Source organism: Moraxella sp. Pampa (genome assembly GCF_035181385.1).
In the GTDB taxonomy this organism is placed as follows: Bacteria; Pseudomonadota; Gammaproteobacteria; order Pseudomonadales; family Moraxellaceae; genus Moraxella.
In genome coordinates, this window is sequence record NZ_JAXCJK010000005.1 from 1 (window position 1) to 57,671 (window position 57,671).

Annotated in this window: 53 protein-coding genes; 31 read left to right on the top strand and 22 right to left on the bottom strand. The window is 42.0% G+C overall.

From position 1 onward, the window contains the following. Window positions 1-171 precede the first annotated feature (171 nt). From R0123_RS07810 to R0123_RS07880, 15 genes are all read left to right on the top strand, one after another. The gene (locus R0123_RS07810; RefSeq protein WP_323842376.1) at window positions 172-639 is read left to right on the top strand and encodes a pilin; all 468 of its coding nucleotides are present in this window, start codon (window positions 172-174) and stop codon (window positions 637-639) included. Between the two features lie 218 nt (window positions 640-857). Next, window positions 858-1,673, top strand: coding sequence for a 30S ribosomal protein S2 (gene rpsB / locus R0123_RS07815; protein ID WP_323842377.1), 816 nt, complete (start codon window positions 858-860; stop codon window positions 1,671-1,673). Window positions 1,674-1,766: 93 nt separating this feature from the next. After that, window positions 1,767-2,645 carry a translation elongation factor Ts gene (gene tsf, locus R0123_RS07820; protein WP_323842378.1) on the top strand — a complete coding sequence of 293 codons (879 nt, stop codon included), beginning with the start codon at window positions 1,767-1,769 and terminating at the stop codon, window positions 2,643-2,645. 150 nt (window positions 2,646-2,795) lie between these two features. Next, a complete protein-coding gene (gene pyrE, locus R0123_RS07825; RefSeq protein ID WP_323843661.1) occupies window positions 2,796-3,446 on the top strand; it encodes an orotate phosphoribosyltransferase in 651 nt (216 codons plus the stop codon). Continuing rightward, window positions 3,443-4,393 (top strand): glutathione synthase, encoded by a 951-nt coding sequence (gshB, locus tag R0123_RS07830; RefSeq protein ID WP_323842380.1) that lies wholly within the window; start codon window positions 3,443-3,445, stop codon window positions 4,391-4,393. The genes pyrE and gshB overlap by 4 nt, the downstream gene beginning before the upstream one ends. Window positions 4,394-4,575: 182 nt before the next feature. Beyond that, window positions 4,576-5,646: an undecaprenyldiphospho-muramoylpentapeptide beta-N-acetylglucosaminyltransferase gene (murG, locus tag R0123_RS07835; RefSeq protein WP_323843662.1), complete on the top strand. Its 1,071-nt coding sequence runs from the start codon at window positions 4,576-4,578 to the stop codon at window positions 5,644-5,646. Between the two features lie 129 nt (window positions 5,647-5,775). Then, entirely contained in the window at window positions 5,776-6,426 is a 651-nt protein-coding gene (locus R0123_RS07840; RefSeq protein ID WP_323843663.1) for a DUF2625 domain-containing protein, read from the top strand. Window positions 6,427-6,568: 142 nt separating this feature from the next. Further along, window positions 6,569-8,011, top strand: coding sequence for a UDP-N-acetylmuramate--L-alanine ligase (murC, locus tag R0123_RS07845; RefSeq protein ID WP_323843664.1), 1,443 nt, complete (start codon window positions 6,569-6,571; stop codon window positions 8,009-8,011). A 143-nt stretch (window positions 8,012-8,154) separates the two neighbouring features. Continuing rightward, window positions 8,155-8,388, top strand: a complete 234-nt coding sequence (locus tag R0123_RS07850; protein ID WP_323843665.1) for a DUF2281 domain-containing protein — start codon at window positions 8,155-8,157, stop codon at window positions 8,386-8,388. After that, window positions 8,389-8,766 (top strand): type II toxin-antitoxin system VapC family toxin, encoded by a 378-nt coding sequence (locus tag R0123_RS07855; protein ID WP_323842385.1) that lies wholly within the window; start codon window positions 8,389-8,391, stop codon window positions 8,764-8,766. A gap of 36 nt (window positions 8,767-8,802) precedes the next feature. Beyond that, entirely contained in the window at window positions 8,803-9,714 is a 912-nt protein-coding gene (locus tag R0123_RS07860; protein ID WP_323843666.1) for a D-alanine--D-alanine ligase, read from the top strand. A 287-nt stretch (window positions 9,715-10,001) separates the two neighbouring features. Next, a complete protein-coding gene (locus R0123_RS07865; protein ID WP_323843667.1) occupies window positions 10,002-10,760 on the top strand; it encodes a cell division protein FtsQ/DivIB in 759 nt (252 codons plus the stop codon). Between the two features lie 230 nt (window positions 10,761-10,990). Beyond that, on the top strand, window positions 10,991-12,289 hold the full coding sequence (ftsA, locus tag R0123_RS07870) for a cell division protein FtsA (RefSeq protein WP_323842388.1): 1,299 nt from the start codon (window positions 10,991-10,993) through the stop codon (window positions 12,287-12,289). Window positions 12,290-12,343: 54 nt separating this feature from the next. Then, window positions 12,344-13,480, top strand: a complete 1,137-nt coding sequence (gene ftsZ, locus R0123_RS07875) for a cell division protein FtsZ (protein ID WP_416381710.1) — start codon at window positions 12,344-12,346, stop codon at window positions 13,478-13,480. 65 nt (window positions 13,481-13,545) lie between these two features. Further along, complete coding sequence (locus R0123_RS07880; RefSeq protein WP_323843669.1) at window positions 13,546-14,439, top strand: PHP domain-containing protein; 894 nt, start codon at window positions 13,546-13,548, stop codon at window positions 14,437-14,439. 5 nt (window positions 14,440-14,444) lie between these two features. Here R0123_RS07880 and R0123_RS07885 read toward each other — a convergent pair whose 3' ends face one another. The 3 genes from R0123_RS07885 to trmB form a co-directional block, all read right to left on the bottom strand. After that, the gene (locus R0123_RS07885) at window positions 14,445-15,323 is read right to left on the bottom strand and encodes a regulatory protein RecX (protein WP_323843670.1); all 879 of its coding nucleotides are present in this window, start codon (window positions 15,321-15,323) and stop codon (window positions 14,445-14,447) included. Window positions 15,324-15,338: 15 nt separating this feature from the next. Then, a complete protein-coding gene (gene recA / locus R0123_RS07890) occupies window positions 15,339-16,436 on the bottom strand; it encodes a recombinase RecA (RefSeq protein ID WP_323843671.1) in 1,098 nt (365 codons plus the stop codon). A 703-nt stretch (window positions 16,437-17,139) separates the two neighbouring features. After that, complete coding sequence (trmB, locus tag R0123_RS07895; protein WP_416381708.1) at window positions 17,140-17,982, bottom strand: tRNA (guanosine(46)-N7)-methyltransferase TrmB; 843 nt, start codon at window positions 17,980-17,982, stop codon at window positions 17,140-17,142. A 106-nt stretch (window positions 17,983-18,088) separates the two neighbouring features. Between trmB and R0123_RS07900 the strand changes: the two genes are divergently transcribed. After that, window positions 18,089-19,027 carry a DUF2628 domain-containing protein gene (locus tag R0123_RS07900; protein ID WP_323843672.1) on the top strand — a complete coding sequence of 313 codons (939 nt, stop codon included), beginning with the start codon at window positions 18,089-18,091 and terminating at the stop codon, window positions 19,025-19,027. Between the two features lie 5 nt (window positions 19,028-19,032). Here R0123_RS07900 and R0123_RS07905 read toward each other — a convergent pair whose 3' ends face one another. The 9 genes from R0123_RS07905 to lipA form a co-directional block, all read right to left on the bottom strand. Beyond that, complete coding sequence (locus tag R0123_RS07905) at window positions 19,033-21,312, bottom strand: primosomal protein N' (RefSeq protein WP_323843673.1); 2,280 nt, start codon at window positions 21,310-21,312, stop codon at window positions 19,033-19,035. A gap of 37 nt (window positions 21,313-21,349) precedes the next feature. Beyond that, window positions 21,350-21,730 (bottom strand): RidA family protein, encoded by a 381-nt coding sequence (locus tag R0123_RS07910; protein ID WP_323843674.1) that lies wholly within the window; start codon window positions 21,728-21,730, stop codon window positions 21,350-21,352. Window positions 21,731-21,801: 71 nt separating this feature from the next. Beyond that, window positions 21,802-21,993: a hypothetical protein gene (locus R0123_RS07915; protein ID WP_323842396.1), complete on the bottom strand. Its 192-nt coding sequence runs from the start codon at window positions 21,991-21,993 to the stop codon at window positions 21,802-21,804. Window positions 21,994-22,080: 87 nt separating this feature from the next. After that, on the bottom strand, window positions 22,081-24,282 hold the full coding sequence (locus tag R0123_RS07920; RefSeq protein WP_323842397.1) for a RelA/SpoT family protein: 2,202 nt from the start codon (window positions 24,280-24,282) through the stop codon (window positions 22,081-22,083). Between the two features lie 208 nt (window positions 24,283-24,490). Next, window positions 24,491-24,760 carry a DNA-directed RNA polymerase subunit omega gene (rpoZ, locus tag R0123_RS07925; RefSeq protein ID WP_323842398.1) on the bottom strand — a complete coding sequence of 90 codons (270 nt, stop codon included), beginning with the start codon at window positions 24,758-24,760 and terminating at the stop codon, window positions 24,491-24,493. Window positions 24,761-24,847: 87 nt separating this feature from the next. Further along, window positions 24,848-25,573, bottom strand: coding sequence for a 7-carboxy-7-deazaguanine synthase QueE (gene queE, locus R0123_RS07930; protein WP_323843675.1), 726 nt, complete (start codon window positions 25,571-25,573; stop codon window positions 24,848-24,850). A 262-nt stretch (window positions 25,574-25,835) separates the two neighbouring features. Then, window positions 25,836-26,657: a 2,3,4,5-tetrahydropyridine-2,6-dicarboxylate N-succinyltransferase gene (gene dapD / locus R0123_RS07935; protein ID WP_323843676.1), complete on the bottom strand. Its 822-nt coding sequence runs from the start codon at window positions 26,655-26,657 to the stop codon at window positions 25,836-25,838. A 175-nt stretch (window positions 26,658-26,832) separates the two neighbouring features. Beyond that, complete coding sequence (locus R0123_RS07940; RefSeq protein WP_323843677.1) at window positions 26,833-27,777, bottom strand: alpha/beta fold hydrolase; 945 nt, start codon at window positions 27,775-27,777, stop codon at window positions 26,833-26,835. A gap of 114 nt (window positions 27,778-27,891) precedes the next feature. Next, window positions 27,892-28,959: a lipoyl synthase gene (gene lipA / locus R0123_RS07945; protein ID WP_323843678.1), complete on the bottom strand. Its 1,068-nt coding sequence runs from the start codon at window positions 28,957-28,959 to the stop codon at window positions 27,892-27,894. A 439-nt stretch (window positions 28,960-29,398) separates the two neighbouring features. Between lipA and R0123_RS07950 the strand changes: the two genes are divergently transcribed. The 7 genes from R0123_RS07950 (at window position 29,399) to R0123_RS07980 (ending at window position 41,160) form a co-directional block, all read left to right on the top strand. Beyond that, window positions 29,399-32,023, top strand: coding sequence for a bifunctional aconitate hydratase 2/2-methylisocitrate dehydratase (locus R0123_RS07950; protein WP_323842440.1), 2,625 nt, complete (start codon window positions 29,399-29,401; stop codon window positions 32,021-32,023). A gap of 465 nt (window positions 32,024-32,488) precedes the next feature. Further along, entirely contained in the window at window positions 32,489-33,862 is a 1,374-nt protein-coding gene (locus tag R0123_RS07955) for a diaminobutyrate--2-oxoglutarate transaminase (protein WP_323843679.1), read from the top strand. Window positions 33,863-34,009: 147 nt separating this feature from the next. Then, a complete protein-coding gene (locus R0123_RS07960; protein WP_264682781.1) occupies window positions 34,010-34,153 on the top strand; it encodes a hypothetical protein in 144 nt (47 codons plus the stop codon). Between the two features lie 217 nt (window positions 34,154-34,370). Then, window positions 34,371-35,954 carry a site-specific DNA-methyltransferase gene (locus R0123_RS07965; RefSeq protein WP_416381711.1) on the top strand — a complete coding sequence of 528 codons (1,584 nt, stop codon included), beginning with the start codon at window positions 34,371-34,373 and terminating at the stop codon, window positions 35,952-35,954. A gap of 15 nt (window positions 35,955-35,969) precedes the next feature. Next, complete coding sequence (locus R0123_RS07970; protein ID WP_323843681.1) at window positions 35,970-38,579, top strand: DEAD/DEAH box helicase family protein; 2,610 nt, start codon at window positions 35,970-35,972, stop codon at window positions 38,577-38,579. Window positions 38,580-38,648: 69 nt separating this feature from the next. After that, window positions 38,649-40,190 carry an aspartate aminotransferase family protein gene (locus tag R0123_RS07975; protein WP_323843682.1) on the top strand — a complete coding sequence of 514 codons (1,542 nt, stop codon included), beginning with the start codon at window positions 38,649-38,651 and terminating at the stop codon, window positions 40,188-40,190. Between the two features lie 133 nt (window positions 40,191-40,323). After that, a complete protein-coding gene (locus R0123_RS07980) occupies window positions 40,324-41,160 on the top strand; it encodes a DUF72 domain-containing protein (RefSeq protein ID WP_323843683.1) in 837 nt (278 codons plus the stop codon). 57 nt (window positions 41,161-41,217) lie between these two features. Here R0123_RS07980 and R0123_RS07985 read toward each other — a convergent pair whose 3' ends face one another. The 3 genes from R0123_RS07985 to metX all read right to left on the bottom strand — a co-directional run bounded on the left by R0123_RS07985 (window position 41,218) and on the right by metX (window position 43,803). Then, window positions 41,218-41,802, bottom strand: coding sequence for a tetratricopeptide repeat protein (locus R0123_RS07985; protein ID WP_323842408.1), 585 nt, complete (start codon window positions 41,800-41,802; stop codon window positions 41,218-41,220). A gap of 128 nt (window positions 41,803-41,930) precedes the next feature. Then, complete coding sequence (gene metW / locus R0123_RS07990) at window positions 41,931-42,542, bottom strand: methionine biosynthesis protein MetW (RefSeq protein WP_323843684.1); 612 nt, start codon at window positions 42,540-42,542, stop codon at window positions 41,931-41,933. 19 nt (window positions 42,543-42,561) lie between these two features. Then, on the bottom strand, window positions 42,562-43,803 hold the full coding sequence (gene metX, locus R0123_RS07995; RefSeq protein ID WP_323843685.1) for a homoserine O-succinyltransferase MetX: 1,242 nt from the start codon (window positions 43,801-43,803) through the stop codon (window positions 42,562-42,564). Between the two features lie 228 nt (window positions 43,804-44,031). Here metX and hemH point away from each other — a divergent pair, with 228 nt between their 5' ends. Then, window positions 44,032-44,994, top strand: a complete 963-nt coding sequence (hemH, locus tag R0123_RS08000; protein WP_323843686.1) for a ferrochelatase — start codon at window positions 44,032-44,034, stop codon at window positions 44,992-44,994. A gap of 50 nt (window positions 44,995-45,044) precedes the next feature. Here the strand turns inward: hemH and R0123_RS08005 are convergent, their stop codons facing one another. From R0123_RS08005 to R0123_RS08030, 6 genes are all read right to left on the bottom strand, one after another. Further along, window positions 45,045-45,680, bottom strand: coding sequence for a trimeric intracellular cation channel family protein (locus R0123_RS08005; protein ID WP_323843687.1), 636 nt, complete (start codon window positions 45,678-45,680; stop codon window positions 45,045-45,047). A gap of 32 nt (window positions 45,681-45,712) precedes the next feature. Further along, the gene (locus tag R0123_RS08010; RefSeq protein WP_323843688.1) at window positions 45,713-46,672 is read right to left on the bottom strand and encodes a multidrug resistance efflux transporter family protein; all 960 of its coding nucleotides are present in this window, start codon (window positions 46,670-46,672) and stop codon (window positions 45,713-45,715) included. Further along, a complete protein-coding gene (gene gmk, locus R0123_RS08015; protein ID WP_323843689.1) occupies window positions 46,672-47,295 on the bottom strand; it encodes a guanylate kinase in 624 nt (207 codons plus the stop codon). The genes R0123_RS08010 and gmk overlap by 1 nt, the downstream gene beginning before the upstream one ends. An 83-nt stretch (window positions 47,296-47,378) precedes the next feature. After that, window positions 47,379-47,879 (bottom strand): thioredoxin domain-containing protein, encoded by a 501-nt coding sequence (locus R0123_RS08020; protein WP_323843690.1) that lies wholly within the window; start codon window positions 47,877-47,879, stop codon window positions 47,379-47,381. A gap of 102 nt (window positions 47,880-47,981) precedes the next feature. Next, window positions 47,982-50,204: an NADP-dependent isocitrate dehydrogenase gene (locus R0123_RS08025; protein ID WP_323843691.1), complete on the bottom strand. Its 2,223-nt coding sequence runs from the start codon at window positions 50,202-50,204 to the stop codon at window positions 47,982-47,984. 297 nt (window positions 50,205-50,501) lie between these two features. Beyond that, a complete protein-coding gene (locus R0123_RS08030) occupies window positions 50,502-51,389 on the bottom strand; it encodes a LysR family transcriptional regulator (RefSeq protein ID WP_323843692.1) in 888 nt (295 codons plus the stop codon). Between the two features lie 380 nt (window positions 51,390-51,769). Here R0123_RS08030 and R0123_RS08035 point away from each other — a divergent pair, with 380 nt between their 5' ends. The 7 genes from R0123_RS08035 (at window position 51,770) to R0123_RS08065 (ending at window position 56,648) form a co-directional block, all read left to right on the top strand. After that, a complete protein-coding gene (locus tag R0123_RS08035) occupies window positions 51,770-52,405 on the top strand; it encodes a VTT domain-containing protein (RefSeq protein WP_323843693.1) in 636 nt (211 codons plus the stop codon). A gap of 121 nt (window positions 52,406-52,526) precedes the next feature. Then, window positions 52,527-52,973, top strand: a complete 447-nt coding sequence (locus R0123_RS08040) for a GatB/YqeY domain-containing protein (RefSeq protein WP_323843694.1) — start codon at window positions 52,527-52,529, stop codon at window positions 52,971-52,973. 239 nt (window positions 52,974-53,212) lie between these two features. Beyond that, window positions 53,213-53,563: a sulfurtransferase TusA family protein gene (locus tag R0123_RS08045; protein ID WP_323842420.1), complete on the top strand. Its 351-nt coding sequence runs from the start codon at window positions 53,213-53,215 to the stop codon at window positions 53,561-53,563. 354 nt (window positions 53,564-53,917) lie between these two features. Continuing rightward, complete coding sequence (gene rpoH, locus R0123_RS08050) at window positions 53,918-54,772, top strand: RNA polymerase sigma factor RpoH (RefSeq protein WP_323843706.1); 855 nt, start codon at window positions 53,918-53,920, stop codon at window positions 54,770-54,772. A gap of 226 nt (window positions 54,773-54,998) precedes the next feature. Continuing rightward, window positions 54,999-55,406: a DUF423 domain-containing protein gene (locus tag R0123_RS08055; protein ID WP_323843695.1), complete on the top strand. Its 408-nt coding sequence runs from the start codon at window positions 54,999-55,001 to the stop codon at window positions 55,404-55,406. Between the two features lie 126 nt (window positions 55,407-55,532). Continuing rightward, window positions 55,533-55,742: a sulfur carrier protein ThiS gene (gene thiS / locus R0123_RS08060; protein WP_323843696.1), complete on the top strand. Its 210-nt coding sequence runs from the start codon at window positions 55,533-55,535 to the stop codon at window positions 55,740-55,742. Window positions 55,743-55,796: 54 nt separating this feature from the next. After that, entirely contained in the window at window positions 55,797-56,648 is an 852-nt protein-coding gene (locus R0123_RS08065) for a nitrilase-related carbon-nitrogen hydrolase (RefSeq protein WP_323842423.1), read from the top strand. A 55-nt stretch (window positions 56,649-56,703) separates the two neighbouring features. Here R0123_RS08065 and rsmI read toward each other — a convergent pair whose 3' ends face one another. After that, a complete protein-coding gene (gene rsmI / locus R0123_RS08070) occupies window positions 56,704-57,537 on the bottom strand; it encodes a 16S rRNA (cytidine(1402)-2'-O)-methyltransferase (protein ID WP_323843697.1) in 834 nt (277 codons plus the stop codon). Window positions 57,538-57,671 lie beyond the last annotated feature (134 nt).

Below are 57,671 nucleotides of genomic sequence, written 5' to 3' on the forward strand. Positions count from 1 at the left end.
AAGTGAAACGTCTTAGCGCCGATGGTAGTGTGGTTCGCCCATGTGAGAGTAGGTCATCGTCAGCACCTTATTTAGCCCCCTTCAACGGTTGTTGGAGGGGGTTTTTGGGGGTTGACAGTGGGGTGTGTAAAATGTCATAATTCACACTCATTTATTTTTTAAGGTTATTTTATGATTGCTCAAAAGGGCTTTACCTTAATTGAATTACTCATTGTAATTGTGATTATTGGTGTTCTTGCAATGTTTGCTATTCCAAAATTTCAAAATCGTACAGCGGTTGCTCAAGTAAGCCGTGTTACAATGGAGACTAGCCAAATTCGTAGCTCTGTTGATATTTGTTTAATGCAAGGAAGCAAGGGTACTGACTGTGCTTTGGGTTGGACAAAAAGCAATCTATTGGAAAGTACTGATGCATCAGCTGCTGCTAGTGATACCAACCCTGCAACTGGCCAGTCTGGCCTGTCGGTTACTTTGGGTGAGACATCAAGCATTAAAGCAACATTGGGTGGTGATGCTTCTCGCTCATTACATGGCAAAAAAGTAATCTGGACTCGTAGTAAAGATGGAGTTTGGACCTGTACTACCGATGTTGACAAAGATTTGCGTACACAAGGCTGTCAGGCAATTTCAACAGAGTGATAAATTGATTGCAGTTATCTTATTCTTTTGCTATAATAGTGCGTCTATTTTTATATAGGCATATTTTTTGATTCATACTACACACACAAAAGTTGCATAAGCAAAAAATAACGGGGTGTTTGAAGGTTTGATTAATTTGCTGTCATGGCAAATGCGTGCCTTTGGATTCGATATTTTACTTTTGTGGAGGCGTAACCCAACTTAATTTAGGAACTTTTATGTCAGAAAAAAACCCAACTCAAATCTCAATGCGTGATTTATTAGAAGCAGGCGCTCATTTTGGTCATCAAACTCGTTTTTGGAACCCAAAAATGAACCAATATATTTTTGGTGCTCGCAACCGCATTCACATCATTAACCTTGAGCATACCGTTAAGCAATTTAACGAAGCACTGACTTTTGTTAATCAACAAGCTGCTCATCGCAATAAGATTTTATTTGTTGGTACTAAGCGTGCAGCAAGTGGTGTAATTCGTGAGCAAGCACAGCGTGCTGGCATGCCTTATATTGACCATCGTTGGTTGGGTGGTACTCTGACTAACTGGAAAACTATCCGTCAGTCTATTACTCGTTTAAAAGAGCTGGAAAAACAAGCTGAAGATGGTACTTTTGCCAAGCTAACTAAGCGTGAAGCATTGGAACGCACCAGAGATATGGAAAAGTTGGAGCGTGCTTTGGGCGGTATCAAAGAGATGGGCGGTTTGCCAGATGCGTTATTTGTTATTGACGTTGATCATGAGGCCATTGCCATTAAAGAAGCAAAAAATCTTGGTATTCCTGTTATTGGTATTGTTGATACCAACTCAAATCCAGATAATGTTGACTATGTGATTGCTGCTAATGATGATGCAATTCGTGCAGTGAGTTTGTATGCAACTGCAGTGGCAGATGCGATTATTGCTGGTAAAGAATATGCGAAAACACAAGGCAATAAGGCTGAGTTAGATGACACCAAAGCCGCTGATCGTGAAAATGCAACAGCAGAATTGGAAGATAAGATTGACCAATCAGGTCAAGTGGTAAACAACTACTGATTACAAAATCGTTCATGACAAGCATTGGTTGTTAATATTTAGCAACTAATGCGATTTATTTTCAAAGATTTAATTAAAAATAAGGTTGTAACTATGTCTCAAGTATCTGCAAAAACCGTTAAAGAGCTTCGTGATCGCACGGGTCTTGGTATGATGGAGTGCAAAAAAGCCTTGGAAGAAGCGGGTGGTGATATTGAGCTTGCTATTGATAATTTGCGTAAATCAGGACAGGCAAAAGCTGCCAAAAAAGCGGGGAATATCGCTGCTGATGGTGCCATCATTATTGCTCAAACTGCTGGTAAAGCATTGCTTTTAGAGGTAAACTGCCAAACTGACTTTGTGGCAAAAGATGAGAATTTCACTGCATTTGCTAACAAAGTAGCTGAATTGGCATTGGCGAATAACACGACTGATGTAGAGGTAATCTCTGCTCTGCCTTATGGTGATGGTGAAACTGTTGAAGAGGCCCGTATTGCTTTAGTTCAAAAAATTGGTGAAAATATCCAAATTCGTCGTGCTGAAGTTATTGAAGGTTCCAACCTTGCTGCATACCGTCATGGTCTGCGTATCGGTGTTGTAGTTTCTTACGAAGGTGGTTCAGAAGAGCTTGGTAAATCTGTAGCAATGCAAGTTGCTGCATTTAATCCGTTGGCTGTTGATGAAGAGAGTGTACCTGCTGATATTTTAGCTCGTGAAAAAGATATTATTGAAGCAAAAGCAAAAGAATCTGGTAAGCCAGAAGTGGTTATCGAAAAAATGATTACTGGTGGTGTTCAAAAATACCTAAACGAAGTTACCTTAGTAAATCAACCATATGTGATAGATAATGACAAAAAAGTTGGTGAGGTACTAAAAGCTGAAAATGCTACTGTTGTTAGCTTCAAACGCTTAGAGGTTGGTGAGGGTATTGAGAAGAAGCAGGAAGATTTTGCTGCTGAAGTTGCTGCTGCACAAGCTGCCGCTAAAGCATAATCAATCATTTCTATACAATAAAAAAACGCGCTTTTTGAGTGCGTTTTTTTATTGTATAGAAATTTAAAATCATAAAAACCTTACTAAATATTGGATAAATTAACCAAAAAAAAGTACAATAGGGATTACTTTATTATTGGAGTGTGCAAAGTGTTTGATAAAAATAATTTTATTCAATTGTTGCTTGATTATCATGTATTAAAATTTGGTGAATTTACCTTAAAGTCTGGTCGTATCAGCCCTTATTTTTTTAATGCTGGACTTTTATCTGGTGGTAAAGTCTTATCCATATTATCTGAAGGTTATGCAGACATTTTGGTAACTGAGTTAAATAAACAGCATAATTCGATGATTTTTGGGGCGGCATATAAGGGCATTCCTTTTGTAGCGACGACGGCACAAACGCTATGGCGTAATCATGGCGTTGATGTTGAGTGGGGTTATAACCGTAAAGAGGTTAAGAATCATGGTGAGGGTGGGCATCTTGTTGGAGCTAGTCTGCAAGGAAAGTCGGTATGGGTGATTGACGATGTGATGACTGCAGGAACGGCGGTGCGTGAAGTGATGAACATTTTAAAAAATGCAGGTGCAAATTTTGCTGGAATTGTCATCGCACTTGATCGCAAGGAAAAGGGCCAAGATCAACGCTCGGCAGTTCAGCAAATTCAAGATGACTTTGGCGTGCCTGTGCATAGCCTTGTGAATATTGATGATATTATTGGATTTTTACAAGCAAAGGGTGAGATTGAGTATCTGGAAAAAATGCAAGCTTATCGTGAGCAATATGGAGTTGTATCATGAAACCGCTTAAATTTTTAATCGTAATGGACGATATTAAAACCATTAACTACAAAAAAGACAGCACTCTTGCAATGGCGTGGGCGATTAGCGATAAAAATCATCAGCTTTATTATTGTCAAATCAGCGATTTGTGGTTAGATAATGGCGAATTGATGATTGATTGTCAATCATTACAAGTCTTTAAAAACCCTGATAATTTTTATGAATTGGGCGAAAAAAATACCGTCAAAGCGACCGATTTTGATGTGATTTTAATGCGAAAAGACCCGCCTTTTGATATGAAATTTTTGTATGCTTTGTATTTACTGGATTTTGCCAAACGAGCAGAGGTTTTGGTCGTTAATGATCCAATGAGCGTCAAAGAATGCAATGAAAAGTTGTTTGCGGTGCAATTTAGTCATCTGATGACCCCAACCGTAGTCAGCCAAAAGCAAAGCCATATCCGTGATTTTATCCAAAATCATAATGATGTGATTGTCAAGCCCTTGGACGGAATGGGCGGAATGGGGATTTTCCGCCTAAGTGCGGACGGCCCCAATATTGGGGCAACGCTAGAAATGCTTACCCAAAATGAAACGCTACCCATTATGGCTCAAAAATTTATCCCCCAAATCACAGAAGGCGATAAACGCATTTTGATTGTCGGTGGCAAGCCTGTGGATTACTGCCTAGCTCGTATTCCTGCCAGTGGCGAGACTCGGGGCAATTTGGCGGCAGGCGGAACAGGCGTGGCAATGGCACTGACCGACAAAGAGCGAGCCTTGGCAAATGAAATCGCCCCAATTTTGGTGCAAAAAGGCTTGTATTTTGTGGGGCTTGATGTGATTGGCGGTTACATTACCGAAATTAATGTAACCAGCCCCACCTGCATTCGTGAAATTGATGAGCAATGCGGCACACAGATTGCTGTGGATTTTGTGAAATGTGTTGAGCACTTGCTGGCTTGAGCCAATAAAAGTAAAATGAGCAGAGTTGCTGTCTTTGATGTGTAAAGGCACATTATGTAGTATGAGATTTTGTTGAGTAAATGATGAATTGAATATCATATCGAATATGTTATTGACCATAAATATGGCTAAGTTGGAATTAATCCGACTGCTATTTTGGATGATAAAAAAGGGGGTAAAACATGAATGTCTTAATTATGGCAGCAGGCACAGGTGGGCATATTTTTCCTGCCCTTGCGGTGGCGGACGAGCTGACACGCCGTGGGGCGGTGGTGCATTGGCTTGGCACGCCAAATGGTATGGAAAACCGCTTGGTCAAGGATTATCCGATGCACCACATTGCGATGCAAGGCATTCGTGGCAACGGTCTTATGCGTAAAATCAAATTGCCTTTTATGCTCTTTAACGCCACAAACCACGCCAAAAAAGTTATCAAAAACAACAACATAGATATCTTGGTGGGTTTTGGTGGTTATGTCAGCTCGGCAGGTGGACTGGCAGGCAAATTGGCAGGCAAACCGCTGATTATCCACGAACAAAACGCCATCTGTGGTATGAGCAATCGCACCCTAGCACGCTTTGCCGATGTGGTATTGCAAGCCTTTGATAATGCGTTTGGTGGTGAATTTGCCGACAAAACTTTGACGGTGGGCAATCCTGTGCGTGCCGATTTTGCACTTGTGCCAGCCCCTGACAAACGCTATGATTTGACCGATAAGTCGCCCCTAAAAGTGTTGGTGGTGGGGGGCAGTTTGGGAGCAAGTGCTATCAATACGGCGATTGTGGATTTATTAAAAACCAAGCCCAATCTTATCATCAAGCACCAATGCGGTCGTGATAATTTTGATGCCGTGCAAAACGCCTACACGCAGGCAGGCATTGACCTACAGCGTGCCACGCCCTTGGCATTTATTGACGATATGGCGGCTGCCTATGCGTGGGCGGATGTGGTGGTGTGCCGAGCAGGTGCTTTGACGGTGAGCGAGATAGCAAGCCTTGGTGTGGCGGCGATTTTTATCCCTTTGCCGACAGCGGTGGACGACCACCAAACCTTTAATGCCAAATCCTTAACCGATAATGGGGCAGCGATTTTATTGCCCCAAAGTGAATTATCGGGCGAAAAACTTGCCCAAATTTTAAATACGCTTGACCGTGAAAAGTGTTTGGCGATGGCACAAAAAGCCAAAAGTTATGCCAAACACGATGTCGCCAAAACGGTGGCGGAGATGGTGCTTGCGAGTGTGAAAGGGTAGGGTGTTAATTTTAAAATTGATTTTAAAGTTTTGGAAAGTAAGGTGCGTACCACGCACCATTAAAAAGTTTGAAATAAAAACGGTGCGTATTATATACCTTACGATTAATAAATTTCAATAGTTAAAAATATGAAAACCTTACAAGAGTTAATAAACTTAGATGAACCTGCTTGGGAATTGATACAAGAATGGTTAAATAACGCCAATAAACCTTACGAAATCATTCCCAAAAATCAAGAGCAAGCAGAACAAGAATTGCTTGCCAATCAAGTAACAACCCGTTCGCCTATGGGGGCGATTATTTATGAAACGGGCGGAATGTTAATAGATAATGGTTGTCTTAGAATTTTGGGTTCGGGTGGCAAAAAATTAAACCGCACCCTTAGTGGCTGGAATAAAGGAAAATCTTTTGAAAATATTGGCGATGTGCCGTCATTTTTATTGATTGCTGATGATGTGCTTGGTGGTTATTTTGCCATTAACGGTGGCGGATTGGGCGATAATTTGGGAGTGATTTATTATTTTGCTCCCGATTTGTTGGCTTGGGAAGATTTAAATATCACTTATTCGCATTTTATTGAGTGGGCTTTGACTGGCGATTTGGAGCAATTTTATCAAGGATTTCGTTGGCAAAATTGGCAAGATGAAGTTAAGCAATTAGACGGTAATCAAGTTTTTTCATTTTTTCCTTTTTTATCTACCCAAGAAGGAAAAGAAATTGATAAAGTCAGCAGAAAAGTTATTTCAATCCAAGAGCATTATTCGGCTTTTTGTGAATAAAATTTTTAGGGTAAGTAGATGTACATTATACGCCATTTAATATTTAATTGTTTTAAATATTAAAAATAAACGGTGCGTATTACGCACCTTACGCCCAAACCCCATTTTAAAAACCCCAATTTAATTTTTAAAGGAACAACAAATGAACCACGCCCAACTTCCCAAACAACTGATCCAAATCCCCGAAATGCGTCGCATTAAACACATTCATTTTGTCGGGATTGGTGGGGCAGGAATGTGTGGCATTGCCGAAGTGTTATTTAATCAAGGCTATGGCGTATCAGGCTCGGATATCAAGCAAAGTGGCGTTACCCAAAGGCTTAGCCAATTGGGTATGACCATTTTTATTGGACATAACGCCGATAACATCAAAAACGCCGATGTGATTGTGGTGTCATCTGCCATTGACAAAAACAATCCAGAGATTAAATCGGCACTGCAAGCTCGCTTGCCTGTGGTTCGCCGTGCTGATATGCTCGGTGAGCTTATGCGTTATCGCCATAGCATTGCGGTGGCGGGCGCTCACGGCAAAACCACGACCACAAGCCTTTTGACGATGATGCTGACCGAAGCAGGCTTTGACCCCACTTATGTGATTGGCGGTAAATTAAATGCGTCTGGCAAAAATGCGTCTTTGGGCAACAGCCGATATTTGGTGGCAGAAGCGGACGAGTCGGACGCATCATTTTTAAGTCTTAGACCGATGGCGTGCATTGTTACCAATATTGACGAAGACCATATGGACACCTATGAAAACAGTTTTGACAAATTAAAACAAGCCTATATTCAGTTTTTGCACAATATGCCCTTTTATGGTTTGGCGGTGGTGTGTGGCGATGACGATGAATTGTATCAGATGATTGATGAGATTGCTCGCCCTGTTTTGACTTTTGGGCTAAAACCGCACAACGATGTGCAAGCCACCGACCTACAAGTGGACGGCACTCGCACGCATTTTACCGTTTTGCGAAAAGACAAACAGCCGTTAAAAATTACCTTAAATATCCCCGGGTTACACAATGTCTATAACGCCCTTGGGGCGATTGCGATGGCAAGCGATGAAGGCGTGTCGGACGATGCGATTGTGCGTGCGGTGGGTAAATTTGCAGGCGTGGGACGGCGGTTTGAACAGCAGGCACAAGTGGCGTTGGGCAGTGGCGATGTGCTTTTGATTGACGATTATGGGCATCACCCCACCGAAGTGTTGGCGACCATTGCCACCGCTCGGCAAAGTTATCCAGACCGCCGTTTGGTGATGATGTTTCAACCGCACCGTTACAGTCGTACACGAGATTGTTTTAATGACTTTGTGGCGGTGTTGTCGCAGGTGGACAAATTGATATTGCTTGATGTCTATGGGGCAGGCGAAGAGCCAATTAAGGGGGCGACAAGCGATGATTTGGCACGCTCTATTCGTGAGCGTGGGCAAGTTGAGCCGATTGTGTTAAATGTGGACGACAAAACCCAAATCAAGCAAGTATTGCAAGCAGGGCTAAAAGCGAATGATTTATTAATCACGCAAGGGGCAGGCAATGTGGGGCAGTTGTGTGTGGAGTTGAGGGAGAATGGGGTTTATTTAAACTAAGGGTTAATAAGCGATTGGTGTAAATATCAATTTATCTTAAAACCCTTGCCAAAGGCAGGCGAGTTTTATTATTTTAAAGGTCAATTGACCAAACCAATCAATGGGCTAAAAGTTTGTGCTGATATATTGAATAAGGAGTAGTGATGCAAACAAAATCCATTCAAACACTGGGGCAAGCGGTGGATTATATTCAGTCTTTGCCACAAGTGGAACAAAAACAAATTTTTGGATTGATTGATGAATTTATGACACAAAAAAATCAGTCTGCTAAGCCAATCAATACTCCAAAAAAACGCACCGCAGGTACATTAAAAGGCAAAGTGGTTTTTGCCCCTGATTTTGATGAACCGCTTGACGATTTTAAGGATTATATGTAAATGTATTTGCTGGATACGCATATTTTATTATGGTTTTTGCAAAACGATACGCAACTTAGCAAAACCGCTCTTAAAATTATTGAGACCAATGATGTTTGTGTGAGTATGGCAAGTTTGTGGGAAATTGGCATTAAACATAGTTTGGGAAAGTTGGATTTGCCATTGCCTTTTGGTGAGATTTTCCCCAGTCAGTTAATGATGAATGATATCAATGTTTTGCCGATTGAAATGGTGCATTTAACAATTGTCAATCAATTAAAATTTTACCATAAAGACCCATTTGATCGTTTGATTATCGCCCAAGCATTAAATGGCGGTTTAACCTTAATCAGTAAAGACAGTAAATTTGCTGAGTATGGTGTTAATTTATTGTGGTAATTTTATTAATTAGTAATTTTTTAAAAGAGAGTATTTATGAACAACCCAAATTTTGGCAAAGTCGCTGTGGTGTGCGGTGGCACAAGTAGCGAGCGAGAAGTGTCTTTAAAAAGTGGCAAGGCGGTGCTTGACGCCCTGCTATCCAAAGGTATAGACGCCCACCACTTTGACCCCGAAGAGCGTGATTTGACACAGCTTAAAAACTTTGACCGTGTGTTTAATGTCTTGCACGGCACTTTTGGCGAAGACGGCGGTTTGCAGGGGGTGCTGGACGGCTTGGGCGTGCCTTATACAGGCTGTGGTGTGCTGGCATCTGCCATTGCGATGGACAAGTTTCGTTGTCGCTTGGTGTGGCAGGCACTTGGCTTGCCCAATGTGCCATATGTGGTGCTACACGATGACAGCGATTTTGATGCGGTGGAGACAGACTTTGGTTTACCGCTCTTTGTCAAGCCTGCCAGTGAAGGGTCAAGCGTGGGGGTGGTGATGATTGAACAGGTGGGCGATTTGGCAAAAGTTTATCCCACTTTAAAGCAGTATCACGGCGAGATTTTGGCAGAAAAAGCCATCACAGGGGGCGAATACGCCTTGTCGCTACTGGGCGATAGGGCATTGCCAAGCATTAAGATTGTCCCCAAGGGAAAATTTTACGACTATGATGCCAAATATCTGCGTAATGATACCGCTTATCTGTGTCCGTCCGATTTGACCGCTGATGAAGAGCGTCAAATGGGCGAGCTTGCCAAGCGTGCCTTTGAAGCGGTGGGGGGTAAAGGTTGGGGGCGGGTGGATTTTTTAAAGGGCGATGACGGCAAATTGTATTTGCTTGAATTAAACACCGTACCCGGTATGACCGACCATAGCCTTGTACCAATGGCAAGTCGTCAGGTGGGGATTGAATTTGGGGAGCTTTGTGTGCAGATTTTAGTGCAGACACTTGATTGCTAGGTTTGTCAAAGATATTGAGTCATAAATCCAAGTGATTGAATTTTATATATTTTTATTGCTTTATATCATTTTTCAATTGCTTTGATGACTTGCATTTGATAAGAAAAGTAGCTTGAAAATCGATGGTTATTATATTTGATGTGTCAATATTGGATCTGATGTTGTTGACAACCTGACAAGTAAAATGTAACTTGATGTAAAAATTCACTTTTTATATAAGATTTTGCTTGGTGTTATTGCTAAAATGCGTTACTATATACAATTTATTGTATATAGCACAAAGCCTTATGAATCTTTATGCTCAAACCACCAAAAAGCACTTCGTTAAAACATGGCATGTGTCCATACTTGTGCTGTTGTTATTTGTTGTGGCTGGATTTTTTGGGATTCGGGCAATAAATCGCATGCCAACAAAACCGCTTGTGATTGATCGGGGCGATTTGACTGCGGTCCAATTTGCGTCATTGAAGGCGGCAGTGGAGCCAGTAAGTGATGTGCAATTTTTTTTGACAGATTTAACAGACATTCAACGCCTCATTGTTCAATTATCTTGGGTGGAGAGCGTGAGTGTGAAGCGTGATTGGCAACAGGGTGTGCTGGTATCGGTCACACCAAGGCGTGCGATAGCAAATTTTGGTAGTCAACATTTGCTTGATGCGACAGGTCAGGTGTTTGTGCCTGCTGACGAACATGAACTGATGAATGCGTCGCTTGTACATTTGTATAGTAATCATTTTAAAGATGCTGGCGACATGATGCAACAGATGCATCAGATCAATGAATGGTTTGCACCGCTTGGTATGACTGCACAAGATGTTACTTTAACCTCTCGACAAACCTGGTTGATTCGTTTTAATAATGGGCTTCGTGTTATCGTGGACCATGAGAATACTGAGCAAAAATTGTATGGCTTGTCGGTATTATTGCGTGGCAGTCTGGCGGAGGAGTTACCAAAAATTCAATCAGTTGATTTGCGTTATAAAAATGGATTTGCGGTTGCTTGGAAAAATACATCAAGTAGCAATCATCTGCAAGCTGGTGTTTGATTTGGTAAAAACATCAGATGACACCATGTGATTTTTTAATTTTTTTTAATCACAAGATACCAAAATATTGTAGATTTTATCAAAAAAGAAGTAAAGCTGAGTAAATTGATGATTTTTATAGATTTTACCTCTTTTGAAAAAGAGGTATTGGTGCTAAAATATCATAATATTAAAAAATGATTTTTTGTGTGGTTTTTGTTTGTTGGGTCTACCGGTGATTGAGAGTTGTTATGATGGAGTTGCAGGCAGTCTTGCATTTGAGTTCGACAGCAGTTTATACAGTGGTCGGCTATGCAATAGGCACGCCTGAACAACCGAGAATTAAGATTGTTGCTGTGGGTTTGGCACACACCGATGCCTTTATTGGTGGTAAGATTGACCGTCGTGAGCACTTACTGAGTGCGGTACATAAATCTATACAAGAAGCGGTGGATATGGCAGGCGTGCAGATTCATGAGGTATGCCTATCTTTTGCGTCATCACTCATGAAAAGCATCAATGACAGTCAAGATGTTCAGTTGTATAGCATGGGGACGGATACCACCGTACAGCGAAGCCATTTGCACCATGCCAAAGAGTTGATTGCCAACAAGTTGCGTGCAGAGGGCTACTCGCTATTGCAATCGTGTCAGCAAATCACTTATTTAGATGACGGTTCTCAAGAAGTTGTAGATCCGCTAAATATGCACGCTAATAAAATCAAGGTAATGCATCATGTGATGATGCTGCCAAGTAACTACCACACTCAAGTGATTAACGCAGTCAATGCGGCAGGTACAGAGGTTGGGGTAACGCTATTTGATGGCGTGGTAAGTGCGGAGTATGCGTTAAATAAAGAAGAAAAAAAACGCGGTGTGTGCTTTATTGATATTGGCAGAGGCACAACCAAAGTGTGTGTTTATCTGGGCGATTTACTGATATTTTCTGATTGCTTGGATGTTGGTGGGCAGACGGTAACTTTTGATATTTCATCTGAGCTGGGCTTGTCGCTTTCTGAGTCTGAAAGCTTAAAGCATCAGCAAGGTACGGTACAACTTGACCCCACCAAGCGTGCTTCATTCATTACCTTAAAACAACGCACCGATGGCGAGATGACGATAAGCTTGCGTCAGCTAAGTAACATTATTTCAGCGCGTTACGATGACATTTTTGGGCGTGTTGTTGAGCGTCTGAATGAGCAAGGTTTGTTACAATGCCTTGGTGCTGGCATGGTTCTGGCAGGCGGTGGCTCTCGAATTGATGGCTTGGCTCGTTTTGTTGGTCATAGATGGGGGCTGCCTGTGCGTATGATCACAACCAATGAGCTTGTCAGTGTATGTCCTAAAAATTTAACCGATGAAAATATTGCCTTATTAAACAGCTATTTAAAAGATAATAAACTTCATACGGTGATTGGTTCGCTACTTTATCAAAATGGTGAGCAGTTTTTGAAGGATAATTACGGTAAATCACCACCGCACAATAAACTGGTGAATAAAATTTCGGACGGTTGGCAGTCGTTTGCCAAACGAGTTAAAAAATGGTTTTAGTGTCTTTGGACAATGATTTATATTTTGGAGTAAGCTATGTCAATTTTTTATAGCATGTCAGACGAGACGCAATTTGATACAGATGGGCAGGCGAGATTCGTTGTGTTTGGTGTTGGTGGTGGCGGTGGTAATGCTGTTGAGCATATGATTAATCAGCAAATCACTGGTATCAATTTTGTGTCGGCTAATACTGACCGTCAGGCATTAAATAAATTGACTACGCCAAAAAAATTACAATTAGGCAGTGAGCTCACTCGTGGCTTGGGTGCTGGTGCAAACCCAGAGGTGGGTCGTGAAGCGGCTGAGAGCGATGAAGAAGAAATTCGGGCGTTATTGGCTGACTACGACATGGTCTTTATTACCGCAGGCATGGGCGGTGGTACGGGTACAGGCGCCGCTCCTGTCATTGCACGCATTGCCAAAGAAGAGGGTGTGTTGACGGTAGCAGTTGTTACCACACCGTTTAAATTTGAGGGTGGAAAGCGTGCAAAACTTGCCAAAGAAGGCATTGAGCAGCTGTCCCAATATGTTGATTCCATCATTACCGTACCTAACGAAAAACTATTACAAGTTTATCATGGCTTGACCATGAAAGATGCTTTTGCCAAGGCAAATGATGTATTGTTGCATGCTGTTGATGGGATTACTCGCACCATTCGTGAAGAGGGTATGATTAATATTGACTTTAACGATGTGCGTACTGCCATGACTTCTAAAGGTCATGCGATGATGGGTATTGGTCGTGCCAGTGGCGATGGTCGTGCCGCCGCCGCCGCCGAAAAAGCGATTCGCTCACCACTGCTTGATGACTTATTGCTTAAAAATGCACAAGGTGTTATTATTAATATTGCTGCGTCAGATTTGGGTATGGGCGAGCCTAATGAGGTGGCAGAGGTGGTGGGTCGCATTGCTGATATTGATGAAGGCAATATCTTTTATGGTGCGGTCGTTGATGAATCAATGGGTGATGAAATTCATGTAACTGTGATTGCCACAGGTCTGACTGTAGATGACAGTCCAAAGGTGCAGTCAGTTGGTCAGCAAGCACCTGTGGGGCATGCTAGTGCAATCAGCCAACAACCATCTACAGCTCAGACAACGGCATCACCAATACAGAGCTCTGCTCGTGCGGTGGTTAAGCCGATCAGTGTTGGTGACTTTCTAAAAAGACAGCAACAGGATAATGGTTGATTATCGCCTTATCAACGCCCTATACGATGGTATAGGGCTTTTATTTTAAAGAAAAATGTGTAAATATGATAGACTTGCATAGCCATAGTACAGCATCAGATGGTACAAATACGCCAATGATGCTCATTCAAAAAGCGTATTCGTTAGGCATTCGTACTTTTGCCTTAACCGATCATGATACCATTAAAGGCATAAAAGAAGCTAAAGAAGCTGCTGATGAGTTGGGTATGTGTCTGATTAATGGGGTGGAGATAAGTTGTGCGCACGCCCTGATTGGTGGGTATGGAAAAAATCAAGAGTTGAATAAAATCATTCATGTGGTTGCACTTGATTTTGATGATACTAAAAAAATGCATGATGCTTTGCAGGCTGTACAAGACAGTCGTCATCTGCGTGGTAGATGTATGATTGAAAAGCTTGGTGAGTCATTAGCAACAAATAATCAAGCTCAACTTACTGAAAAAATTTGGCAGGCGACACTGGCTAAGGTGGATAATAATCCACGAGCAATTGGGCGTGCACATATTGGGCAGGTGTTGCATGAACTTGGGTTTGTACATAATGTGCAAGCGGCTTTTGATAAATATCTGGCTGATGGCAAGTGTGCCTATGTGGCGATAGAAGCAATGAGTATGGCAGACACTATCAAATTGATCCATGATTGTGGTGGGTTTGCAGTATTGGCACACCCAACTCGTTATGGGCTGTCTGCAACTCGCACCAGAAAATTGATTGCTGATTTTGCCAGTCTGGGTGGCGATGCTTGTGAATTGCCCAATAATGAACCTGATAGTCTGCGTGCGATGATTGATCGAAGTCTTGCGGAGCATGGGTTATTTGTGTCAGTCGGCAGTGATTTTCATGGCGAGAATATGCCATGGCGTAAATTGGGGCTGGTTGCCAAACTTAAACCAAATCAAACTGGTATATGGCAAAGATTTAAAAGTCAGTCTGAGTGATGAGTTTAGATAAAATTCAACTCATCAATATCATCCAATGTGTACTTTAATGCATCAAAACAGACACTCATTTCAAAGCCCCGATACTGCAAAAACCGAAGCTGTCGGGATTTTTCTTTTTGGTCTTTTGGTAGGGTATTGCCGTATTTTTTACAGCGAGCTTCGATGGCAAGTGCGAGCCAATTCACCTCGTTTTTTTGCTCATCATTCATGTTATCATTACTTTTGAGTTGATTTTCTAAAATTGTACCATCGCTTAGGTTGGCAATGTCTGCCATCTGTATCAGTTCATCAAGTGAGTATGGCAATTGTATCCCTGTATTTTTTAATGCTTGACTGATGTATCTTTTGCCACGACCACGCCTGATGCTTTCACGAATGAGCATAAAAGCGGTGCGTTCGTCGGATTGATAACCTTTGGTGGCAAATTCATCAAGTAAATCTGTTACCATCTGTGGATCGCAGTCTTTATTAAGCAGTTTTTGGCGTAATTGTTGTTGGGAAAGCTCTCGATTAGACAGATAGTAAAATGCCAGCCAGCGTAGGCGATTTATTTTTTGATCATTTTGATAAATGGGCTCAATTGCCACATTTTTTAAGGCAGACAAAGTGTGCTGGTCCACAGCTGTCCAAATATCATTTGGCAAAATATGGTTGTCATTGGTTTTGTTTGTTTTGTCTTGTTTGATTGGTTGGTTGGGTTTTTTGGATTTGCTAAATGTTCTAAGATTTGGTTTTGCTGATATATCTTTGCTGGTAGTGCGTTTGGTTTGACCTGTTGTTTTGGGGCTTGTTGGCAAAGTTTGTGATGATAAAGTTGAATCAGCGGATATAGATTCACCCATATCCGCTAAGATTTCTGCTAAAGTTTTGATGGTTGTCATGATGCCAATTGCAAATTAGAATTGACTTTCATCGTCCGCATCTTCAATGAATTCTGGCACTTGATTTTGGTCAGAGTCTTGTGTTGTTGTGGGCGCGCCCATTTTTTCGCTACGGATTTTCGCTTCAATTTCTTGGGCGATTTCAGGGTTTTCGGCAAGATATTTGACGGTGTTGGATTTGCCTTGACCAATTTTACTCTCACCATAGCTATACCATGCACCAGATTTACCCACTGCACCAATATCCACACCCAAATCAACAACTTCGCCCAAATGATTGATGCCTTCGCCATACATGATTTGAAATATCGCCTCACGAAAAGGAGGTGCCATCTTGTTTTTGATGACTTTAACTTTGGTTTCGTTGCCAATTACTGCCTCACCTTCTTTAATCTGACCGATACGGCGAATGTCTAATCGAACCGAAGCATAAAATTTAAGGGCATTACCACCTGTGGTGGTCTCAGGAGAGCCGAACATCACGCCTATTTTCATGCGAATTTGGTTGATAAAAATTACCATGCAATTTGAGCGTTTGGCATTACCAGTGATTTTACGCAAAGCTTGGCTCATCAGGCGTGCTTGTAACCCCATGTGACTGTCACCCATTTCACCTTCAATTTCAGCTTTTGGGGTAAGAGCCGCCACCGAGTCCACAACGATCATATCTACCGCACCCGAACGCACAAGCATATCAGCAATTTCAAGTGCTTGTTCACCATTATCAGGTTGAGATACCATCAATTTGTCGATATCTACGCCTAATTTGCGTGCATAAATTGGGTCCAAAGCGTGCTCGGCATCAATAAAAGCACAAGTACCGCCTTGCTTTTGGCATTCGGCAATCGTTTGTAAGGTAAGAGTGGTTTTACCAGAGCTTTCTGGTCCAAAAATCTCAATGATACGCCCCTTTGGCAGTCCGCCAATACCTAGAGCAATGTCCAATGACAGTGATCCTGTTGACACCACATCGGCATCAATCTTGGCAGACTCATCACCTAAGTACATGATGGTATTTTTGCCATAAGATTTTTCAATCTGTGCTAAAGCTGCTTTGAGTGCTTTGTCTTTATTTTCATTGACGCTGGCGGCTGCCTCTTTTGTTTTGCTCATCATTTCACCTTACTGATTGACTTTTATTGTCATGATTTATCATCTAAATTGCCATTATTATAGCATAAATTATCTTTTTATATCCAAGGTATTTACCCAGATGCATGCGTATTTTGTTATGCTTGATGGCTTTATTATTTTGATTAAAAGTTAATTGCTTAGCATAACCAAAATAGAATATAAAAAACTTATCCACAGGTTTCACAAGTAAAAAATGACCATTTTGTGAAACATGGTTTGTTTTTTTAATGAATAAAATGACAATAATGAATTGGTAAATGTCAACCCAATGATTTTTATTAAGTTATTGATTTTTATATTAAAAATAAAATAGCACACAATTTTTTGTAAAATTTAGCAATACGCTTAAAGTGCCTATTTATCAAAGCATTCATCATGATGATTGTCTTTTATCCACAAAGTTATCCACAATTTTTGTGGATAAAAAATGGATAACTGATTCAGCCAATATGTGATAAGGCCTGAGTGAATGTTGATGAATTTTTTTTTGTGATTATTGAGCATTGAAAATTACTATTCAATCTGTACTCACATTCATCAAAATGTCAATGTTTCACGATGGTGATGATGTCTGCTTGTGAAACTATTTAATCTTATTTTATATTGAATTTGAAAAATGGGTGAAAAAGATAAAAAAATGGCGACAAATCGCCATTGGGATGTGATTGGCTTTTTGACCAATTTAATCGTTTGGGTTTTGTGTTTTGCGATACATCAAATCCCAAGAAGTACGACCATAGTCAAGGCCACGCTTTTCAAATTTAGTCTGTGGGCGAAAAGCTGGACGAGGTGTAAAGTTGCCTTGACCTGAAATATTTTCAAGAATACTCATGTTGTCAAGTACCTCAAGCATCCATAGGGCATAATGCTCCCAATCGGTTGCGGCATGAAAAGTACCGCCAATTTTGAGTGTGCGTGCGACAATTTCCATGCGATGGGTGGTAACAAAACGGCGTTTATAATGACGCTTTTTTTGCCAAGGGTCGGGAAAATAAAGCTGTATGGCATCAAGGTGTTCATCGGGTAGGTTGCTTAAAAGGGCAATTGCATCACCGCTTAATACCTTTAGATTCTGCAAGCCTAATTCGTGGGCAATATAAGCGATACGCCCAATGCCTGGTTCATGAACTTCAATGCCAACAAAGTTATGCTCTGGATTGTTTTTTGCCATCTCAATAAGACTGTCTCCCATGCCAAAGCCAATTTCTAGCGTTAAAGGTGCATCCATACCGTTGGGCGTGTTGGCAAAATGGGTGCGTAAATTATTAATGTTGCTGACATCGCCCAGTTTGCCGAGCTCAAAACCGTGATTGAGAATATATGATGCGTAAGTGCTATTGGTTAGGGCAAGCTCGCTCGCCTGACTCATGTGTGTACGGCGTTTCATGAAAGTGTCAATTTGACGAAACTGTTCGGGTGTTTGGGCAAGACGGGCGATTTGCTCGCTGATGGCTTCACGGTCGGTATCTGGGCTTTGGCGGTCGCCACCAACAGGGGTTAAAAATTGTGAATTTGAATCAGTCATGGCTTTATTTGCATTAAAAAAAGGCGTAAAATGTTAAGGGTGTCATTATAAGCCAACCAACGCCCAACCGCAAATCATTTTATCATTCAATCTATTGGTCAAATTCATGATTCGTTTGCCTTTTTTAGAAGATACCACACCACCACCATTTTATCGTGCCGACCTCACCGATGCTAAGCGTACCGAGCTTGACAGATGGTTTATTGGCTTGCGATCACAAAAGTATTATTTAAAGAGGTTTGAAGAATTTGATCGGGCTGGTCAGATGCACCCTCGCTGGAATTGGGCAGCATTTTTTTGTACTTTTGGCTGGCTTTTGTATCGTAAACGCTACCTTGATTGCTTGGTGTATTGTGTGGCGGGTTGGTCATTTATTAAGGTAACCATTGCCATTACGCTGGTGGTGCTTGAATTTGCCGTCATTTCATTTTTGCCACAAGAATACCAAATGGCTGTGCGTGTGCTGGTGGGTGTGATGATTTGGTTGTTTTGGTCGAGTCAGGTGGCACGCTGGGCAGATGCTTATTATTATCGTATGGCACGCCGTGAAATTGCTGATGTATTGGATTTTTATCCACGCAATAAAGATGAACAAAAGATGCACTTAAGGCGTGAGGGTGGTACCAGTTTGTTTGGTATGTCGGTGGCATTTGGCATATTTGGGGTGATTTTGGCGATTATTGTTGGGCAATTTGTACCGATCATCGCCATGCAAAAAGAACAATCGGTGATTTTTGAGAGTTATCGTTCTGCCAAAGCGGTACAAAAACGCGTGGAGCAAATCTATAATACCACACAAAAATGCCCAATTGATTTGCCAGTCTCTGTGGATAATCAACGAGTTTCTATGGTGGTTGTTGATAAGGCAGAAGGAGTGCAGACTGATTGTGCGGTCATGGCGACGGTTTCTGGATCTGGCTACCCTGTACGCTATTTAAACGGTGAAACGCTTGTCATTTATCATTATGTTGATTATAAGGGGCAAAGTGTGTGGCGGTGCCAAACTTCGCTCAACAAAAAACGCCACCCCAAAAGCTGTGTATGATGCAACTACCAGCCGATTGGATTGATATCAAGTGAGATTTTGACTCCTTTAGAAGTTGGTAGGGCAAGGAGGTTTTGCCAGTGTGCGGATAATACAGCGTGCAAGGTTTTGCGATCCTTGGCAAGTAGTAGTAACTGCGTATGATATCGATTGTTTTTCTTATTCATGGGGGCATCGGTTGCACCGCTTGTGATCAGGTTTGGCACATCAGGTAAACCTTTGGCGATTTGTTTGATGGCAATTCTGGCACGATTTTGGTTGTGGCTTTCTGCACGAATGAGTGCGGCATGAGTGTAGGGTGGCAAACCGAGCAACTGCCTTTCTTTTAGCAAGATGTCGGCAAAGGCTAGATAGCCATACTTAATAAGTGTGATGAGTAGAGGGTTATTGGGCTGGCGAGTTTGAATAAGTACATCGCCTGCTTTTTCGGCACGCCCTGCACGCCCTGCCACTTGTATGATTCGCTGAGCGGTATGTTCAGGTGAGCGAAAATCAGGTGATAAAAATCCCAAATCTGCATCAGCCACCACCACAAGTGTTACATTGGGAAAATGGTGACCTTTGGCAATCATTTGTGTTCCCACTAAGATGGCAGGTTCACCCGTTAGGATTTTTGTGTACATGGCTTCCCACGCACCTTTTTTACGCATGGTGTCTCGATCAATTTGTAAAATGGGGTAAACTTGCTCGGTGGTCTGTGGATTGGCAAAGATGGCGTGTAATTGTTCGGACAGCTTACTTGTGCCAAGTCCTAAGTCTTGCAGATTTTGGCTATTGCACTCAGGGCAGGTGCGTGGCGTGTGTGTACAAAATCCGCAATGATGGCACTTTAATTGCCCAGAAGGATATTTATGTAGGGTTAAATGTGCATCACAATGTGGGCAGTCTGCTTGCCAGCCACACGCATCGCAGATGAGTATTGGTGCATATCCACGCCGATTTAAAAAAACCAGTACCTGCTCGCCATGGGCTAGGCGTTGTTTGATTTGATGAATACTTTCATTGGATAATAGGGTTTTTTGCTCATTGCCATTCATTTGCATGATGCTTTTTGTGCCTTGACGAATGTCAATGAGCTGTAAAACAGGGTTTTTAGCATTGCCAGCACGCTTTGTTAGACGACATTCGGTCAGTTTGTGGTCATGGCTTAATTTAAGCTGTTCAAGGCTTGGTGTGGCGGTTCCCAATACCACAGGTACACCCATTTGATGACCACGCCACATGGCCACCTCGCAGGCGTGATAGCGTAGGTGGTCTTGTTGCTTATAGGAATTATCATGGGCCTCATCAACGATGACAAGCCCTAGATTGGCAAACGGATAAAGCACGCTTGAACGAGTGCCGATGATGATGTTGGCCTGACCTGTTTGGCAGTCTTGCCAGCCTTGCAGGCGTTCGGCGTCTGTCACGCCAGAGTGCAGTACACAGATGTTGGCATCAAAGCGTGAGCTAAATCGAGCTTTTGTCTGTGGCGTGAGTCCAATTTCAGGTATCAAAATTAAGACTTGTTTGCCAGATGATAAGGCGTGCCATATGGCTTGTAGGTAAACTTCGGTCTTGCCAGACCCTGTAATGCCGTTTAATAATATGCCTTGATAAATACCATCATCAATGGCGTGTTTGATGGTGTCAAAAGCATCTTTTTGCTCATGATTAAGCGGTAAAATCTCATCTAGTAATTGGGCGGTCTTGGGTGTTAAATTTGGTTTGACATTGCTAATAAAAGAGCGGATAAGCCCTTTGTTTTCTAGAATTTTTAATTGAGTTTTATTGACCTCCAGCTCTTTTAACCTAAGTTCACTTAGGCCTGCTGGGCTTTCTTTGATGGTATTAAATATTTGCCATTGTCTTTTGGCTGATTTGCTGATTTGACTTTGGATAAATGTATCATCAATGCCATCTACAACCTCCCAAAAGTTAAGCTTCTGAATAATGCTCCTGCCTTGGTTGATGAGACTAGGTAGCATGACGGATAAAGTTTCGCCCAGTGGGTAATGATAATAAGCGGACAGCCAATTTGCCAAGCGTAACAATTGGTCTGTGATGATGGGTGTCTCATCAAGGCATTCATCAATCGGTCTTAACTTGTCTTGTGAGATATTGCTGTCGGCATGGTTGATGTGGGCGATGACAATACCAATGAGTTCTTGACGACCAAAAGGCACACGCACACGGCTACCTATTGCTGGCAGAGTGCCGTCAATCAGGCACTCTGTTGGGCAAAGATAATCAAACAGTTGATATAGTGGTGTTGGTAGGGCGATGCGAATCAGGGAATTTTGCATGAGAAAAAAGACTTGGCTTACCAAGCCTTAAAAATACTTATTCTAAATGCAAAATGGCTTCAATCTCAACCTCACCACCTTTGGGCAGAGCAGCAACTTGTACTGCCGCACGAGCAGGGTAGGGGGCACTTAGCCGTGCATCAAACACTTCATTTAATGCACCAAAATCATTCAAATCAGTCAAAGACACATTGAATTTTACGACATCATCTAGTGTGCCACCAGCAGCTTTGGCAATGGCAGCCAGATTATCAAAAGCCTGTTCAGCTTGGGCAGTAAAACCTTCTTTTAATTGCATGGTTTTTGGATCTAAGCCCAACTGACCTGAGATATAAACAGTGTTTCCAATTTTGATGGCTTGTGAATAGGTGCCAACTGCAGCAGGTGCATCATCGGTATAAATGATTTGTCTTGCCATGAAAATTCCTTAATGGGCTTTAACTTGATGTGTCTAAATTTGAATGTATTGCAATATGAATGTGATGACCATCAGTGATGGCTTTGAGCCTTGGTGCTTTGTAGGCGGGCGACAATTTTATCAAACAAACTCATGGCAGGTGCATCTGTATAGATGATTTTACCTGCAACATTGTCAGCGGTCTTTGGCAGGGTGTTTGGTTCAGTTTTACCCAAAAAAAAGGCCACTTCTTCTTTGGAATTTAAATCAATATTACAGCACATAAGGACGCTCCTTTTAAATGATTCATCGTTCATATTAAAGCAATTTTACGCTTAATATTCAAGTAATTTTTTAAGATGCCTAAAATATTATTGGTATAGTCGCATGATATTTGGATAGCCTAGAATTTGGCGAAGTTTTTGAATGCCATTTTCTAAATGTACGCGTGAACGCACCACAACATCAAGTGTGGTTGTGCCAATTTTGCTATTTTTATCTTTATCATCAGCTTTAATGATTGTGTTTTCTACGCCAATATTAAGCGAGCGTAACTCATAGATGGCCTGACTGATTTGTTCTTCGTTGAGCGTGGCAAAAATACGCAGTTTTGCCGAAAAGTGCAATTGGTGTGCTGAATGATCAATTTTTATGCCATCTTTCCAATTCACTTGAATAATTTGGTATGGGTTGATGGTACGAATGGCGTTAAGCGAGTAGCATTTATGGCGGTGAATGACCAGCCCTTGACGAGCAGATAAATGACCAACAATGTGGTCGCCATAGATGGGGTTGCAACACTTGGCAAAGGTAACTTCCACGCCCTTAACACCGGCAAGTAAATGCTTGGATTGGGTAATTTCGTTGTCATCAGCGATGTCCACCTCTTCGCTAAATAGACGAGAAACAACAAGCTGTGCCAGTAGCGTGCCTGTGGCGATTTGCATAAAAATTTCTTGTCTGCCAGATGCACCACGCCACGCCAGAATATCCGCCCATTCGTTGTCTGTAATGTCGTCAATGGCCTTATCATAGGCTTTTAGAGCGCGTATGAGTGCTTCTTTGCCAGCGTGTTCTTTTTGATCATCTGGTAGGCGTTTTAAAAATTTTAGAATCTCGCTTCGTGCTTTGTTGGTTGCCACAAAACCAAGCCAGTCAGCTTTTGGTGTTGCTTCTTTATCGGTATCAATGCTGACAAAATCGCCATCAGCCAACACCAGACCTAACTTTCCATGCTCGCCATTAATGTCTGCACCAGTGGCAATATTGCCGATACTGGGGCCAACAGCATAGGCAAAATCCAGTGCGGTTGAGCCACGAGGCAGTTCGTACGCACGACCTTGTGGGCTGTAACAGACTATTTTTCGCTCGTGTAGGTAATTTAATAGTTCATTAATGACGGCGACTGAATGCTCGCTATCTTCAACATCATTTTGCTTTGACTCATGATTGGCAAGGTCTTGCATATTGCGTAAGCTTGCCTGTACAACAGAATGACTGATATCGCCTTTGTCATTGCTAATGACACCAAGTCTGGCAGCTTCCTGCATGCGTTTGGTCAGAAGTGTGATTTTTATGTGGTTGTAATCTCGCTCATAAATAAGGCAAAGCGACTGGTTGCCGCCTGCTTGGGGCTTTCGGATATTATCACGAATTTGATCATCGCTGATCTCGTATTTTTGTACCAGATAAGATGCCAATTTATCGCATGATTCAATATCATTGAGCACCACCTCAAAGTCATACTGTCGAATCAAACGGTTGATTTGCCCACGATTTTTGAAGAACTGGCGATACATTGAAGTACGATTGTCAAGCACTTGCACATGACCGTTTAAATTCAAATGGCTTAATAAATTTTGTAGATAGGTGCTGATTTCTATTTTTTGGAAATTACGGCCAAGCCCATGTTGTAACAACTTATCGGTAAATTTATTGTACATCTCAGGATTGAGATTGCGATAGCAAAGCAGTTCAATATAGTCGGCGATGTCATTAAGACCCATGATGCGTGCAAAAGGGATATAAAAATTGAGCGTCTCGGTGGCAGTGCGTTTTTGTTTTTCCTCGCTGACTGCATCTAGTGTGGACATATTGTGCAGGCGGTCAGAGAGCTTAATGATGAGTACGCGTGGGTCAATGAGTGTGGCGGTGAGAATTTTATGAAAAGTGGCGGCTTGGCTTTGTTGCTTATTCATGCTGGAGGATTTTAGTTTGGTTACACCATCAACAAGACGAGAAATGGTATCGCCGAATTCTACGCTTAGCATCTTGTTGGTAACCTCGGTATCCTCAACTGTGTCGTGTAAAATGGCTGCAATGATGGTGTCCTTATCCAGACGAAAACCTGCCAAAATCTCCGCCACTGCAATCGGGTGCGTGATGTATGGCTCTCCAGATTTACGCTTATCTTTAATATGTGCCACATCGCCAAAATGACAGGCGCGCAACACATCATGCCTTTCTGCTCTTTCCAGATAACCAATGGCACGCATCAAGCTGTCACGAGCTTCATCGACTAAGGGGTGGCTTAGTTGACTGGGAATGTCATGCGGACGGTAGTTGGGTAGCATAAGGACTCTTGATATTGATGAATAAAGATATTATAAATATCAAGGATTGAGTTGCTTGTCAATAGCTTGATTGATTAATTTTTATCATTTGCCTATTTTTGTTGATTGTAAATATATTGTGATTAGTGTAAGTCATTGTTTTTTTATGAAAAAACAAAAAACTGCACGGTGGTCGTGCAGTTCATGATTTTAAGTGGATTGATGCCAATCAAAAATCATCAGGGGTGAATTTTGAGATGTCCACAAGTTCTGGCACTTTGATGATAATTTCTTCATCTGGCTCGTCTAGGATTGTGCGAGTCACATTGCCAGCAGCGATTTCACGCAGAGCAAGTACAGTTGGTTTGTCGTTTTCAACAATAACTGTTGGTTCGGCACTACCTTTAGCAAGCTGGCGTGCACGCTTGCTTGCCACCAAAATCAGCTCAAAGCGATTATCGACATTGTCCAGACAATCTTCAATCGTAACTCGTGCCATAAACTCTCTCTTATTTTTAGTTGATTTGGATTGATAATCTTACTATTCTAGCAAATTCGCTTTGTTTTTAAAAGTATTTTCTCAAGATTATTTACCCCTTGCGTCCGCCCAGATGATTTTGTGTAGTTGCAGTTGCAACCTGACAGGCAAGCCGTCTGCCAATATCCACTCGGCAAGCTGTATGGCAATGTTTGGCACATCAGACTTTCTTTCGTCTATCTCAAACATGGGCGAAAACCACACCACACCACATTTGTTGTGCAAGTCAAATTCCCACAATTTTGCCACCGCCCAATCATAGTCGGTGCGGTCGGCGATGACGATTTTGAGTTGGTCGTGAGCGGTTAAATAATCCAAATTTTCCCACAAATTACGCTGACATTCGCCAGAGCTTGGTGTTTTTAGGTCCATCACTTTGGAGACTTGTACTGGCACCTCTTTGACACTTAATGCCCCTGCTGTCTCCAAAGACACTTCATAGCCTTGGTTTATAAGCAATTTCATCAAGGCAATGGCATTGGGCTGTGCCAAAGGCTCGCCCCCTGTTACGCACACACGCTTGCACGGATACTGGGCAATATCCGCCAAAATGTCATCAAGCGACAAGCGTACACCGCCTGTAAACGAATAGGTCGTATCGCAATACACGCACCGCAACGGGCAACCTGTCAAGCGAATAAAAATGGTCGGCAGTCCGCTCGTTAATGCTTCACCTTGCAATGAATAAAAAATCTCAGTGATTTTAAGTCCTGTCGATGGGTCGGTGGTGGGAATGTGCGTGTTTCGTAAGTTTGGGGGCGTATCGGTTGGCATAATGTTGTAATTGTAAAAAGTTGGTTATTTTAGCAAAAATTTAGGGATTTGGGGATTTTTTATTGGTGGGGTTTAAGCGATTTAATTATTAAAATAAAATTACCCTAATTGGTTAAATATTACTTTTAAAACCAATTTATTTTTTAAAGTTAATTTGTATTGATAAAATTTGATAAATGAAATAATGTGCCCTTAATCTTATTTTTAAAGCATTAAAACAAAAAAGACGAACGCAAAGTCCGTCTTTTTTATTCTTAAAAAATCATTCTACCGAACGGAGCAAATCATTGATAGAAGTTTTTGCTCTTGTTTGTGCGTCCACTTTTTTGACAATCACCGCACAATATAGGCTGTGCGTGCCGTCTTTGCTTGGCAAAGTGCCTGACACCACCACCGAGCCAGCTGGCACACGCCCGTATAGAATTTCGCCTGTGGTGCGGTCGTAGATTTTGGTGGATTGTCCGATATACACGCCCATTGAGATGACTGAGCCTTCTTCCACAATCACGCCTTCTACGATTTCAGAGCGTGCGCCAATAAAGCAGTTGTCTTCAATAATCGTGGGGCTTGCCTGCAAAGGCTCTAGCACGCCACCGATGCCCACACCGCCAGACAAATGCACATTTTTGCCAATTTGGGCACAACTGCCAACGGTCGCCCAAGTGTCCACCATCGTGCCTTCGTCCACAAAGGCACCGATATTGACATAGCTTGGCATCAAAATCACATTTTTGCCAATAAACGAGCCACGCCGTGCCACCGCAGGCGGTACGACTCGCACGCCTGCATTTTTGTAGTCTTGTTCGCCCCAATCGTGAAATTTGGTATCCACTTTGTCATAAAAACCAAGCTCGCCTGTATTCATCACACGGTTGTCATTGATTTTAAAGGACAACAGCACCGCTTTTTTGACCCACTCATTGACCACCCATTTGCCAGCGATTTTTTGGGCAACTCTTAGCTCACCGCTGTCTAGTTTGGCAAGCACTTCATTGACCGCACGGCGGACATCGTCAGGGCAATCGGTCGCCCCAAAATCAGCACGGTTGTCAAAGGCTTGTTCAATGATTTTTTCAAGGTTCATAGGGGTTCCTGTTTGATGTTAAATGATTAAAGATGATGGCCAAATGGCTAAAATGATGAATAATTTTCGATGAATGACTTAAAAATAAAGCAAAAATCGCCACCTACCGATGTGATGAGCAGTTTTAAACGCCATTAAAATTACCATTATTTTATCATAAAATTCTTTGTAATTTTTAATAAATTTTCTCAATACTGACATTTAACCAATTTAAAATGTCTTGGTAAACCCTAATTTTATTTGTCTCGTGTAGCGGTTCGTGTCTCATGTTGGGATAAAGCAAGGCGGTGGTGTGCTTATTGTTTTTGATGAGCTCATCTTGTAAGTCAATCACATCTTGTCCCATATTACCCACAGGGTCGTCCTTGCCACTTACAAGCAATAGGCGAAAGTCTTTGGGTGTGTGGGCATACCATGTGGGTGAGGTGGCTTTTTTGATGAGAGCTTGTAAAGCGATAAGGCCATTGTTGCTAAATGCAAAGCCACACAAAGGATCGCTTTCAAACGCCTTGATATTATCGGTATTTTCAGACAACCACGCAAAGGGCGAGGCGGATATGGGTGAGCGAATTTGTGATTGTAAATGGTTGTTGATGAGTGTGGCAAATCGCATATTGGGGCGTTTGGGATTGAGATGATTCATGAGTTTAAGTACGGCCAAAGCAAGGTGATTGATCGGACCAAAGCGATTTGCTGTCCCCATTAAAATCGCCCCATGAAAACTTGTGGCGTGGTATGTCAGTACTGTCCGTACAACAAACGATCCCATAGAATGCCCCATGATAAAATGTGGCACATTCGTCACGCCTTGTTTGCTCGCTTGTTTTTTGAGTGCATCTGCCATGATAATGGCATCTTTACATAAAGCTTGTATGGGGTGTTTTTCGTCAATCAAACCCAACTCGTATTTATCTTTGACCGTGCGACCATGCCCAAGCTGGTCATAAGTCGCCACCAAAACACCATGATTCGCCAAAAACTGAGCAAAATCGGCATAACGCCCACTGTGTTCACTCATGCCATGCACGATGAGTAGGCTTGCTCTGATTTCACCTGTCGGCACAAAAAAAGTATGATGCAGGCGATGGATTTGGTTGGAGGATAAAATCACTTGGCTCATAAAGGGCTCTGCAATGTTGCTAGGAATTATCTTTTTGCTTAGTGGTGGTATTTTTGCTCAATTAAAAAACATCGTAAGCATACACAATCTGTTTTGACTTTATGCTAAGTTTGCTTAAAAACACCCCACCTTTTCGCCACGCTCGGCTTTGGCAAGTTTTTCTTCTGCCAATGCTTTGGCACTGCGTACAGGTGGTGGGCAAGGCTCGCCATAGTACTGGCGGTCGGCAAAATAGCTTGAGCGTACCATTGGGTTTGCCCAAATGTTAAAAAAGCCTAATTTTTTGCCATACTCGGTATAGCGGGCAAATTCGTCTGGGTGGACATAGCGGGCGACAGGGGCGTGGCTTTTGCTTGGGGCAAGATATTGCCCAATCGTGATAATATCCACATCGTGGGCTTTTAGGTCGTCAAGCAGGCGGTACACTTCGTCTTCGCTCTCGCCCAAGCCCACCATAAATCCGCATTTGGTGGCGATGTCTGGACGGCGTGCCTTGTAGTCTTTGAGTAGTTGTAAAGAATGATGATAATCTGAGCCTGGACGAAACGCCTTGTATAGGCGTGGCACGGTCTCAATGTTGTGGTTAAATACATCAGGGGCGGTGTCTGCCAAAATGTCTAGGGCAAGCTGTTCACGCCCACGAAAATCAGGCACCAAAATTTCAATCAAACAGTTTGGCGATAATTGACGACTTTGGCTGATGACCTCGGCAAAGTGGGTTGCACCGCCGTCTTTTAAATCGTCCCTGTCCACGCTTGTGATAACGGCGTATTTAAGCCCCAGTCCCAAAATCGTCTCGGCGGTGTGGCGTGGCTCGTCTGTGTCTAAGGGATTGGGGCGTCCGTGTGCGACTTCACAAAAGGGGCAACGGCGTGTACAAATATCGCCCATAATCATAAAAGTGGCTGTGCCATCGCCAAAACATTGGGGCAGATTGGGGCAGGCGGCTTCTTCGCAGACGGTGTAGAGTTTTTGGGTGCGTAAGGTGGATTTGATGCGTTCTACCTCGGCAGGGCTTGACAGTTTGACTCGTATCCAGTCAGGTTTTTTTGGCGTGTCAAGCGTGGGAATGACTTTGATGGGAATGCGTGCCACTTTGTCATAGCCACGCAGTTTTTCGCCTTGTACGGCTTTTTTTGGAGGTGCTTTGGGGGTGGGGGTGTAGGTTTGGACAGCGGTCATATTTTGCCTTTATGATTAAATATGTTTAATGTTCTAAATGTTGATAAATATTTTGATAAATAAGGTTATTCTACCTTATTTTAAGGTAAAAAGCGATGGGAAAAGTTGGTTGGCGTCATTTGACATTTAAAGGTGATAAATCTGTCTTGATGCCAAATGATGCAGGGCAAATGTCATTTTATTGAACTTTATTCTTTATTTTTTTGAAAAATTTTGCTTAAAATAATGGTTGGTGAATCATTTTTTAAATAAATGTTGGTTATGAAAGATAATTTTTTGAATTTATGGTAAATTTAGGCTATTATATATGAGCGTAAATTTAGGCAAATTGCCTGTAAAATCAATGTCTAGGCACTTGATAATTATTTGCATAAAAATATTCATTATCAAGCACTTACAGACTATCAACTTTTAAAAAAGGAAAAAAGCTATGTCTCAAATGTTAGCCGAATACAGAGCTCATGTCGCAGAGCGTGAAGCTTTGGGTGTTCCTCCACAGCCACTGACTGATGCACAAACTGCCGACTTGGTTGAGCTTTTAAAGAACCCACCAGCAGGCGAGGAGGCCTATTTGGTGGATTTGCTTGAAAACCGTGTGCCAGCAGGCGTGGACCAAGCGGCTTATGTTAAGGCGGCATTTTTAAACGCTGTGGTCAAAGGTGAGGCAACCTCTCCATTGGTAAGCAAAGAGCGTGCGGTGTATCTGTTGGGTACAATGCTTGGTGGCTATAATGTTGCACCGTTGGTTAATTTGTTGGACGACAGCGAGCTTGGTGGATTGGCAGCGGACGCACTCAAAAAGACTTTGCTTGTATTTGATGCCTTTCATGATGTTGAAGAAAAAGCTAAAGCAGGCAACGCCAATGCCAAAGCGGTATTGGAGTCTTGGGCGAAAGGCGAATGGTTTACCAGCCGTCCTGATGTTCCTGCTGAGATGACCATCACGGTATTTAAAGTAACGGGCGAAACCAACACAGACGACTTATCCCCTGCCCAAGACGCTTGGAGCCGTCCTGACATTCCATTGCACGCCAATGCGATGTTAAAGAATGCTCGTGATGGCATTGTCCCTGAAAAAAATGGCGAAGTTGGTCCTTTGGGTCAAATTAAAGAACTGATTGCTAAGGGCAACCCTGTGGCGTATGTGGGCGATGTGGTTGGTACAGGTTCAAGCCGTAAATCTGCCACCAACTCGGTTTTGTGGTTCTTTGGCGATGAAATCCCCCACATTCCTAACAAAAAAGACGGTGGCGTTTGTCTGGGTGGTAAAATTGCACCAATTTTCTTTAATACGATGGAAGATGCTGGGGCACTGCCTATTGAGCTTGATGTTTCCGAAATGAACATGGGTGATGAAGTTACCCTAAAAATTGATCATGCCACAGCCACTGTTACCGCCTTTAAAGAGGGTGAGCAAATTGCTCAAAGTAAATTAAAAACCCCTGTACTTTTGGACGAAGTAAGAGCGGGCGGTCGTATCAACTTGATTATCGGTCGTAACCTAACCAGCAAGGCTCGTGAAGCGCTTGATTTGCCACCGTCTGATTTGTTCCGCACCCCAGAGCAACCTGCCGACAGTGGCAAAGGCTTTACTTTGGCACAAAAAATGGTCGGTCGTGCTTGTGGTTTGCCAGAAGGTCAAGGCATTCGCCCAGGCACTTATTGCGAACCTAAAATGACCACCGTTGGTTCTCAAGACACCACAGGCCCTATGACCCGTGATGAGCTAAAAGATTTGGCATGCTTGGGCTTTTCATCGGATTTGGTGATGCAGTCGTTTTGCCATACCGCCGCTTATCCTAAGCCCATTGATGTGGTAACCCACCACACTTTGCCTGATTTTATCATGAACCGTGGCGGTGTTTCTTTACGCCCTGGCGATGGTGTGATTCACTCTTGGCTAAACCGTATGCTACTGCCTGATACTGTTGGTACAGGGGGCGACAGCCATACCCGTTTCCCAATTGGCATTTCGTTCCCAGCAGGTTCTGGGCTTGTGGCGTTTGCTGCAGCAACGGGTGTTATGCCTCTTGATATGCCAGAATCGGTTTTGGTCAAATTCAAAGGTAAAATGCAACCTGGCATTACTTTGCGTGATTTGGTACACGCCATTCCTTATGTTGCCATTCAAGAAGGCGATTTGACAGTTGAGAAAAAAGGCAAAAAGAACATCTTTAGCGGTCGCATTCTTGAGATTGACTTGACCGAGATGGAAAACGATTTGACCGTAGAACAAGCCTTTGAGTTGTCCGATGCGTCTGCCGAACGCAGTGCCGCAGGCTGTGCCATCACGGTCTCTGAAGAAAAAGTGGCGGAGTACTTGCGTTCTAACATTGTGATGCTCAAATGGATGATTGCCGAAGGGTATGGCGATGCTCGTACTTTGGCTCGCCGTGCCGAAAATATGCAAAAATGGCTGGACAATCCAAGCCTACTAAAAGCCGACCCTGATGCCGAGTACACCAAAGTCTATGAGATTGACCTTGCTGACATCAAAGAGCCGATTTTGTGTTGCCCCAATGACCCTGATGACGCCAAACTGTTGTCAGAAGTGGCAGGTGATAAGATTGACGAGGTGTTCATCGGTTCTTGTATGACCAATATTGGGCATTTTCGTGCCGCAGGCAAACTGTTGCAAGAAGTGCCAGCAGGCAGTTTGACCACCCGTCTTTGGATTGCTCCGCCCACCAAAATGGACGAAAAGCAATTGATGGACGAAGGCTACTACAATACTTATGCCCAGGCAGGTGCACGCACCGAAATGCCAGGTTGTAGCTTGTGTATGGGTAACCAAGCACGCATTGCCCCCAACTGTACAGCCGTTTCTACATCAACTCGTAACTTCCCCAACCGCTTAGGGCAAGGTGCCAATGTTTATTTGGCGTCTGCAGAGCTTGCCTCGGTGGCATCGGTTTTGGGTAAGTTGCCTACGGTAGATGAGTATATGGCGTATGCAGGTAAATTGTCTTCTATGGAGGCTGAGGTTTATAATTATTTAAACTTCGACCAAATGAGCGAATACACCAACAAGTCTGATAAGATCAGTGTGGCTCAGTTGGCATAGTCTTGTTGATGATTGATAAAAATACCGCTCACTGATGGTGAGTGGTATTTTTTTTGGCTGGCTTTACCAAAATACATACATTTTTTGCAAAAGGCTTGTTAAATTCAGCTCATGTGTTATAATTTGCCGCCTTTTAAATTTTAATGGCTGTTTTATTTAATTTTAATATTTAAAACTGACCAAAACTAGCGAATTTAAAAGATATTGCCGTGCAAGCGGTTGAATCACTCTGTTTTTTTGTCTATCAACCTGTAATAATAGGGTGATTACTCTTGCAAAACTGGTGTGCAATTGGCATTTTTACTTTTTTTACCCTTCTGCCGATTGAGTTACATACCGAACGTCGCGACCTTGTTAAACCCAAATTTCACCGCTTAAAAAGCAAAAATTGGGTTTGGGTTTAGGGATTTGCAGAGCAAGTCCATAGGTTTTTCTTCTAACCCTTATCTGAGATGGTAATCCGATATGAGCGTTCATTCTACACACACCCCTGTTTTAGCCCCAACTGGTGCAACCAATGACTACTACCTGTCCCGTCAAAACCAGATGGAATCCAATGTTAGAAGCTACCCACGCAAATTGCCTTTGGCGATTGCCAAAGCACAAGGGTGCTGGGTTACCGATGTAGAAGGTAATGAATACCTAGACTGCTTGGCAGGGGCTGGTACGCTGGCACTGGGTCATAATCACCCTGCAACCATTAACGCCATTAAAGATGTGCTAGACAGCGGTTTGCCCCTGCATACGCTGGATATCACCACACCGATTAAAGACGCATTTAGCGAAAAGCTGTTGTCGTTTTTCCCCAAGGATTTTGTGTTGCAATTTTGTGGCCCAACAGGGGCGGACGGTACCGAAGCGGCGATAAAACTTGCCAAAACCTATACAGGGCGTGATAATGTCATTGCGTTTAGCGGTGGTTATCACGGTATGACGCACGGTGCTTTGGCGATGACAGGTAATTTGTCCGCCAAACAAAAAGTGGGTAATTTGATGGCAGGCGTGCAGTTTATGCCTTATCCACACGAGTATCGTTGTCCGCTTGGCTTGGGCGGTGAAGCAGGTGTGGACGCCTTGACTTATTATTTTGAAAACTTTATTGAAGATGTAGAAAGTGGTGTGGTAAAACCCGCTGCCGTTATCCTAGAAGCCATTCAAGGAGAAGGCGGTGTGGTGGTTGCCCCCAAAAAATGGCTCCAAAAAATTCGTGAAGTTACCGCTCGCCACGATATTGTACTTATCCTAGATGAAGTGCAAGCAGGCTTTGCTCGCTCTGGTAAGATGTTCGCCTTTGAGCATTCTGACATTGTCCCTGATGTGGTGGTGATGAGTAAGGCGGTGGGTGGTGGTTTGCCCCTGTGCGTACTGGCAATGCACAAAAAATTTGATGCGTGGTCGCCAGCAGGTCATACTGGTACTTTTCGTGGCAATCAGCTGGCAATGGCAGCAGGGTATAATGTACTTGAAGAAATCAGCAAAAATAATCTCACCGAAAATTCACGCATTCAAGGCGAGTTTTTGCGTGAAGAATTGCGTAAGATTGCACAAGAATATCCTTGCATTGGCAATGTGCGTGGGCGTGGCTTGATGACAGGCATTGAGATTGTGGACGAAAGAGCGTCTGCTGACCATATGGGCTCGTATCCTGCCGATGGCGTTTTGGCAGTCGAGATTCAAAAGGCGTGCTTTAATAATAAGTTGTTATTGGAGCGTGGCGGTAGAAATGGCACGGTGGTGCGTTTATTGTGTCCGATTACCATTAGCCGTCAAGAATGTGAGATGGTCATTGACCGCTTTAAAAAAGCGGTGGGCGAAGCGATGAAGGCGGTGCGTGGTTAATCGTTGATTGTAATACAAACATTGTAATAAAACAAAGGCGTGCCAGTTGGTGCGTCTTTATTTTTGCCAAAAACTGGCTTTATATTTATCAAAAAATTTGTTAAAATTAGAAAATTTTACTTGACACTTTTACGGAAAATCGCAAAAATGAATCAGCAATCAGCAATCAGCAATCAGCAATCAGCAATCAGCAATCAGCAATCAGCAATCAGCAATCAGCAATCAGCAATCAGCAATCAGCAATCAGCAATCAGCAATCAGCAATCAGCAAAGCCTAAAAACCGCCCATAATGCCGACTTTATGGCAGAAAAACTGGTGCAACTTCGCCAAATCTTACCTGAAATTTTTAGCGAACACGCCCTAGACTTAGACAAATTAAAAGCCCTACTGGGCGACCACCTTGCCCAAAACGAACGCTACGGCTTAAATTGGGCAGGCAAATCAGCCGCTTATCAAGCCTTACAACGCCCAACTCATAACACGCTTACGCCTTGTCCTAGTGAAAGTGTGGATTTTGATAATACACAAAACATTTTTATTGAAAGCGATAATTTAGAAGCCCTAAAAATATTACAAAAATCCTATGCAGGCAAAATCAAAATGATATACATTGACCCACCTTATAATACGGGCAATGATTTTATTTATCACGATGATTTTAGCCAAAGCAAAAAAGATTATGAAATTGCCACAGGCGATAGAAATATCAATGGCGAATTGTTAAAATCTTTTAAAAAGAATAGCAAAGACAATGGGCATTATCATTCTAATTGGCTTAATATGATGTTGCCACGCCTACATTTGGCTCGGACTTTGCTTTCTGATGACGGTGTGATATTTATCAGTATTGATGATAATGAACAGGCTCAATTAAAATTGTTATGTGATGAGATTTTTGGGGGAGAAAATTTATTTGCTAGTATGATTGTTACTCGTTCGGAAGGTGGTGGATTAGCAAAAAGAGTCATTAAAGGACACGATTATTTATTGGCTTATACAAAAAATTATGATAATTTTAAAGGGATATTCAAACCAAAAGATATTCGTGGAAAAATTATTAGCAAAGATGGGGTTGATTATTGGATTGAAGATGATTGGTTGAGAGTTGAATTTGGAAAGTATGGAACATTATTTTATGAAGATATTGTAGAAATAAAAGGTGTTGAGAAGAAAGAAGAAATTGATGCAGGTATTAAAAATGGAACTTATGTTTTGATACCAAAAGATAAGAAACATATTGTTGGTCGTCTAAGAAGAATAGATGAAGATGGTTCAAAATTTTATAGTATATTGAAACATTTAAACAAAGATGGTGTGGAAAATTTAAAATCTCTAAATTTTGATAAATATTTTAGCTATCCTAAGCCAATTTCTTTAATCAAAGAATTAATCTTGGGTTCAAGTTTTTTTACAAAAAATAATGGTGATATTATCCTAGACTTTTTTGCAGGTTCAGCAACGACTGCTCATGCTGTTATGCAATTAAATAGCGAAGACAAGGGTAATCGTCAATTTATTATGGTGCAACTCCCTGAAATTTTAGACACCAACAACGCTAGCACCGCAGAAGGAAAAAAGATTATCCAAAACGCCATAGATTTTTGCAACGAAAATAATTTACCAACCAACATTGCCGAAATCTCCAAAGAACGCATTCGCCGTGCAGGAGCAAAAATCAAAGCCGAAAATCCTGAAAAAAAGATTGATACAGGCTTTAAAGTATTTAAATTAAGCGATAGTAATTTTAAAGCGTGGCAGATTGATGATGATATATCTAAGCAATTAGAAATGTATATTGACCCCTTAAAAGACAATGCCAATGAAATGGATATTGTCTATGAATTGCTATTAAAAATGGGATTAAAATTAACGGCAACTATTGAATGTAACAATGGCGTTTATTGGCTAACTTGTGAAAATAAATCGTATGCTATTGTACTAAATTTGTTATCCCAAGATGATTTTAATGCCATTATTGCCCAAAAACCCACCAAAACTGTTGTCTTAGATAAAGCATTTTTAAACGACAGTGAAAAATCCAATGTGATGTTACAATTTAAAGATGCTGGACTAAATTTTGAAAGTATTTAATAAGGGGAATAGGCAATGCAAATCCAATACGAACATTTAGATTATCAAAAGCAGGCAATTTTTAGTATCGTGGATTTATTTCAAGGCGAGATTAGTCATAGCCAAGATGATTTTAGTCTATCGGATAAAGGCAATATGCGTGTAATTGCTAATGAATTGTTATTGTCTGATAATGATATTTTAAAGAATTTAAATCATATTCAAACGCAAAATAAAATGCCATTATCCGAGCGTTTGGATAATCTGCAATTTAGCGTAGAAATGGAAACAGGCACAGGCAAAACATTTGTTTATTTAAATACCATTTTTGAATTAAACAAACGCTATGGCTGGCGAAAGTTTATGATTATTGTGCCGAGTGTTGCTATTCGTGAAGGCGTATTACAGACTTTAAATAGCACAAAAAATTATTTTAAAGATAAATTTAATTCGCCCATTTATCATTATTATGAATATAGCGGACAAAAAACTAATCTACTAAAACAATTTGCCACAAGTGTACATATTGAAATTTTGGTTATCAATATTCAATCTTTTGAAAAAGAAAGTACAGAAGATAAAAAAGGAAATATTATCAATCAAGAAAGAGAAGATGGCGTGTTAATGGATTTAATCCGTGCGGTAAGTCCGATTGTGATGATTGATGAACCACAGAATATTAACAGCGATAAGCGAAAAAATGCGATTGCCAATTTAAATCCATTATTGACGGTCGGTTATTCAGCAACGCATAAAGATATCATTAATAAAGTATATAGCCTAAATCCAGTACAAGCATTTGAGCAAGGATTGGTAAAACAAATTGTCGTTAATTCGGTAAAATCTGATGATAAAAATACTGCCTTTATTGAATTAAAAGAAGTCATCAGCAAAGGCGGATTAAAAGCAAAAATAATACTTGATATTAACGAAAAACAGCAATTAAAACGCAAAGCAATTACTGTTAAACTGGGAGATGATTTATATGAAAAATCAAAACAAAATCCTAATTATCAAGGATTTATGATTGCAGGCATTGATTTGGAAAATCAAGCGGTTAAATTTTCTAATGGTATACAGATGACTGCTGGCGTAAATTTGGATTATCTCAAAGATGAAGTTATGAAACAGCAAATTCACGCCACGATTAAAGCACATTTACAGCGTGAAAAGCAGTTAAATCCATTAGGTATTAAAGTATTGTCGCTATTTTTTATTGATAAAGTAGAAAATTATCGCACCAATGCACAAGGTGAAATTGGTAAGTTTTATGAGTGGTTTGAACAATTATACGAATTAGAAGCCAAACAAACAGCTAAAAATTTGCATAAAGGCTATTTTAGCCAAGATAAAAAAGGCAATGCAAAAAATAGTAACGGCACAACCAAAGATGACAATGACGCTTATGAATTAATTATGAAAGATAAAGAGCGGTTATTGTCCTTTGATGAACCTGTGCGTTTTATTTTTAGTCATTCGGCATTAAAAGAAGGTTGGGATAATCCCAATGTTTTTCAAATTTGTACGCTTAACGAAACTACATCTATCATTAAAAAACGCCAAGAGATTGGGCGTGGTCTGCGATTGTGTGTTAATCAAAATGGCGAGCGAATTTATGATGAAAAAATTAATATTTTGACCGTGATTCCTAATGAAAGTTATGAGCAATTTGCCAATAGTTTACAGCAGGAATATATTGATGATTGTGGTATTAAATTTGAAAAATCTCATCTTAAAAATGCCAAAAATGAGCGAACAGTAACTTATCGCTTTGATGCGTTTACTGACCCACTATTTTTGCAAATATGGAATAGAATTCGTCAAAAAACCAGCTATCGTGTGCAATTTGATAGCGATGAGTTAATTAAAAATGCCAGTCAAAAAATTAAAGAAATGCCAGAAATTTCTATGCCAAAAATTGACATTAAAAAAGCAAGACTTATTCAAAATAGCGAAATGGCTGTACAGGCAGAAGAAATTTATTCTGATTATCAATATTTGGACAAACAATTTGCCATTCCTGATATTTTAAAGACATTGCAAGAAAAAACAGGTCTAACTCGCCAAACTTTGGCACAGATTTTAAGACAATCTGGCAGAATTGATGAGATTAAAAATAACCCACAACGCTTTATTGAAATTGTGGCAGAATTAATTAATAACCAGTTGCAATTATTGATGATAAACGGCATTCAATATGAACAGACAAATGATGTATATGAGCAAAGTTTGTTTGAAACTTATCAAATTTATGCCAATGATTATACTTTTGATGTCAATAAAATGGATAAAACCATTTATAATGGTATATTGGATTTGGATTCAAAAACTGAACATCAATTTGCAACCGATTGTGAAAATTATGATGAGCAAGTGGCATTTTACTTTAAATTACCCAAAAAATTTAAAATTCCAACACCGATTGGTAATTACAACCCAGATTGGGCGGTAATTATAAAAAAGAATGGCGAGCAGATTTATTTTATCGCTGAAACCAAAAATACAGGCGATAATGTACAAAATGGCGTGGTTTTGGACAAATTACGACAAAAAGAACAATTTAAAATTGCTTGTGCAAAACGATTTTTTGAAGTAAATGATGAAGTGGGCTATCAAGTGGTGCAAAAGATTGATGAATTGACCTAAAATAATAAGATTTATTGAACGACATAAATATGCTAAAATACAGCAATTTTTTACTTTTAGGACAAAACTATGACCAACCTACCACAACACCGTAAGGCTCTATTGTGCAACGACAGCCAGTCCATTAGCGACTATGAAAGTGCTATGAACCAAGCGGTACAAGCCGTAGCCGACTGGTTACAAGAAGATAAAATGTATACAGGCGGTAGTATCAAAGATTTGCGTGCCAAAATCGCCTTTAACCCCCAAAAACAAGGTTTGGGGCTACACAAATCATTAGATAGAGCGGTTGATTTGTTCTTAAAAAACAGCCTAAAAGTCCACCACCCGCATTCGCTTGCCCATTTGCATTGTCCGACAATGGTCGCAAGCCAAATCGCCGAAGTATTGATTAATGCCACCAACCAATCTATGGACTCGTGGGACCAGTCGCCAGCAGGCTCGCTGATGGAAACTCAGCTCATTGACTGGTTACGCCAAAAAGTTGGCTATGGGGCAGGGCAGGCAGGCGTTTTCACATCTGGCGGTACGCAGTCCAATTTGATGGGTGTAATGCTTGCTAGGGATTGGTGTATTGCCAAGCATTATCAAAAAGACGGCAAGCCGTGGCGTGTGCAACAAGACGGCATACCGCCTGATGCGTTGCAAACGGTCAAGGTCATCTGCTCACAAAACGCCCATTTTAGCGTACAAAAAAATATGGCGATGATGGGCATGGGCTTTGGCTCTGTTGTGGCCGTGCCTGTCAATGATCACGCCCAAATGGATACAGATGCCCTTGCACGGATTTTGGCGGATTTGAAGGCGGACGGTAAAATCGTGGCGTGTGTGGTGGCAACCGCTGGTACAACAGACGCAGGGGCGATTGATGACATCAAAGCCATTCGTACGCTTTGCGATGAGTTTGGCTCGTGGTTACACATTGATGCGGCGTGGGGTGGGGCGTTATTATTATCCAACGATTATCGTGATATGCTTGACGGCATTGAGCTATCCGACTCGGTAACGCTTGATTTTCATAAGCATTATTTTCAAAGCATTTCGTGTGGGGCGTTTTTGTTAAAAGATGAACAAAATTACCGCTTTATGCACTATGAAGCCGAGTATCTTAATTCTGCCTATGACGAAGAGCACGGCGTGCCAAATTTGGTGTCAAAATCACTACAAACCACACGCCGATTTGACGCCCTAAAACTGTGGCTGACCATTGAAGCCTTGGGCGAAGAGTTGTATGGCTCAATGATTGACCACGGCGTTGATTTAACTCGCCAAGTGGCGGACCATATCAAACAAACTGACGGCTTAGAATTATTGGTTGATGTGCAATTTGCCAGCGTGTTGTTTCGTGTTGTACCAAAAGGGTATCCAACGCATTTGATTGACAGCCTAAACCAAAATGTCGCCGATGAATTATTCGCCCGTGGCGTTGCCAATATTGGCGTAACTCGGGTGATTGACAAAACCCGTGATGTGCAATCTTTAAAAATGACAACGCTAAGCCCCATTGCCACGCTTGACAATGTCAAGGCATTGTTAAATCAAGTGCTTGAACAAGCCGACCGCATCAAAGATGACATTCAAAACGGCACTTATACACCGCCGATTGTTTGATTGTAAATATAAATTCTGTTGTAAAATAGGTTTTTTTCGTTCGCCCTGAGCTAAGTCGAAGGGTAGCGAAAAAACTGTCCGATGCTTCGACAAGCTCAGCACGAACGGTTTTCTATTTTTCAGGATTTTTATAATGAAATCAATAATTTATATCGGTACAGGTGGATACAGTGATAGCGACCTGCTTGGCACGCTGTATCCACACGGCACACGCCCCAGTGAGTTTTTGCACCATTATGCCAATCATTACGACTGCGTGGAGATAAACAGTAGTTTTCACGCACCTATCGGTCAAAAGACTGTGCAAGGTATGTTTGCCAAAGCTGATGAACGGCTAAAATTTTCGTTTAAACTGCACCAAGATTTTAGCCATAATCACACAGCAACCGCCCAATTCGCCCAAGATTTTTTGGCGATTTTAGCCCCATTTAAAACACAACTTGCCCCTTTGTTATTGCAATTTGCTCACAGCTTTGAGCGTACGCTTGCCAATCGTCAATATTTGGGCGAAGTGGTAAAATGGTTTGACGGTTATCCGCTTGCCATAGAATTTCACCACCCCAGCTGGCATATCAATCCTGTATTTGATTATTTTGCCAAATTATCTCATATTATTTGGGTAAATGCCGATTATCCAAAAAACATCGGACTACCCAATACGCCATTTTGGGTGAACACTCGCACCGCCTATTATCGCCTGCACGGTCATAATAAAAACTGGTGGCAAGAAACTACCGCCAAAGACCGCCATAATTATCGTTATAGCGATGATGAGCTTGGCAAAATTGCTGATGATATTTTTGCCAACTGTCATTATTTTGATGAGCTGTTTATTTATTTTCAAAACACCACAAATGCCCACTCTTTTTATAATATAAAAACGCTAAAAGAAAAATTGGTCGTGCGTGGTTTTGATGTCAAAGTAGCTAATCAAGTAGTCAGTCAAATAGGGCAAGGTTGTTTGTTTTGAAAAAAAATAAATAAAAACCGCTTTTAAAATTAAAGCGGTTTTTTAAAAATATGGCGGTTATTTGATTTGAAACCAACTGTCTGCACTGTTTTTGGCTTTTTGTATGTCGCTTGATGAAAGATTTAGTGCTAACTGACCAATTTTATTTTGAGCTTTATTTTTGATTTTTTGGTCAAGCATACCCTCACGCGTTGACAGGTCGTACCATTTATAGGCATCAACCAAGCGTTGTTGTTTTTCATCAATCATCGCAAGGGCGTAGCTGGCACGGTTATCACCAAGGTTGGCGGCTTTTTCAAGCCATTTTCTGCCTTCGTCCATGTCGGCTTTAATACCTTCACCACGCAGATACATGATGCCAAGATTTAATTGTGCAGGAGCAATATTATGCTCGGCAGCACGAGTATACCAATAAGCCGCTTTGACAGCATCTTTGGCGACACCTTCACCTTTTTGTAGTCGTTTGGCTAAGAAAAATTGTGCATGATGGTCGCCTTGTGCAGCTTTGACGGCCAGACTGCTGATACTCATATATTCAAAGTTGGTGCTTTCAAGACTTGTGGTGATTGTTTCGGTCTGTGCGTGGGCAGTTGCAACTGTACCAAGTGTTATAAAAAGCAGGGCAACTTTAAGCATTTTCATGAGAACTCCAAATAAAAAATGACACATCTGAGCCATAAAATCAAAATAAAACTGATGATATTGTGGCGTATGCAATATGACAACATATTAGCATTTTTTACTAATAAATTCAATGTATCATGGCGGTGCTAATTTTTACTGATGCGATAAATGGCCACATCGGCAAGTAAATTTGGGGCGTACTTGACAAATCTACCCATCAATTGGGTGGGTGGATTGGTATTGTCATTGATGGCGACCGTATCTAGTATGCAAATGTTGTTGTCTTTGCAGAGCTGTTCAAAATCTTTAAAAGTGCACAGATGTATGTTGGGTGTGTTGTGCCATTGGTATGGCAGGGTTTCGCTCATCGGCATGATGCCCTTGATGCCAAGATAGACACGGTTTTGCCAGTAGGCAAAATTAGGAAAGGTAACAATACCCTCTTTGGCAACTCTTAGCATATCATTGAGTAGGGCTTGTGGGTTTTTTACTGCTTGTAAGGCACGAGCCATGACCACAGTATCAAAACTGTCATCAGCAAAGCGATCTAGCCCATCGTTCAAATCTTGTTCAATGATGTTTAATCCTTTGGCAATTGCCTGATTGATTCTGTCTGAGTCAATTTCTAGGCCGTAGCCCGATACGCCCAGACGGTCTTGTAAATGAGCCAAAAGCGTCCCGTCTCCACAGCCTAAATCCAATACTTTGGCGTTGGGTTTTATCCATTTTTCGGCAAGTTGGTGATCAATGTTGTTCATGGTTTTTCCTATTTTAAATTCATGCTCTTGCCATTTTTGAAATTTCTTGTGGGTTTATTGTGTCATATTGAGCCTGTTCTTTTGGCGAACTTTTTAAAATTGGAGCAGATAAAAAACCCTTGATTGCATTGGTGTAGCGTGGAATGTCAAACAAAAAAGAATCGTGCCCATGCGGGGCATCTACATTGATAAAGCTGACATTCTTACCGTTTGCCATGAGTGCATCTACAATCTCTACCGAGCGTTCTGGGCTAAATCGCCAATCGGTAGTAAATGAGACGACCAAAAACTGGCATTGGGTGCGTGCAAGCGTCTGTTTGAGTGCAGTTTTTTCGTCTAAGCTGTCGTTGGCATAATCTCGTGTGGGGTCAAAGTAGTCCAAGGCTTTGGTCATCAAAAGATAGGTATTGGCATCAAAGTTTTTGCTAAACCTTTCACCTTGATATCGCAGATAGCTCTCTACTTGAAATTCTACATCATAGCCATACATGAACTTGCCAGATTTTAAATCTCGTCCAAATTTTGCCTTCATTGCCTCTTCGGTGATGTAGGTGATGTGTCCCACCATTCTGGCAAGAATCAAACCGCGTCTTGGGTAGGTGTTGTGATTGACATACCAGCCATTATGAAAATCAGGGTCACAAAGTATGGACTGGCGAGCGACTTCATTAAAGGCGATATTTTGAGCGGATAATTTGGGCGTGCTTGCGATGATGACGGCTCTTTCTAGACGGTCCGGGTAATCCACCGACCATTGCAGTGCCTGCATACCACCCATAGAGCCACCGATGATGGCGTGCCATTTGTCAATACCAAGTCGGTCTGAGAGTAGCACTTGTGTTTTTACCCAGTCTTTGATTGTAATCAAAGGAAAGTCTGCCCCCCATAATTTGCCCGTATCAGGGTTGATTGTGGTAGGGCCTGTTGAACCATGGCATGAACCGATGTTATTAAGACACACCACAAAAAATTCATCAGTATCAATGGCTTTGCCCTTGCCAATGAGTGCGTCCCACCAACCTGCTTTGTCGTCTGTTTTGTGATGATAGCCTGCGGCGTGGTGCGAGCCTGATAAAGCATGGCAAATCAAAATGGCGTTTGTTTTGTCAATATTTAACTTGCCATAGGTTTCTATCACCAAATCAAAACTTGGCAATATCCGCTCGCATTCTAACTTTAATGGCTCATCAAAGTGCAAAGTCTGTGGTGTTACAATGCCGACCGAAGTAGGGTCAAGATACGAAGGTATTTGGTTATCCACGAAATTATCCATGATGGTTTATTATTTTGGATCAGATTGATGGTCATTTTAACATTTTGGACAGCTTTTAATCAATCTTTGATAAAGCGATTTGCCCTAAAACACGAGCAGTCATACCATTGCATCATTGTTTTAAATAAAAAAACAAAACGATTGATAAAAGTGCCTGCTATTTTTGCCAAAAAATGCTAAACTAGGTCGATTTTTGGTCTAAATAATAATGTTTTTATGAAAACCGCCATTTTACTTGTTAATCTTGGCACGCCTGATGAGCCGACGCCAGCCAGCGTTCGTCGCTATTTGCGTGAGTTTTTGTCTGATACTCGGGTGATTGAGATTCCTCCGTTTATTTGGCAGATTATCCTAAATCTTTTTGTATTAACCACTCGCCCTAAGCGTGTTGCTCACGCTTATCAAAGTGTGTGGACAGCTGAAGGCTCACCTCTTTTGGCGATTTTAAAAAACCAAGCACATCTTTTGCAGGATAAATTACGACAAAACGGTAAAGACATTCCTGTTTTTGCTGCAACCACCTATGGCAATCCTAATATTAAAAATGTCATGCGTGAACTGCAAGATAAGGGCTATGATGATTTTATTGTCTTTTCTTTATATCCGCAGTATTCTGCCACGACCACAGGGGCGGTATTTGACAAAGTGGCGGATTTTTGTAAAAAAGAGCGAAATGTGCCTGCGGTACAGTTTATTAGAGATTATCATGACCATCATTTATACATACAGGCGTTAGCACACAGCGTGCGTAAACATTGGGCAGAATATGGGCGAGCTGACCGTCTGCTCATGAGTTTTCATGGCATTCCCAAGCCCTATGCAGATAAAGGCGACCCTTATGCTGAGCAATGCCATAAAACAGCAGAGCTTGTGGCAAGTGAGCTGGGTCTGGATACGCATGAGTGGGCACTAAGTTTTCAGTCCCGCTTTGGGGCTCAAGAGTGGCTAAAACCCTATACTGATGAATTGCTGACTCAGTGGGGTGCTCAGGGCGTGTCGGTACAGGTGCTAAGCCCTGCATTTTCGGCCGACTGCCTAGAAACTTTGGAGGAGCTGGCGGTAGAAAACCGTGATAATTTCATCAATGCAGGCGGTAAATCTTATGAGTATATCCCTGCTTTAAATACCGATGCACTGCATATTGAGCTGATGGCAGATGTGGTGAGTAGGTATTTGTGATTAAGCTTGTTGCCACAAAACCCATCAAAGCTGATGGGTTTTTTTAAATATCAGTCTGAAAAATTTAGGCGAATTGATGGTAAATGCCAATCAAATCGCACAGCCAGCATTCGTATGGCAAAAATTGTTACCAAGGCCAGCGTGTCTTGAATGTTGTCTGCCATACCAATCAAACCAAGAAACAGATACAGCAATGAGCCTGCAATGCTGGCACTGATGTAGATTTCTTTTTGTAGGACAAGTGGAATTTCATGACAAATCATGTCTCGCATGATACCGCCTGCAATGCTGGTTAATACCGCCATCATGATTGCAATCAATGGGTGGGTGCCAAATAACAATCCGACTTTTAGCCCAATCACGCTAAATGCTGCCAAGCCAATGGCATCAAAGAATTTGAGTGTCCAATTGATTTTTTGATACAATGTAAAAAACATCTGACAGACAAGCGAGGTGATCGTGATGATGATGACATAATTTAAGTCCATCATCCAAAACAGTGGGTGGCGGTCTAGCATGATATCACGAATCGTACCCCCACCAATGGCATTGACCATGGATACTAAAATACAACCAAAAAAGTCAAACTGTCGATGCAGTGCCAGTGTCGTTCCTGCAATCGCACAGGCCACGATGCCCACCATATCAAGCAAATAAATCATCATTTCTGGACTGAATGTTTCCATGAATACACCCTAATATCCTAATATTAATACAGCTAGGCTTGCATTTTGGCAAATCTGATCAAACCTACAATCACCAGCATGATGCCAATCTGGCTCAGCATTGATGGTAATGATGATCCAAGCAGTAGCACGCCACCAATGATGGCAAAAATCATCTCGCTGGCCTGAGTGGCGTCAATGGCGGCGATTTGCCCACCTGTTGTTGCCTTACCACGAGCAAATAGAAAAATGCTGGTGGCAATGACGCCTGCGAACAATGCCACCAAAAAAGTGTGCATCGTTTGAGATGTGCTGGGCAGTTTTGGAGCGATGATCAGACCCAAAACTACCCAAAATGGCAATGAGCCAACACTCATTAGCCAGACCTTGTTTAAGGCACTTGACATCAAAGGTGAGGTCATGCGTGGAATATACACCAATCTTTGGTTGTTATTAATGGCTGATGAGGCGTACCATACAAGCTGATTGCCAATAGGAAAGCAAAACCCTGCCAGTAGTGCAGGCAATGCACCTAATAACAATAAGTCGCTTAGCGATGTTGAGTCATCGTGTAAGCCTTCACCAAAATTGGTGATAAGTACGCCCAAGAATATGAGTAGGCTTGTACCAATGATGGCTTTGTTTAACCTCTCACCAAATAAGGTCAAGATAATTAGGCTGGCTACGCTGGTAAATTGAAAGGTTGCGGCAATCACCCAGCCAGGGGCGTGGTTTGCCCCAAAACACAAAAACGCATAAAATCCACCAAACCCAATACCACCTGCCAAACACCAAAAAATGGCGTGTTGTAAAAATAACTGATATAAGCTGATGAGTGTGGTAAAACCGTCCTTTAGTGCGATCAGCACACTTAAAATCAGCCACATAAAAATATAGCGGCCGCTTGCTGACCAATACCAATGACCACCTTGACTTGCCATCAGCTCGTTCAATACAAAGGTACTGCTAAAAAAGAATCCTGCCAACAGCCCCAGTAAAACCAAGCGTAACATCAAACATCCGACAATAGGGCATCAATTAAAGTGCGGTGATTTGTTTGTTGTTTGGCGGTGGTGAGACGCTGTGCCTTGATGATACATTGTAAGTCATTGAGTGCATCAGAAAAATCGTCATTGATGACAACATAATCAAAATGATGATAGTTTTTCATCTCAGTAACCGCACCTGCCAGACGAAGCCTAATGACATCAATGCTGTCTTGCCCACGATGGGATAGGCGACTTTGTAAGGCATCTTTATTTGGTGGCAGGATAAAAATCATGATTGCATCAGGGGCTTGTTTTTTGACTTGTAATGCACCTTGCCAATCAATCTCTAAGATGACATCAATGCCTTGGGCGAGCAGCTCATCAACCGCCTGTTTGCTTGTGCCATAATAATTGCCAAAGACTTCGGCATATTCAAAAAATGCACCGTCTGCGATGAGCTGTTCAAAATTATTTTTATCTATAAAATGATAATGTACGCCATCAGTTTCGGCAGGTCTGGGCTGTCTTGTGGTATGAGAAATACTCACTTGTAAGTCTTTTGTGCTTGCAAGCAGTTCTTTAACCAAGCTGGTTTTGCCCGTGCCTGATGCGGCGGTAATGATGTACAGCGTACCATATGCATTCATGATGTTTTTCCTAAAATGTTAAAGATTGATCTTTTAAGCCGCTATTATAACAACGAGTACAGCTTTAGCTGACTGGGTTTCAATCAGCTAAAGCTGCTCAAACTACTCAATAGTAGCCGTAATTTTAATGACCAAAGCGGTGCAATACCTGTAAATCTCTGGCTGATTTTGCCATCTTTTAAAATCACAAAAGATGGGGTAACTTTGCCTTGCCATTCATTAAAAATACTGCCATCTAAATCATTGATTGTCATAAAATCATAGCCGTGCGACTGCATATGATGTATTAATTGCTCGGTGCTGTCGGACTGTACTGCCACTGTAATGATCGGTGTGCCATTGGTATGTAAAGTTTGGATATTTGGTGTGGTAAATTCGCAAATTGCACACCAAGTTCCCCAAAAATAAATCAAAATTGGCTCATGATGGCTGTGTGCGACGACATCAATGGTTTGATTTTGGCTGTTCACATAGCTTAAGCTGGGTGCATTGGGCATGGTGGGCGCGCGATACCAATTGACCACGCCATAAATCATTGCAAATATTAATAAGTAAGTGAGTGTGGATAAAATCGTCTTTTTCATTCAAATCACTGTGATAATAATGTATGGTAATGTGTGGTATGCTCATGCTAACAATATAAAAAATACCACCTAAGCGATGGCATTTTTTTTGAGTTTAAATCATCATAACTGAGAGATGATATTATTGAATGTTGCACTTGGACGCATCGCAGCACTCAGCAGTTCACGGTTGGCGGCGTAGTAGCCATTGGTGGTTACCGCTGCACCTTGAACACTGTTTAGTTCGTTGATGATGGCATCTTCGTTGTCTGCCAAGGCCTTAGCGATTGGCGTAAATTCTGCCGCAAGACTTGCGTCAGCACTTTGAGTTGCCAATGCCTCTGCCCAGTATTTGGCTAGGTAGTAGTGGCTGCCACGGTTATCAAGCTCACCTGCTTTGCGTTTTGGCGATTTGTCATTGAGTAGTAGTTTTTCGGTTGCGGTATCTAGCGTATCGGCCAATACTTGTGCTTTGGCGTTACCTGTTTTTTGGGCGGTGTGTTCTAATGATACTGCCAATGCCAAAAACTCACCCAGACTGTCCCAACGCAGATGGTTTTCTTCATTAAACTGCTGTACATGTTTAGGAGCTGAACCGCCTGCACCAGTCTCAAACATACCGCCTCCGTTCATTAGGGGTACGATAGAGAGCATTTTGGCCGATGTGCCAAGTTCTAGAATTGGGAATAGGTCGGTTAGGTAGTCACGCAGTACATTGCCTGTAACACTGATGGTATCTTGCCCATTTTTTAGGCGTTCAAGGGTCAGCTGGGTGGCATCAGCGATGGACAGAATGCGAATATCTAGACCTGTGGTATCAAGCTCGCCAAGATAAGTCTTGACTTTTTTAATCAACTCAGCATCATGTGCACGCTTTTCGTCTAGCCAGAATATGGCAGGCGTGTCAGACAATCTGGCTCGGTTGACGGCAAGTTGCACCCAGTCTTTGATTGGTGCGTCTTTGGTTTGGCAGGCACGCCAGATATCGCCAGCTTGTACAGTATGCGATAACAAGACATTGCCAGCATCATCAATGACCTCTACTTTGCCATCGGCAGGAATTTCAAAGGTTTTGTCGTGTGAGCCGTATTCTTCAGCTTTTTGAGCCATCAAGCCCACATTTGGCACAGTGCCCATCGTGGTTGGGTCAAATGCACCGTGTTCTTTGCAAAATCTGACAACGGTATCGTATAGCGGAGCATAAGTACTGTCTGGAATGGTAATTTTTGTGTCTTGTAGCTCACCTTTGGCGTTCCACATACGGCCAGAGGTGCGAATCATCGCAGGAACAGAAGCATCAATGATGATGTCGCTTGGTACATGAAGATTGGTAATGCCTTTATTGGAGTCCACCATAGCCAATGCAGGACCTTCGTAGTATGATTTTGCAATCAATGTTTCTACATTGGTGCGTGTGTCGGTGTCCAGCTTATCAAGGTTGGCAAATAGATTACCTAAGCCGTTATTGACATTCACGCCAGCGTTGCTCAGCTCTTTATTGTATCTTTCAAATACTGGTGCAAAGAAGGCTTGTACAGCATGACCAAAAATGATGGGGTCGGAGACTTTCATCATGGTGGCTTTCATGTGTAGGCTAAACAATACGCCTTTATCTTTGGCGTCCTTGATTTCATTTTTTAGGAATGAAATCAAGGCATCTTTATTCATGACGGTCGCATCAAATACTTCGCCGGCTTGTAGGGCAACTGGTTTACGAAGTTCGGTGCGTGTGCCTGTGTTGTCAGTAAAGACTAGGCTTACATTGGTTGCATGGTCGGTGGTGAATGATTTTTCATTATGAAAAAAGTCGTTGCTTGACATGGTGGCGACATGAGTTTTGGAGTCATTGCTCCAAGCGCCCATTGAATGCGGGAATTTTTTGGCAAAATTTTTCACCGCTTTTGGTGCACGGCGATCAGAATTGCCTTCACGCAATACAGGGTTGACTGCCGAGCCTTTGACACGATCGTAGCGAGCTTGGATTTCTTGTAGCTCTGTAGTGCTGGTGTCGCTTGGGTAATCTGGCACATTGTAGCCGTTGTCTTGCAATTCTTTGATGGTGGCAAGCAACTGTGGCATTGAGGCTGAAATGTTGGGCAGTTTGATGACATTGGCATCAGGCCGTTTAACCAGTTCGCCAAGCTTGGCCAAAGAGTCCTCTTGACGCTGGTTTTCGCTGAGATATTCAGGAAACTGTGATAAAACACGAGCAGCCAAAGAAATGTCGCTGGTGATGAAGTCGATATCAGAGCTTTTGGTAAAGGCTTGAACGATGGGTAGTAAAGAGTGGGTGGCTAGGGCAGGGGCTTCATCTGTATAAGTGTAGATGATGGTAGATTTACTCATGAAAACTCCAATTTATTGTTTCGTAAAATTTGATGAATGTGGCAATGTTATTTAAAAAATCTAACATAAAACTTGATGGTAAGAGCCAGTGAGGGTGTTGGGTATTTGTGTGCTTGCCCATGTTCTAGTGGCACTTACTGCATTTTACATTTTACAATGATTCCATTTATTGCTTGTCTATTATAACATTTAAAGAATGATGGCAACTATTTTGTTTGTAGAATAAAATGATGATAATCATTTATTTAAAAAATGATACCATATCAAATGAATCATCAGCTGGCACTTTTGTCTTGATTAGGGTTTGATGATGCCATCAAGCAATGCCAAAAAACCTTTCATATATGTCGTTTTAAGACTGCTTGTGCGTATGGCGGCGTGTAGCTGACAGTATACTCCATCTCCAAGTGTGCGACTCACCACCCAGCCTTTTTTTTCATAGTCACTTGCCACCCAGTCGGGCAAGGCGGCAACACCTCTTTCGCTTGCCACCAGCTGAATGAGCATGGCGGTCAGCTCTGTGGTACGCATTTGTTTGGGTGTGATGCCAGCTGGACTTAGAAATTTGGCAATGATGTCCAGGCGTTCTTGTTCGACAGGGTAGGCGATGAGTGTTTCATCGGATAAATCATTAGGGCTGATGGCAGACTGGCTTGCCAAACGATGTGCAGGCGACATGACCAGACGGCTTTCGTAGGTAAATAATGGCTGATAGCTGATGCCATCAATTGGCAAGTTGCTTGTTGTGATCAGTAGGTCGATGTCGCCATCAATGAGCATTTGATGTGGCTCGGGTTCAAAACCTGTGGCAAAATCCAGCTCCACATCGCTGTATTCATGTCGATAAGCATTCAAAATCGGCATGAGCCAATCAAAGCAACTATGGCATTCACTTGCCAAGCGTAGCCGTCCTGCTTGTCCATGTGCAAGGCGTTTGATGTCAGATTTGGTGCGTGCGACTTGTGGTAGGACATTGTCGGCAAGTTGTAGCACCAGCTTACCTGCTGGCGTAAAAGTGATTGGGCGTGTACGGCGATTGACCAGTGTAATGTCGTAGTGATTTTCTAGTTCTTTTAATTGGTGCGAGATGGCGGATGCGGTGAGGTTGAGTTCGTCGGCAGTTGCAGCAAGTGAACCATGACGAAAAAGGGCAGAGAGCATTTGTAGATGGCGAATTTCTAGCATGATAATCCAGTGTGATGATCCTAGTATGTCAATCTAAGCTGTGATTAAGCTGTGATTAAGCTGTGATTAAGCTGTGATGATGGATAATGAAAGCATGGCATTATTTTAGCACAAGATTTAAAACATGAGGTCGACAATCTTTGGCTTAAAAAGTGGTTTGATGCTTGTATCACGATTGGTATTTTGTTATTTTTATCATGGTTTTAAGTTTTGTCGTATTGATATTGGTGTTGGCTTGTGTTGATGACCAATGCTGGTGTGCCTAACATGGATGTTGCCATCAATCTATCAATTATTTATTGTGTGATGCCGTCTTGTGATCAGCTGCAAAGTTTGCTAAGATGATTGGTTTTTAAGTTGGATACATTGGGCAAAAAGTCATGGACATCATCTTACAATTCATTGATTTTATTTTACATATTGACATACATTTGGCAGAGTTCTTGATGAATTATGGCTTGTGGATTTATGGCATTTTATTTTTGATCATCTTTGTTGAGACGGGGTTTGTAGTCATGCCATTTTTGCCAGGTGATAGTCTGTTGTTTGCAGCAGGGGCGTTGGCGGCGGTAACAGGTGCACTAGACCCATCTTTACTCATCGCATTGCTATTCATCGCTGCTGTGCTTGGAGACGCTTTAAATTATCATGTTGGTGCATACATCGGTCCAAAAGTTTTTGATAAAAATTATCGATTCATCAACCAACAACACCTACTAAAAGCCAAAAGTTTTTTTGATGAGTATGGTGGCAAGACGGTCATCTTTGCTCGCTTTTTGCCTTTTGTGCGTACTTTTACCCCTTTTGTGGCTGGGGTGAGTGGCATGAATTATCAAAGATTTTTTGTTTATAATGCCATTGGTGGATTTTGCTGGACGGCGTCTTTTATTTTACTGGGTTTTTTCTTTGGCAATCAGCCTGTCATTAAAGATAATTTTACCTATGTGATTGTTGGGATTATTGTGTTTACCGCTTTGCCTGTATTGATTGGTTTTGTCAAAAATAAGATGGGTTAATAAGATGGGTTGGTGATGCCAAAATTTGTATCATTGCTGTCAAATGATGCTACGCACCCGATTTATTTTGCTGACAAAAAACGATATAATGATACATCAACCCACCAAATCGGAGTAAACCATGACCTTAAAAACCACCATCACTGATGCTGTTAAAACCGCCATGAAAGCCAAAAACATGGAACAAGTCAAGGTTTTGCGTAATGTACAAGCAGCGATTAAGCAAATAGAGATTGACAATCAGCAGGATTTGGATGATGCACAAGTGCTGGCAATTTTGCAAAAACAAATCAAGCAACGCCAAGAGTCTTTGGGTATTTATACCGCTAATGGTCGTGAGGATCTGGCACAAAAAGAGCAGTTTGAGATTGATGTGATTGGCCAGTTTTTGCCAGAACAGCTGTCTGATGATGAGCTTGCCAAAATTGTTGCCAGCACCATCGAGCAGTTGGGTGCAGCAGGCATGAAGGACATGGGTCGTGTGATGAATGCGGTCAAAGAAAAGACTGCAGGACAGGCTGACCCTGCGGTGATTTCAGGCTTGGTTAAAAAAGCCTTGACCGCCTGACTTTATTAATGACTGATGCTATCAAACCCCTGTAATAAAAAACCTTGCTATGATGGCAGGGTTTTTTTATTTATTTTTTGGTTTGGTTGTTTTTTATTTAATGATTTTTTTAGTTTATATTGCCTTGCAAAATACAGTTTTGCCCAGATATCAAGCCAAGTTTTTTAAAATTTTTTTGATTTTTAACTCATAATTTTTTGATTACTAATGAGCTAATAATAATCTGATAAAGAGTCTTTATGTCAAATTTAACCCTTGCTCCAAAGTTGATAGAGTGTCTGAGTGATGCTGAAATGACCTTCATTCATAGCCATCTTGATGAATGTATGACAGATGCTGTGATTGCTGCGTTTTTTGATGCTCGTGGTCTGCCTTGTCCGATGCCATTATTAAAGGCAAAGGTCAGCTTGCGTGCGGTGGCAGATGGCGAGAGTCTGTATTTGGTGGCAAGCGATAAAAACTCCCAAAAGGATTTGGTGATGTTTTGTCAAAAGCAGTGCCTTGAGGTCATGACTTGGCAAAGCAATACACAGATGCACAATGCAGAAAACTATTTTCACTTTATCATCACAAAAAAGGCTAGCGTTTAAAGCCATTAAGCCTTACAATAGAGCTGAGATTATTTTTTTTAAAGTATAATGATGACAAAAAAACGCAACGATTTTGATGCTTATGATAATGACTTTCAAGACAGCTTTGATGGCGACTATATAGATGGTTATGCAGATGACTGTGAGCTAGATGAGTCGTTGCTTGATGATGGCTTTTATGAGATTGATGGTATAGACGGCATTGATGACATAGACGATGTGGATTATGATGAATCAGACGATGATGGCGATGATTATGGTGAAAAACCTGCCAAAAATCCTGTGCGCGCTGTCATTGAGCATGGTGATAGAACATCTGATTATGTGGTGGCTACACGAGACCTAGTGCCTGCGATGCCAACACACTTGGCAGCACCAGGGGTGAATTTGGGGGCTTATATCAATACCGTGCATCAGATCCCGATTCTGACTCCCGAAGAAGAAAAACAGCTTGCCGAACGCTATTATCATGATGGCGATGTTGAGGCGGCTCGTTTGTTGGTCATGAGCCATTTGCGTTTTGTGATTCATATTGCTCGTAGCTATTCAGGCTATGGATTGTCGCAGGCTGACTTGATTCAAGAGGGTAATTTGGGCCTAATGAAGGCAGTAAAACGCTTTGACCCAACGAAGGGTGTGCGTCTGGTGAGCTTTGCTGTGCATTGGATTAAGGCAGAGATTCACGAATTTGTCATAAAAAATTGGCGAATCGTGAAAGTTGCGACCACCAAAGCACACCGCAAGCTGTTTTTTAATCTAAGAAGTCTTAAAAAATCAAGCAATCAGCTGACCTTGGAAGAGGCTGAAGCCATTGCTAAAGATTTGAATGTTACCGTCAAGCAAGTGCTTGAAATGGAAAGCCGTTTGACGAGCTATGATGCATCTTTTGAGATGCAGGACTCGGACGAAGATGATGGCCGCTATGCACCGCAGCTATTTTTAGAAGATGCCATTGACCCTGCTGATGTGGTTGAAGAAGCTGATTGGGAAGAAAATACGACAAACGCCCTAAAAGAAGCGATGGGCGAACTGGACGAACGCTCACGAGACATCATCACACAACGCTGGCTTGCTGACCAAAAATCCACCCTGCATGACTTGGCGGCTGTGTACAACATCTCTGCTGAGCGTGTTCGCCAAATAGAAAAAAACGCCATGGATAAGATTCGTGAAGCCATGACCTTAGATGGCTCGATACTAAATGATTAAAATCGGCAACATGAATTGTTAAAATACATCTAAAAAACGCTTGCCCTGATGATGAATGATAAGATGAATGATAAGATGAATGATGAAAGGTTGGTTTTGTACCAAGCTTGTCTTGCATGAAGCCAAAGCGTGAAAGACATTTGTATTTTTTGTATTTAATACAAAGACTGTTTAATACAAGATTGGTAAATTTGTATGAAATTTTGTGTGGTTTGAGGCATTGCTCATGAATTGGTTAAAAATTGCCGCATTAAATCTGGCGTTAGGTGTGGGGCTTGGTGCGTTTGGTGCTCATGGTTTGGTAGATTTGGGGGCGTATGAGCTTAAAATTTGGCATACAGCCACGCTTTATCTGTTCATTCATGCACTAGGTCTGCTTGTGCTTGGTGTGCTAAATGCAGCTGGTTCTTATCGTGTCAATTTGCCTGCCTATCTGTTACAACTTGGTGTACTGATTTTTAGTGGTACGCTATACGCCATCGTTCTTGGTGCACCAAAATGGCTGGGCATGATCACGCCTGTTGGTGGTGTTTTGATGATACTTGGCTGGCTAAGTCTTGCTTTTGGTGTATCAAAAAAATATCATCATTCAAAAAAATCCAAGCGTTCTAACCCAAGCATTCTTAGGGGCTGACTGGCAGGTTGGATTTCATTCAAAATCAGCCAAAATGATGATAAAACCAAAATGCTAAATTGACCAAAGCAATTTTATCTGGTTAGTTGGTTGATCTGATTACATGAATAATATGAAATGAATGACATGAAAAGCATGAAAAACATTACGCTCAATGGCGAAAAACACACCACCGACAAACGGATACTGCTTGAGCTACTGAGTGAACTTGGCATGACAGAAGGTCGATTTGCCGTGGAGGTTGATGACACACTTTTGCCAAAATCTCGCCTAGGCGAGGCGGTCATCATTGATGGTATGAATGTCGAGGTTGTGCAAGCGGTTGGTGGTGGTTAGTTCTGGATTTGTGTTTTGAACTTATGAAAATTAAAAGGTTTAAAAGGTGTTGTCATGCCCATTAACATTGCCAGTATTCAGCTTAATAGCCAAACCGACATTGATAAAAATCTTGACATTATTAGCCGTGCGGTTGCCCAAGCGTCTGTACAGGCTGATGTGGTCATCTTGCCAGAGAATATGTGTGTGATGGGCAGGCAAGCAGAGCTTGCCCAACGCTTTGATGAAGTGGCTAGCCATATGGCCAATCTTGCCAAAACACACGGCGTTCATCTTGTGGCAGGTACATTGCCTTGTGCCATTCGCCCAGACGGCACGCCTACCATGCAGGATAAGTACCGCCAAGTCAGCCTTGTCTTTGATCCAAAAGGCGTGCAAATTGCTCGTTATGATAAAATTCATCTGTTTCGTGCCACTGTCAATGATGGCATAGGTAGCTATGATGAGGGCAAGACCTTTGAAGCAGGCGACAAACTGGTGGTTGTGCCCATGAATATCAAAGGTAAGACGGTCAATCTGGGTATGATGATTTGTTTTGATGTAAGATTTGCTGTGATGGCACAGCGACTTCGCCAGATGGGTGCAGACATCATCAGTGTTCCAGCTGCTTTTACTCACCAAACAGGCAAGGCACACTGGCAGATGCTCTTGCAAGCACGCGCTTTGGACAGTCAATGCATGATGATCGGCAGTACCCAAGGGGGCGAGCATCATATCGGTAGCAGTGTGCGTAAGACTTGGGGTCATGCAATGATGGTGGACGCACATGGCGTGCTGATGGCAAACAGTGAGCAAACCTTGGTTGATGAGTCAGGTTATTTGATTGTCTGTGGTGAATTTGATAAAAACAAACAAAGTCAAATTCGCCAAAGTATGCCAATTTTTGACTGCCATCAGCTGGCGTGATTGACAAAAAACAACCCATCATTCATTCTTGCAAATCTTTTTTACTATACTTTGTTTAGTTTGCTCTTGTCAGCTCAATCAATCTGTCATACACCACGCTTTTTTTAAGTCCCAAAACCTCTGCGACCACGCCACTTGCCTTTTTGGGTGGTAGCTCTTTGTTTAGGGCAAGTAGCCAATCGTCATAATCTGTCGCTGCGGTCTGCTCGGTGTTGCCTGCGACAACCAGCACAATCTCGCCTCGTTGTTGATTGCCATCATTTTTGACAAAATCCAATAGCTCGCCAAGTGGCAGTTTTTTGATGGTTTCAAAGGTTTTGGTGATTTCACGGCATAATGTCGCAGTACGCTGACCACCAAATACCGCCATCATGTCGCCAAGACATTCTACAATGCGATGCGGTGCCTCATAAAAAATCAAGCTCTCACTGCGATTTTGATAGGCTTTTAGTGTTTCGATTCGCCCATGCTGTTTGGCGGGCAAAAATCCAACAAAGCTAAACCTATCAGATGGCAAGCCTGCCACCGATAAAGCACCGATGACCGCACAAGCCCCAACAACAGGCACGGTCTGTATGCCAACTTCATGGCAAGCCCTGACCAGCCTAAACCCTGGATCAGAGATTAGGGGTGTGCCAGCGTCTGAAATGAGAGCAACGCATTGCCCATTTTGCAAGCGTTCGATGAGCCGTGCTGTTTGGCTGTCGGCATTGTGCTCATGATAGGCGATGGTGGGGGTGGAGATGTTAAAAAAACTTAATAATTTGCCACTGGTGCGAGTGTCTTCGCACGCTATCACATCTGCGGTTTTTAGAGTGTCTATCGCTCGTGCTGTCATGTCGTTTAGGTTGCCAATCGGTGTGGCAACAACATACAAAATGCCTGTCATTGATTTTCCAGTTTTTTAGTTTTTATTTTCTTGGTTTTAGGTTTTTTTGGCTTTAAAATATGAATGGCAGGCCGATGCTTGCTTTGGCATTAAGAAAGCTACCATTGACTTAGCCTACCTAATTTTATTTAGCC

Bases quoted from the DNA above. Each gene is read 5' to 3' on its own strand.
- R0123_RS07810 (WP_323842376.1), top strand. From the start codon at position 172: ATGATTGCTCAAAAGGGCTTTACCTTAATTGAATTACTCATTGTAATT.
- rpsB (WP_323842377.1), top strand. From the start codon at position 858: ATGTCAGAAAAAAACCCAACTCAAATCTCAATGCGTGATTTATTAGAA.
- tsf (WP_323842378.1), top strand. From the start codon at position 1,767: ATGTCTCAAGTATCTGCAAAAACCGTTAAAGAGCTTCGTGATCGCACG.
- gshB (WP_323842380.1), top strand. From the start codon at position 3,443: ATGAAACCGCTTAAATTTTTAATCGTAATGGACGATATTAAAACCATT.
- murG (WP_323843662.1), top strand. From the start codon at position 4,576: ATGAATGTCTTAATTATGGCAGCAGGCACAGGTGGGCATATTTTTCCT.
- R0123_RS07840 (WP_323843663.1), top strand. From the start codon at position 5,776: ATGAAAACCTTACAAGAGTTAATAAACTTAGATGAACCTGCTTGGGAA.
- murC (WP_323843664.1), top strand. From the start codon at position 6,569: ATGAACCACGCCCAACTTCCCAAACAACTGATCCAAATCCCCGAAATG.
- R0123_RS07850 (WP_323843665.1), top strand. From the start codon at position 8,155: ATGCAAACAAAATCCATTCAAACACTGGGGCAAGCGGTGGATTATATT.
- R0123_RS07855 (WP_323842385.1), top strand. From the start codon at position 8,389: ATGTATTTGCTGGATACGCATATTTTATTATGGTTTTTGCAAAACGAT.
- R0123_RS07860 (WP_323843666.1), top strand. From the start codon at position 8,803: ATGAACAACCCAAATTTTGGCAAAGTCGCTGTGGTGTGCGGTGGCACA.
- R0123_RS07865 (WP_323843667.1), top strand. From the start codon at position 10,002: ATGAATCTTTATGCTCAAACCACCAAAAAGCACTTCGTTAAAACATGG.
- ftsA (WP_323842388.1), top strand. From the start codon at position 10,991: ATGATGGAGTTGCAGGCAGTCTTGCATTTGAGTTCGACAGCAGTTTAT.
- ftsZ (WP_416381710.1), top strand. From the start codon at position 12,344: ATGTCAGACGAGACGCAATTTGATACAGATGGGCAGGCGAGATTCGTT.
- R0123_RS07880 (WP_323843669.1), top strand. From the start codon at position 13,546: ATGATAGACTTGCATAGCCATAGTACAGCATCAGATGGTACAAATACG.
- R0123_RS07885 (WP_323843670.1), bottom strand. From the start codon at position 15,323: ATGACAACCATCAAAACTTTAGCAGAAATCTTAGCGGATATGGGTGAA.
- recA (WP_323843671.1), bottom strand. From the start codon at position 16,436: ATGAGCAAAACAAAAGAGGCAGCCGCCAGCGTCAATGAAAATAAAGAC.
- trmB (WP_416381708.1), bottom strand. From the start codon at position 17,982: ATGACTGATTCAAATTCACAATTTTTAACCCCTGTTGGTGGCGACCGC.
- R0123_RS07900 (WP_323843672.1), top strand. From the start codon at position 18,089: ATGATTCGTTTGCCTTTTTTAGAAGATACCACACCACCACCATTTTAT.
- R0123_RS07905 (WP_323843673.1), bottom strand. From the start codon at position 21,312: ATGCAAAATTCCCTGATTCGCATCGCCCTACCAACACCACTATATCAA.
- R0123_RS07910 (WP_323843674.1), bottom strand. From the start codon at position 21,730: ATGGCAAGACAAATCATTTATACCGATGATGCACCTGCTGCAGTTGGC.
- R0123_RS07915 (WP_323842396.1), bottom strand. From the start codon at position 21,993: ATGTGCTGTAATATTGATTTAAATTCCAAAGAAGAAGTGGCCTTTTTT.
- R0123_RS07920 (WP_323842397.1), bottom strand. From the start codon at position 24,282: ATGCTACCCAACTACCGTCCGCATGACATTCCCAGTCAACTAAGCCAC.
- rpoZ (WP_323842398.1), bottom strand. From the start codon at position 24,760: ATGGCACGAGTTACGATTGAAGATTGTCTGGACAATGTCGATAATCGC.
- queE (WP_323843675.1), bottom strand. From the start codon at position 25,573: ATGCCAACCGATACGCCCCCAAACTTACGAAACACGCACATTCCCACC.
- dapD (WP_323843676.1), bottom strand. From the start codon at position 26,657: ATGAACCTTGAAAAAATCATTGAACAAGCCTTTGACAACCGTGCTGAT.
- R0123_RS07940 (WP_323843677.1), bottom strand. From the start codon at position 27,777: ATGAGCCAAGTGATTTTATCCTCCAACCAAATCCATCGCCTGCATCAT.
- lipA (WP_323843678.1), bottom strand. From the start codon at position 28,959: ATGACCGCTGTCCAAACCTACACCCCCACCCCCAAAGCACCTCCAAAA.
- R0123_RS07950 (WP_323842440.1), top strand. From the start codon at position 29,399: ATGTTAGCCGAATACAGAGCTCATGTCGCAGAGCGTGAAGCTTTGGGT.
- R0123_RS07955 (WP_323843679.1), top strand. From the start codon at position 32,489: ATGAGCGTTCATTCTACACACACCCCTGTTTTAGCCCCAACTGGTGCA.
- R0123_RS07960 (WP_264682781.1), top strand. From the start codon at position 34,010: ATGAATCAGCAATCAGCAATCAGCAATCAGCAATCAGCAATCAGCAAT.
- R0123_RS07970 (WP_323843681.1), top strand. From the start codon at position 35,970: ATGCAAATCCAATACGAACATTTAGATTATCAAAAGCAGGCAATTTTT.
- R0123_RS07975 (WP_323843682.1), top strand. From the start codon at position 38,649: ATGACCAACCTACCACAACACCGTAAGGCTCTATTGTGCAACGACAGC.
- R0123_RS07980 (WP_323843683.1), top strand. From the start codon at position 40,324: ATGAAATCAATAATTTATATCGGTACAGGTGGATACAGTGATAGCGAC.
- R0123_RS07985 (WP_323842408.1), bottom strand. From the start codon at position 41,802: ATGAAAATGCTTAAAGTTGCCCTGCTTTTTATAACACTTGGTACAGTT.
- metW (WP_323843684.1), bottom strand. From the start codon at position 42,542: ATGAACAACATTGATCACCAACTTGCCGAAAAATGGATAAAACCCAAC.
- hemH (WP_323843686.1), top strand. From the start codon at position 44,032: ATGAAAACCGCCATTTTACTTGTTAATCTTGGCACGCCTGATGAGCCG.
- R0123_RS08005 (WP_323843687.1), bottom strand. From the start codon at position 45,680: ATGGAAACATTCAGTCCAGAAATGATGATTTATTTGCTTGATATGGTG.
- R0123_RS08010 (WP_323843688.1), bottom strand. From the start codon at position 46,672: ATGTTACGCTTGGTTTTACTGGGGCTGTTGGCAGGATTCTTTTTTAGC.
- gmk (WP_323843689.1), bottom strand. From the start codon at position 47,295: ATGAATGCATATGGTACGCTGTACATCATTACCGCCGCATCAGGCACG.
- R0123_RS08020 (WP_323843690.1), bottom strand. From the start codon at position 47,879: ATGAAAAAGACGATTTTATCCACACTCACTTACTTATTAATATTTGCA.
- R0123_RS08025 (WP_323843691.1), bottom strand. From the start codon at position 50,204: ATGAGTAAATCTACCATCATCTACACTTATACAGATGAAGCCCCTGCC.
- R0123_RS08030 (WP_323843692.1), bottom strand. From the start codon at position 51,389: ATGCTAGAAATTCGCCATCTACAAATGCTCTCTGCCCTTTTTCGTCAT.
- R0123_RS08035 (WP_323843693.1), top strand. From the start codon at position 51,770: ATGGACATCATCTTACAATTCATTGATTTTATTTTACATATTGACATA.
- R0123_RS08040 (WP_323843694.1), top strand. From the start codon at position 52,527: ATGACCTTAAAAACCACCATCACTGATGCTGTTAAAACCGCCATGAAA.
- R0123_RS08045 (WP_323842420.1), top strand. From the start codon at position 53,213: ATGTCAAATTTAACCCTTGCTCCAAAGTTGATAGAGTGTCTGAGTGAT.
- rpoH (WP_323843706.1), top strand. From the start codon at position 53,918: ATGCCAACACACTTGGCAGCACCAGGGGTGAATTTGGGGGCTTATATC.
- R0123_RS08055 (WP_323843695.1), top strand. From the start codon at position 54,999: ATGAATTGGTTAAAAATTGCCGCATTAAATCTGGCGTTAGGTGTGGGG.
- thiS (WP_323843696.1), top strand. From the start codon at position 55,533: ATGAAAAGCATGAAAAACATTACGCTCAATGGCGAAAAACACACCACC.
- R0123_RS08065 (WP_323842423.1), top strand. From the start codon at position 55,797: ATGCCCATTAACATTGCCAGTATTCAGCTTAATAGCCAAACCGACATT.
- rsmI (WP_323843697.1), bottom strand. From the start codon at position 57,537: ATGACAGGCATTTTGTATGTTGTTGCCACACCGATTGGCAACCTAAAC.